Origin of the sequence: Acinetobacter gerneri DSM 14967 = CIP 107464 = MTCC 9824 (genome assembly GCF_000368565.1) — a bacterium.
In the GTDB taxonomy this organism is placed as follows: Bacteria; Pseudomonadota; Gammaproteobacteria; order Pseudomonadales; family Moraxellaceae; genus Acinetobacter; species Acinetobacter gerneri.
The window spans coordinates 117,794-175,464 of record NZ_KB849537.1 but is presented as its reverse complement, the minus strand read 5'-3'; the positions used below and the strand labels follow the sequence as shown (position 1 = coordinate 175,464).

The 57,671-nt window shown below is 37.9% G+C and carries 53 protein-coding genes, 1 tRNA gene and 1 pseudogene (1 of these 55 cut by a window edge); 21 read left to right on the top strand and 34 right to left on the bottom strand.

Going from position 1 to position 57,671, the window contains the following annotated elements:
* Positions 1–302: 302 nt before the first annotated feature.
* From oxyR to rubA, 4 genes are all read right to left on the bottom strand, one after another.
* Positions 303–1,208 carry a LysR family transcriptional regulator OxyR gene (gene oxyR / locus F960_RS02555; RefSeq protein ID WP_004857090.1) on the bottom strand — a complete coding sequence of 302 codons (906 nt, stop codon included), beginning with the start codon at positions 1,206–1,208 and terminating at the stop codon, positions 303–305.
* 12 nt (positions 1,209–1,220) lie between these two features.
* Positions 1,221–2,159, bottom strand: coding sequence for an alpha/beta fold hydrolase (locus tag F960_RS02550; RefSeq protein WP_004857089.1), 939 nt, complete (start codon positions 2,157–2,159; stop codon positions 1,221–1,223).
* 52 nt (positions 2,160–2,211) lie between these two features.
* Positions 2,212–3,408: an NAD(P)/FAD-dependent oxidoreductase gene (locus F960_RS02545; RefSeq protein ID WP_004857086.1), complete on the bottom strand. Its 1,197-nt coding sequence runs from the start codon at positions 3,406–3,408 to the stop codon at positions 2,212–2,214.
* A 64-nt stretch (positions 3,409–3,472) separates the two neighbouring features.
* On the bottom strand, positions 3,473–3,637 hold the full coding sequence (gene rubA, locus F960_RS02540; RefSeq protein ID WP_004857085.1) for a rubredoxin RubA: 165 nt from the start codon (positions 3,635–3,637) through the stop codon (positions 3,473–3,475).
* Positions 3,638–4,178: 541 nt separating this feature from the next.
* Between rubA and F960_RS02535 the strand changes: the two genes are divergently transcribed.
* Positions 4,179–4,721, top strand: a complete 543-nt coding sequence (locus tag F960_RS02535; RefSeq protein ID WP_004857082.1) for an adenine phosphoribosyltransferase — start codon at positions 4,179–4,181, stop codon at positions 4,719–4,721.
* A 67-nt stretch (positions 4,722–4,788) separates the two neighbouring features.
* On the opposite strand, the gene F960_RS02530 is transcribed toward F960_RS02535, so the two are convergent.
* Positions 4,789–5,304: a YqiA/YcfP family alpha/beta fold hydrolase gene (locus tag F960_RS02530; RefSeq protein ID WP_035374091.1), complete on the bottom strand. Its 516-nt coding sequence runs from the start codon at positions 5,302–5,304 to the stop codon at positions 4,789–4,791.
* Between the two features lie 140 nt (positions 5,305–5,444).
* A complete protein-coding gene (locus F960_RS02525) occupies positions 5,445–6,125 on the bottom strand; it encodes a hypothetical protein (RefSeq protein ID WP_154650717.1) in 681 nt (226 codons plus the stop codon).
* 128 nt (positions 6,126–6,253) lie between these two features.
* On the opposite strand from F960_RS02525, the gene lysS reads away from it, so the two are divergent.
* A complete protein-coding gene (lysS, locus tag F960_RS02520) occupies positions 6,254–7,783 on the top strand; it encodes a lysine--tRNA ligase (protein WP_004857075.1) in 1,530 nt (509 codons plus the stop codon).
* Positions 7,784–7,939: 156 nt separating this feature from the next.
* On the top strand, positions 7,940–9,424 hold the full coding sequence (locus tag F960_RS02515; RefSeq protein WP_004857073.1) for a capsule assembly Wzi family protein: 1,485 nt from the start codon (positions 7,940–7,942) through the stop codon (positions 9,422–9,424).
* A 61-nt stretch (positions 9,425–9,485) separates the two neighbouring features.
* Here F960_RS02515 and F960_RS02510 read toward each other — a convergent pair whose 3' ends face one another.
* Positions 9,486–10,370: a LysR family transcriptional regulator gene (locus tag F960_RS02510; protein WP_004857071.1), complete on the bottom strand. Its 885-nt coding sequence runs from the start codon at positions 10,368–10,370 to the stop codon at positions 9,486–9,488.
* A gap of 171 nt (positions 10,371–10,541) precedes the next feature.
* On the opposite strand from F960_RS02510, the gene F960_RS02505 reads away from it, so the two are divergent.
* Positions 10,542–11,447, top strand: a complete 906-nt coding sequence (locus tag F960_RS02505) for an AEC family transporter (protein ID WP_004857069.1) — start codon at positions 10,542–10,544, stop codon at positions 11,445–11,447.
* Positions 11,448–11,782: 335 nt separating this feature from the next.
* On the opposite strand, the gene F960_RS02500 is transcribed toward F960_RS02505, so the two are convergent.
* Together F960_RS02500 and F960_RS02495 are read right to left on the bottom strand one after the other, a co-directional pair.
* Complete coding sequence (locus tag F960_RS02500; RefSeq protein ID WP_004857066.1) at positions 11,783–13,102, bottom strand: MFS transporter; 1,320 nt, start codon at positions 13,100–13,102, stop codon at positions 11,783–11,785.
* A gap of 504 nt (positions 13,103–13,606) precedes the next feature.
* Positions 13,607–14,185, bottom strand: coding sequence for a DJ-1/PfpI family protein (locus F960_RS02495; protein WP_004857064.1), 579 nt, complete (start codon positions 14,183–14,185; stop codon positions 13,607–13,609).
* Positions 14,186–14,464: 279 nt separating this feature from the next.
* Here F960_RS02495 and sbmA point away from each other — a divergent pair, with 279 nt between their 5' ends.
* On the top strand, positions 14,465–15,661 hold the full coding sequence (sbmA, locus tag F960_RS02490; RefSeq protein ID WP_004857061.1) for a peptide antibiotic transporter SbmA: 1,197 nt from the start codon (positions 14,465–14,467) through the stop codon (positions 15,659–15,661).
* Positions 15,662–15,701: 40 nt separating this feature from the next.
* Here sbmA and F960_RS02485 read toward each other — a convergent pair whose 3' ends face one another.
* Complete coding sequence (locus tag F960_RS02485; RefSeq protein WP_004857058.1) at positions 15,702–16,223, bottom strand: chromate transporter; 522 nt, start codon at positions 16,221–16,223, stop codon at positions 15,702–15,704.
* Entirely contained in the window at positions 16,220–16,783 is a 564-nt protein-coding gene (locus F960_RS02480) for a chromate transporter (RefSeq protein ID WP_004857055.1), read from the bottom strand. Before F960_RS02480 ends, F960_RS02485 begins: the two co-directional genes overlap by 4 nt.
* Before the next feature lie 92 nt (positions 16,784–16,875).
* Between F960_RS02480 and F960_RS02475 the strand changes: the two genes are divergently transcribed.
* Together F960_RS02475 and F960_RS02470 are read left to right on the top strand one after the other, a co-directional pair.
* The gene (locus F960_RS02475) at positions 16,876–17,760 is read left to right on the top strand and encodes a LysR family transcriptional regulator (RefSeq protein WP_035374093.1); all 885 of its coding nucleotides are present in this window, start codon (positions 16,876–16,878) and stop codon (positions 17,758–17,760) included.
* A gap of 172 nt (positions 17,761–17,932) precedes the next feature.
* The gene (locus tag F960_RS02470; RefSeq protein WP_004857048.1) at positions 17,933–18,451 is read left to right on the top strand and encodes a hypothetical protein; all 519 of its coding nucleotides are present in this window, start codon (positions 17,933–17,935) and stop codon (positions 18,449–18,451) included.
* 330 nt (positions 18,452–18,781) lie between these two features.
* On the opposite strand, the gene F960_RS02465 is transcribed toward F960_RS02470, so the two are convergent.
* The 7 genes from F960_RS02465 to gatC all read right to left on the bottom strand — a co-directional run bounded on the left by F960_RS02465 (position 18,782) and on the right by gatC (position 24,649).
* The gene (locus F960_RS02465; RefSeq protein WP_004857045.1) at positions 18,782–19,096 is read right to left on the bottom strand and encodes a hypothetical protein; all 315 of its coding nucleotides are present in this window, start codon (positions 19,094–19,096) and stop codon (positions 18,782–18,784) included.
* 42 nt (positions 19,097–19,138) lie between these two features.
* The gene (locus F960_RS02460; RefSeq protein WP_004857042.1) at positions 19,139–19,447 is read right to left on the bottom strand and encodes a hypothetical protein; all 309 of its coding nucleotides are present in this window, start codon (positions 19,445–19,447) and stop codon (positions 19,139–19,141) included.
* On the bottom strand, positions 19,444–20,454 hold the full coding sequence (locus F960_RS02455; RefSeq protein ID WP_004857039.1) for an IS30 family transposase: 1,011 nt from the start codon (positions 20,452–20,454) through the stop codon (positions 19,444–19,446). Before F960_RS02455 ends, F960_RS02460 begins: the two co-directional genes overlap by 4 nt.
* Before the next feature lie 51 nt (positions 20,455–20,505).
* Positions 20,506–21,258: a hypothetical protein gene (locus F960_RS02450; protein ID WP_004857036.1), complete on the bottom strand. Its 753-nt coding sequence runs from the start codon at positions 21,256–21,258 to the stop codon at positions 20,506–20,508.
* A gap of 70 nt (positions 21,259–21,328) precedes the next feature.
* Positions 21,329–22,807, bottom strand: a complete 1,479-nt coding sequence (gene gatB, locus F960_RS02445; protein ID WP_004857033.1) for an Asp-tRNA(Asn)/Glu-tRNA(Gln) amidotransferase subunit GatB — start codon at positions 22,805–22,807, stop codon at positions 21,329–21,331.
* Positions 22,807–24,285, bottom strand: coding sequence for an Asp-tRNA(Asn)/Glu-tRNA(Gln) amidotransferase subunit GatA (gene gatA / locus F960_RS02440; RefSeq protein ID WP_004857029.1), 1,479 nt, complete (start codon positions 24,283–24,285; stop codon positions 22,807–22,809). The genes gatB and gatA overlap by 1 nt, the downstream gene beginning before the upstream one ends.
* 49 nt (positions 24,286–24,334) lie before the next feature.
* On the bottom strand, positions 24,335–24,649 hold the full coding sequence (gatC, locus tag F960_RS02435) for an Asp-tRNA(Asn)/Glu-tRNA(Gln) amidotransferase subunit GatC (protein WP_004857028.1): 315 nt from the start codon (positions 24,647–24,649) through the stop codon (positions 24,335–24,337).
* Between the two features lie 134 nt (positions 24,650–24,783).
* Here gatC and F960_RS02430 point away from each other — a divergent pair, with 134 nt between their 5' ends.
* The 6 genes from F960_RS02430 (at position 24,784) to F960_RS22575 (ending at position 29,541) form a co-directional block, all read left to right on the top strand.
* Positions 24,784–25,824, top strand: a complete 1,041-nt coding sequence (locus F960_RS02430; RefSeq protein ID WP_004857025.1) for a rod shape-determining protein — start codon at positions 24,784–24,786, stop codon at positions 25,822–25,824.
* A gap of 30 nt (positions 25,825–25,854) precedes the next feature.
* A complete protein-coding gene (mreC, locus tag F960_RS02425) occupies positions 25,855–26,712 on the top strand; it encodes a rod shape-determining protein MreC (protein WP_004857022.1) in 858 nt (285 codons plus the stop codon).
* Entirely contained in the window at positions 26,699–27,196 is a 498-nt protein-coding gene (gene mreD, locus F960_RS02420) for a rod shape-determining protein MreD (protein WP_004857017.1), read from the top strand. Before mreC ends, mreD begins: the two co-directional genes overlap by 14 nt.
* The gene (locus F960_RS02415; protein ID WP_004857014.1) at positions 27,184–27,750 is read left to right on the top strand and encodes a Maf family nucleotide pyrophosphatase; all 567 of its coding nucleotides are present in this window, start codon (positions 27,184–27,186) and stop codon (positions 27,748–27,750) included. Before mreD ends, F960_RS02415 begins: the two co-directional genes overlap by 13 nt.
* Before the next feature lie 39 nt (positions 27,751–27,789).
* Positions 27,790–29,244 (top strand): ribonuclease G, encoded by a 1,455-nt coding sequence (rng, locus tag F960_RS02410; RefSeq protein WP_004857010.1) that lies wholly within the window; start codon positions 27,790–27,792, stop codon positions 29,242–29,244.
* Between the two features lie 123 nt (positions 29,245–29,367).
* The gene (locus tag F960_RS22575; RefSeq protein WP_004857007.1) at positions 29,368–29,541 is read left to right on the top strand and encodes a PA1571 family protein; all 174 of its coding nucleotides are present in this window, start codon (positions 29,368–29,370) and stop codon (positions 29,539–29,541) included.
* Between the two features lie 46 nt (positions 29,542–29,587).
* On the opposite strand, the gene F960_RS02405 is transcribed toward F960_RS22575, so the two are convergent.
* Positions 29,588–31,003, bottom strand: coding sequence for a WS/DGAT/MGAT family O-acyltransferase (locus F960_RS02405; RefSeq protein WP_004857006.1), 1,416 nt, complete (start codon positions 31,001–31,003; stop codon positions 29,588–29,590).
* Between the two features lie 206 nt (positions 31,004–31,209).
* Complete coding sequence (locus F960_RS02400; protein WP_004857002.1) at positions 31,210–31,941, bottom strand: phosphoadenylyl-sulfate reductase; 732 nt, start codon at positions 31,939–31,941, stop codon at positions 31,210–31,212.
* A 287-nt stretch (positions 31,942–32,228) separates the two neighbouring features.
* On the opposite strand from F960_RS02400, the gene thrH reads away from it, so the two are divergent.
* On the top strand, positions 32,229–32,846 hold the full coding sequence (gene thrH / locus F960_RS02395) for a bifunctional phosphoserine phosphatase/homoserine phosphotransferase ThrH (protein WP_004856997.1): 618 nt from the start codon (positions 32,229–32,231) through the stop codon (positions 32,844–32,846).
* Between the two features lie 71 nt (positions 32,847–32,917).
* Here the strand turns inward: thrH and F960_RS02390 are convergent, their stop codons facing one another.
* The 4 genes from F960_RS02390 to F960_RS02375 form a co-directional block, all read right to left on the bottom strand.
* Positions 32,918–34,396 carry an outer membrane protein transport protein gene (locus F960_RS02390; protein ID WP_004856993.1) on the bottom strand — a complete coding sequence of 493 codons (1,479 nt, stop codon included), beginning with the start codon at positions 34,394–34,396 and terminating at the stop codon, positions 32,918–32,920.
* A 690-nt stretch (positions 34,397–35,086) separates the two neighbouring features.
* Positions 35,087–35,162 (bottom strand) — tRNA-Arg (locus F960_RS02385).
* 92 nt (positions 35,163–35,254) lie between these two features.
* Complete coding sequence (locus tag F960_RS02380; RefSeq protein ID WP_004856992.1) at positions 35,255–35,857, bottom strand: DedA family protein; 603 nt, start codon at positions 35,855–35,857, stop codon at positions 35,255–35,257.
* A gap of 188 nt (positions 35,858–36,045) precedes the next feature.
* Positions 36,046–37,404 (bottom strand): amino acid permease, encoded by a 1,359-nt coding sequence (locus tag F960_RS02375; RefSeq protein ID WP_004856989.1) that lies wholly within the window; start codon positions 37,402–37,404, stop codon positions 36,046–36,048.
* A 315-nt stretch (positions 37,405–37,719) separates the two neighbouring features.
* Between F960_RS02375 and prpF the strand changes: the two genes are divergently transcribed.
* From prpF to F960_RS02360, 3 genes are all read left to right on the top strand, one after another.
* On the top strand, positions 37,720–38,907 hold the full coding sequence (gene prpF, locus F960_RS02370; protein ID WP_004856987.1) for a 2-methylaconitate cis-trans isomerase PrpF: 1,188 nt from the start codon (positions 37,720–37,722) through the stop codon (positions 38,905–38,907).
* A gap of 184 nt (positions 38,908–39,091) precedes the next feature.
* Positions 39,092–40,051, top strand: coding sequence for a GGDEF domain-containing protein (locus F960_RS02365; RefSeq protein ID WP_004856984.1), 960 nt, complete (start codon positions 39,092–39,094; stop codon positions 40,049–40,051).
* A gap of 127 nt (positions 40,052–40,178) precedes the next feature.
* Positions 40,179–41,090: a polyprenyl synthetase family protein gene (locus F960_RS02360; protein WP_004856983.1), complete on the top strand. Its 912-nt coding sequence runs from the start codon at positions 40,179–40,181 to the stop codon at positions 41,088–41,090.
* A 112-nt stretch (positions 41,091–41,202) separates the two neighbouring features.
* Here the strand turns inward: F960_RS02360 and putP are convergent, their stop codons facing one another.
* The 5 genes from putP to F960_RS02335 form a co-directional block, all read right to left on the bottom strand.
* On the bottom strand, positions 41,203–42,693 hold the full coding sequence (gene putP, locus F960_RS02355; protein ID WP_004856980.1) for a sodium/proline symporter PutP: 1,491 nt from the start codon (positions 42,691–42,693) through the stop codon (positions 41,203–41,205).
* A gap of 197 nt (positions 42,694–42,890) precedes the next feature.
* Positions 42,891–43,748 (bottom strand): SPFH domain-containing protein, encoded by an 858-nt coding sequence (locus tag F960_RS02350; RefSeq protein ID WP_085945807.1) that lies wholly within the window; start codon positions 43,746–43,748, stop codon positions 42,891–42,893.
* Between the two features lie 15 nt (positions 43,749–43,763).
* On the bottom strand, positions 43,764–44,234 hold the full coding sequence (locus F960_RS02345) for an NfeD family protein (RefSeq protein ID WP_004856975.1): 471 nt from the start codon (positions 44,232–44,234) through the stop codon (positions 43,764–43,766).
* A 108-nt stretch (positions 44,235–44,342) separates the two neighbouring features.
* Positions 44,343–45,260 carry a patatin-like phospholipase family protein gene (locus F960_RS02340; protein ID WP_004856973.1) on the bottom strand — a complete coding sequence of 306 codons (918 nt, stop codon included), beginning with the start codon at positions 45,258–45,260 and terminating at the stop codon, positions 44,343–44,345.
* A 62-nt stretch (positions 45,261–45,322) separates the two neighbouring features.
* Positions 45,323–45,946 carry a 1-acyl-sn-glycerol-3-phosphate acyltransferase gene (locus F960_RS02335; RefSeq protein WP_004856969.1) on the bottom strand — a complete coding sequence of 208 codons (624 nt, stop codon included), beginning with the start codon at positions 45,944–45,946 and terminating at the stop codon, positions 45,323–45,325.
* A 100-nt stretch (positions 45,947–46,046) separates the two neighbouring features.
* On the opposite strand from F960_RS02335, the gene F960_RS02330 reads away from it, so the two are divergent.
* The 4 genes from F960_RS02330 to F960_RS02315 all read left to right on the top strand — a co-directional run bounded on the left by F960_RS02330 (position 46,047) and on the right by F960_RS02315 (position 51,284).
* Complete coding sequence (locus tag F960_RS02330; RefSeq protein ID WP_004856967.1) at positions 46,047–47,357, top strand: MFS transporter; 1,311 nt, start codon at positions 46,047–46,049, stop codon at positions 47,355–47,357.
* 239 nt (positions 47,358–47,596) lie between these two features.
* Positions 47,597–49,228, top strand: a complete 1,632-nt coding sequence (locus F960_RS02325; RefSeq protein WP_004856964.1) for a phosphoethanolamine transferase — start codon at positions 47,597–47,599, stop codon at positions 49,226–49,228.
* A 14-nt stretch (positions 49,229–49,242) separates the two neighbouring features.
* A complete protein-coding gene (locus F960_RS02320) occupies positions 49,243–49,932 on the top strand; it encodes a DNA-binding response regulator PmrA (RefSeq protein ID WP_004856963.1) in 690 nt (229 codons plus the stop codon).
* A gap of 14 nt (positions 49,933–49,946) precedes the next feature.
* Positions 49,947–51,284, top strand: coding sequence for an ATP-binding protein (locus tag F960_RS02315; RefSeq protein ID WP_004856961.1), 1,338 nt, complete (start codon positions 49,947–49,949; stop codon positions 51,282–51,284).
* 107 nt (positions 51,285–51,391) lie between these two features.
* Here F960_RS02315 and F960_RS02310 read toward each other — a convergent pair whose 3' ends face one another.
* From F960_RS02310 to F960_RS02290, 5 genes and pseudogenes are all read right to left on the bottom strand, one after another.
* A complete protein-coding gene (locus F960_RS02310; RefSeq protein WP_004856958.1) occupies positions 51,392–52,201 on the bottom strand; it encodes a hypothetical protein in 810 nt (269 codons plus the stop codon).
* A gap of 246 nt (positions 52,202–52,447) precedes the next feature.
* A complete protein-coding gene (locus tag F960_RS02305; RefSeq protein ID WP_004856957.1) occupies positions 52,448–53,995 on the bottom strand; it encodes a hypothetical protein in 1,548 nt (515 codons plus the stop codon).
* Positions 53,996–54,297: 302 nt separating this feature from the next.
* On the bottom strand, positions 54,298–55,311 hold the full coding sequence (locus tag F960_RS02300) for an SUMF1/EgtB/PvdO family nonheme iron enzyme (protein ID WP_004856955.1): 1,014 nt from the start codon (positions 55,309–55,311) through the stop codon (positions 54,298–54,300).
* Positions 55,308–56,998, bottom strand: a pseudogene (locus tag F960_RS02295) (arylsulfatase). Before F960_RS02295 ends, F960_RS02300 begins: the two are co-directional and overlap by 4 nt.
* Positions 56,999–57,151: 153 nt before the next feature.
* Positions 57,152–57,671, bottom strand: the 3' portion of a protein-coding gene (locus F960_RS02290; RefSeq protein ID WP_004856951.1) for a rhomboid family intramembrane serine protease. The gene runs 104 nt beyond the window's last position; only the last 520 of its 624 coding nucleotides appear in the window; its start codon lies off the right edge, out of view; the stop codon is at positions 57,152–57,154.

The following is a 57,671-nucleotide window of genomic DNA, read 5'->3' as shown; positions in this document are numbered from 1 at the left end:
GCTTTAAATTGCTGTAATTGGATTTATATTGGGAAATAATGATTAAAAAAGTTTAAAAATACTCAAGACTCGATATAAAGCAAAACATGCACCATTTTGGATTTTTTGCGCTTTAATGGGTCGAATACTAAAGTATAAATTGATGAGGAAAAGAATATTTAAATTGTTTAACTATTTGAAAATATTATTTTAATTTAAAAAATTAAGTTATAGGTGTAATAATATATTATAAAAATATAAAGTGTTTGTGGGCTAAATATATTTGTTAAAAAAAAGCCTTTCGTTGTGAAAGGCTTTTTAGATTAGTGTAATGTTTGCGTGATTTTTTGCATGATTTGCACCAGAACATCAAATTCACTATGTAATGGGGTACTTTTACGAGTCACCATCGCCAAGGTGCGAGATGGTGCATTTTCGATTTGTTTCACGACCAATTGATCATTGCTCTTAAGCATATTGGCATGGATCGCAATTTCAGGTAGTAGAGTAAAGCCTAAGTTTGAGCTGACCATTTCCACCAATGTTGGCAATGAGCTTGCTTTCAAACGGTGATCATTTTTACGCTCACCAATTGGGCAAGCACTCAAAGTATGATCTCGTAAACAATGACCTTCTTCTAAAAGCATCAAATGCGATAGATCGAGATCGTCGAGTGAGCGAGCATTTATAGCGCTACTGTCTAACTTATTGCAGACTAAAAATAGGCTTTCTTGAGCAATTTCCGCAACTTTCAAACCACGTGTATCGAAAGGTAAAGCCAAAACGATCATGTCCAAATTGCCATGTTCAAGCTTTTCAACGATTTTTTCGCTTTGTGCTTCATGTAAATGCAATTTGATTTTAGGTAATTGGCGATGTACTTCTTCTAAAAGCTCAGACAATATGAATGGCGCAATCGTTGGAATAATCCCGAGATGCAAATCACCAGTCAAAGGTTCACTCATTTCGCGGCTAAGACGCATCAAATCTTGTGCATCTGCAAGCAGAACTCGAGCGCGTGCCACAACTTGTTCACCTAAAGGTGTCAAACGTACGTTTTGACGATCGCGTTCAACAAGTACGCCACCAAGCAAACGTTCAAGTTCCATAATCCCGCCTGAAAGCGTAGATTGCGTTACGAACGAACGACGAGCAGCTTCAGTAAAGTGCAGCGTTTCTGACAGTGTAACTAGATATGACAGCTGTCTCAGGGATGGTAATGCAGCCATAGTGTCCTAATTTTAAGTTTTAAAGTGATTCGCAAATAAACGACTCAACTGAGGAATAAAATGCGGAGGTATATCATGCCCCATTCCTTCAATTAATTCAAATTTTGCATCTTTAATCGCTCTTGCAACCGCTTTCCCGTGACTAGGGGGAAGCAATCGATCACGTGAACCATGCACAACTAAAGTAGATTGCTGGATTGCTTTATCTATTTTTTGCAAGGAACCTGTACATAATATTGCTAAAAACTGTTGAAGTACACCCGCTGGGTAGTAACTACGTCGATAAAGTTTACGAGAAGTCTCAAGCGCTTCGATTTGATTGAGATAATCAGGCGAACCAATAATTTTAAACACTTTTAAACCATGATTGATAATGCCTTCTTCATCACGTGAATCTGGCTTGCCAATGAGGCTAAAAAGTTGCTTAGGATAGGGTGGTGGAAGTAAAGGTTGATTGTTACTGGTGAACATAAGTCCGAGTTTTTCGATTTTCTCAGGATATTTGGCAGCCAAGATTTGTGAAATCATGCCACCCATTGATGCACCAATGATATAGGTTTTTTCTAAGCCTAAACGCTCAATCAGTAGCGCAACATCATCTGCCATATCGTATAGGTTATAGGGTGCACCTTGATTATCTAAGCCAAGTGCAAAGCGTCCCATTAGTTTGTATGGATTGAGACGAGGACCTTTATTGCGTATTTTTGTTGAAAGTCCGATATCGCGGTTGTCAAAACGGATGACACGAAAGCCTTGATCTATCAAAGATTTGCAAAAAAAATCAGGCCAGAAGAGCATTTGTGCACCTAAGCCCATGACCAATAATATCGTCGGATGTTGTTCATTGCCGCCAATTTCTACATGCAGGTCTATACCATTGCCGAGGCTAACCTTGGTTTCACGCATAAAATGTGTATAAGGCGACATGTTAAATTGTAGAGCATTGTTCATTTTTATCATCCTGAGGATAAGGATACTGGTAATCAGTATCCTTTTTTTGTTTTTATTCTGCAGAGACAGGGATTAAGTCTGGCACGAGTTTGGTTAGTGTTAAACGTTGCTTACCCGCCGTAGGACCGAGCAGGACGAAGCCACGTAAAGTACCTTCTGCATCAGTCGCTTTGGCAAGCATACCATCTTCAAGTTCTTCGGTTTCCCAGTTTATATCGACGCCAATAGGTGCTGGTAGCACAGTCAGTGGAGCAGCTGGCGTTTTAACTGCAACAGGCATAGCAGGGTAATGTACCGAAGTTTGTTGACCTGCCAATGTTTTTGCGAGCGCACGTGCTTGTTGCATGATCGGCATGACATAAGGTAACAATGTGCCATTCACCTCAGCGCAGTCGCCAATTGCATAAATGTCTTGTTGGTTGGTTTCAAGTCGTGCATTGGTCAATACACCACGACTGGTATTGATCTCAGCAGATTTTGCAAGCGTAATGTTTGGTTGTAAACCAATTGCAGATAAAACGACATCTGCAAGCAAACTTTGACCATTTGCCAGTGTGATGACATAGCCTTTTTTCTCATGCTTGCCGACTTTCTCAACAGTTGTACCTAAAACAAACTGGATGCCGATTTCTTCTAAGCCATTTTTAAAAGCTGAAGCGACATGGCTTGGCAATAAACGACCTAAAGGTTGAGTCGCTAGATCAATAACAGTGACTTTGTGACCCGTATGTTTTAAATCATTGGCAAATTCACAACCAATCAAACCTGCACCTAAAATGACGACGTGCTTATCTTCACAATGCTCTGTACCACAGTTTGCCAAAGTGTCACGGAAAGCACGATAGTCAATCAATGAGTTCACGACATGAATGTCATCGCTACCATCACCAGCGATTGCTAAACGAATTGGATTTGCGCCCACAGCTAAAATGAGTTTTGAATAAGCTTGGGTCGTCTTGTGACCATCTTTTTCAATCACAAGTTCATGCGCCTCAGCATTAATTTCTTTCACCCATGTATGCGTTTCGATGCGCATATTGAGCTGCGTACGCATTTTTTCTGCATCACCTAAAGCGATTTGATCTGGTACTTTATTTCCTGCCAAAGCATTGGAAAGGGTAGGCTTTGCATAGTTTGCAGCATCGTCAGCACAAATCATCACCAGCTCTTGTTCTGGATTTAATTTGCGGAATTCACGTGCCAAAGTATATCCAGCCATCCCCGAACCAATAATCACGATAGGTTGCATATTTCACTCCAATTCTTTAGTTCTGAAAGAAAAAAAGACCATATTAAATGGTCTTTGATTTTTATTAGATTTCAACCATTTCAAAGTCTACTTTTGAAACGCCGCAATCAGGGCAAGTCCAATCATCAGGAATATCTTCCCATTTTGTGCCAGGTGCAATGCCATCCTGTGGCCAACCGTCCGCTTCATCATAAATCCAACCGCAAACGATGCACTGATATTTCTTCATCTGTTTCTCCAAATTTGACAGGCTACATTCTCACGCTATCAATTTCAAAATTCTTAAAATACTGCTTTGACCCAATGATATGCTTAAATGAATTGCACAACGCATATATGAACTAAATTTTTACGCAGTTCTATACCTAAAGTAAAGCCATTCAATGAGTTTACTGCACTAAATAAAAATCGAAATGGCAATCTAGGACATTTCATTGGTAAATTAGGCAAATATAAAACCATTTTTAATCGAAATATCAATTTCTTAAATGGTCTAAAAAGGTCAATTTTAGGCCATTAAAAAAAATTAAAATATAAATAATGCGTAAAAAACTGTATTACAAAGCATGTAAATCAAATTTTAAGGCTTATAAATCAAAATTATGGGAAATAGTGATAGGTATAAAATATACCCAATATTTATTTAAAAAATGCAATTAATGAAATCAATAACTTATAAAAATATTTAAATTTATCAAGATTTAAAGTCTTGTTCTACTTTAGTCTAATGCGTTAATATTCAACCACTCCCTTTTGAAAGCTCTCCTATCATGAACGTATCTAATGCTTTATGGTCACAAATTCGCTCGGTTCAAGATTTTCCAAAACCAGGTATTTGTTTTTACGATCTTACTCCATTATTCATGAGTGATATCGAATTGCTGACTGATGCATTAGTTGCAAGCTTACCTGCTGAAGCACTTGAAAATGTTGACAGTTTTGTCGCAGTAGAAGCACGTGGTTTTGTATTGGCAACTTTATTGTCACAACGTTTGGGCAAAGGTTTGCTTTTGGTTCGTAAAGCTGGAAAATTGCCACCACCAGTTATTGGTGTGGGTTATAGCTTGGAATATGGTCTTGACCGTCTAGAAATGTCTGCAGACATCAAACCGCAAAATGTCATCATTGTGGATGATGTATTGGCGACTGGCGGTACATTACGCGCTGTAAAACAGTTGATGGACAAATGCCAACACACTGTTGTCGGTGCAAGCATTTTGTTAGATCTTCCAGATTTGCACAAAGATTTGGGTATGAAAATTTGGTCAGTATTAGATGAAACTAGCCGACCAGTAGAAGCAGCAGTTGCCTAATACAACACTGTGAAAACAAAAAAGCCTTGTATGAACAAGGCTTTTTTTATGGCTTAGAGAAAGAGATTTAGATATGGTAACTCAAAATATTTTGTTCAATATGTTCAATGAGTTGATTTAAATTATTGGGTTCAGCCAAACGATGATGCCCACCTTCAACTGCTTCTACATGCATAAAGGGTTCAAGTGCTTTAGTCGTGGCATACATGTCTAGGATTTCATCTCCAAGTTCGATATAAGCCATTTGCATAATGTCATTTTCCAAGTCATGTTCATCAATCGCAGGATAATCACTACGAAAATCAGGTTCTAAGCTCGGATTGGCAATAACAGTTGGAAGTTTGTGTTTGAGAGACATTTTCAGTGCCCAATAACCACCTAAACTATGACCGACCAGTAGTGCAGGTTTTATTTTTTCAATAATTTCATCATAAAAGTTTTCAACAGTTTTAAAATTTAAGTTTCTATAGTCGACATTGATACAAAATTTCTGTGCAGCATTTATGGCGTGAAACTTTGTAGATTCACGTGAAGAGTCAAGCCCATGTAAAAAAAGTATTCGAGAAGCGCACTGATGTGTCATTTTCTTAATTCGCAATAATTGTGACAACAATGAATTCCATCATTGTTTATGATATTTGATCGTTACTTCTAAAATTTATTCTACTTGTAGATGAGAAAAGTGGCTCTAAGCATTTGGTCTAAGGAAAATAAATCAATGACTTAAGGATAAGGGTCGCAGGTAATTTTGAAAGCCTGCATTGCGGTATATTTGATGGGAATGGCATTTTTACTATAGGGATAAAAATCCATTGATTTAAAAGAATTTTCCACTAATTTATTAAATTTTTTATCTTCAGTTTGATTAAGAAACTCAACTTTGCTGATCATACCTTTGGTGTCTACTGATAGTTTTACCCAACCGCTAACAAAGTTTTTTTCTTGGCTAATCAGGCCTGAGCGAAAATTGCTTTGCGTTAAATAGCTTTTACACATGTTTCGAACGTACTGCGTGGCTTGTGTGAAATCGGGCTTGGTTTTGACCGCTACACCGTACACAAAGCGGATGCTCAATATGTATTGTTGGAAATATGCTGATTGAGAATCTATATGCTCTTTAGGGAGATCTTTTAGTTGGATTGTATGGGCGATATCGAGCGCACGTTGATTGAGTTGTGAAAAAATCGGTGATGGATTGATAAGTTTGATATCTAAAGTTTTATTTTCATTTTCTGGTGTGAGCAATATTTGCCAGACATAATCACTTGTATTGAAATTTGATGCTTCGATCACAGGGGGGAGCGTATAGGTTTTTGCGTATGTATGCATACAATTGACGGCACACAAGGTGGTCAAGATCAGGAAACCAAGTTTTACCAATTTGGTAATTAAAGTATTTTTCACACTTTTTTTTGTCATTTTCTTAAAATTGATCTGTTTCGACATTTATAAGCAGAGATAAGCATACGCATTATGTTGGAATTCTGCTATGCTATGCAACTTCCGTTTTTTATTACACATACGAGGCAGAGATGACGCAACATAACGATCAATCGACTTCTGAACAACATATTTCCGAAAACGATTTAATTGCACAGCGTCACGCCAAGTTAGAGCAGATTAAAGAGCATGCCAAGGAAACAGGTACAAGTCCTTGGCCGAATACATTTAAGCGCGAAGATTATGCGCAAGATTTACAAGATCAATTTGAAAATAAATCTAAAGAAGATATCGAAGCTGGCGAACAAGTTCATGTAAAAGTTGCTGGTCGTGTGATGTTGAACCGTGGTTCATTCATCGTGATTCAAGATATGACTGGTCGTATCCAACTTTATGTTCCGCGTAAAGAACTTGAAAAAGATGTACTTGAAACGATCAAAGGTTTGGACCTTGGCGATATTATCGCAGTTGAAGGTTATATCGGCCGTTCAGGTAAAGGCGACCTTTATGTACACATCGAACATTTTGAAATTTTAACAAAATCACTTCGTCCACTTCCAGACAAATTCCACGGTTTGACTGATACCGAAGTTAAATACCGTAAACGTTATCTTGATTTGATCGTAAATGAAGAAACACGTAAAACTTTTGAAATTCGTGCCAAAGTTATTTCTGGTATCCGTAATTATTTGAGCAATCAACGTTTTATGGAAGTTGAAACGCCAATGATGCACGTGATTCCTGGTGGTGCAACAGCTCGTCCATTTGAAACACATCACAATGCTTTGGATATGCCATTGTTCTTGCGTATTGCGCCTGAGCTTTATCTCAAACGTTTAGTGGTTGGTGGTTTTGAACGTGTATTTGAAATCAACCGTAACTTCCGTAATGAAGGGGTATCTACTCGTCATAACCCAGAATTTACGATGATTGAGTTCTACCAAGCTTATGCAGATTATAAAGATTTGATGGCATTGACTGAACAAATGCTTGAAAAATTGGCGATTGATATCTTGGGTTCAACTGATGTGCCTTATGCTGATGAAGTTTATAGCTTTAAAGGTCCATTCAAAAAAATCTCAATGTTTGATGCAATTTTGGAACACAATCCAGAATTTACCCCTGAAAATGTTGCTGATCGTGAATTTTTGGCAAATTTCGTTCGCGAAACTTTAAAAGAACAAGTTAAACCTGGTTTTGGTTTAGGTAAGCTTCAAACAATCGTATTTGAAGAAACAGTTGAAACAAAACTTCGTCAACCAACATTTATTACAGAGTATCCAGCAGAAACTTCACCACTTGCACGTCGTAATGATCATAATCCGCACATTACTGATCGCTTCGAGTTCTTTATTGGTGGTCGTGAACTTGCAAATGGTTTCTCAGAATTAAATGACCCAATCGACCAAGCAGAGCGTTTCCAAGCTCAAGTTGCTGAAAAAGATGCGGGTGATGATGAAGCAATGCATTATGATGCTGACTTTGTTGAAGCATTAGAATACGGCTTACCTCCTACAGCTGGTGAGGGTATTGGTATTGACCGTTTGGTAATGTTATTTGCAAATGCACCAAGTATTCGTGATGTGATTTTATTCCCACATATGCGCCGTAAAGATGCTTAAACCGCTAAAATAGTATTTTTAAAAAGCCACTTTTCATAAGTGGCTTTTTTTATGCAGCCTACGTTAAAAAATGTAATAAATGCGTTTCTATATTGAAAAAAAACTATAAAAAACTTAAGGTGTGGCAGAGAGATAATATTGAGAAATGAAAAGCACATGTTTTTAAAAAAAACACTAGCTGTTGCCGTACTTGCATCAGCATCATCGGCAATCTTTGCCCAAGGTTTGGTTTTAAATGATCAAAATTTGCGTACTGATTTAAACTGGTTGGTACAACAAGGTGTTATTCAAATCAGTACTTCAACATGGCCAATGAGTGGCGATGAAATTGAACGTGCTATTTCTCAAGCAAAAATCTCAAACCCAGCACAGCAAAAAGTCGTTGATTCTATTAAACATAGCTTGGAAGCAGACAATGAAATGCTTAAAGTGGGTTTATATGCAGCAACGGATAACAAAGAAATACCACAAGCTTTTGGTGATAAGAGCAAGGCTCAATATACTGGTTCCGTAGAGTTTAATGCTGGCGGTGAAAACTGGGATGCAAAAATTCGTGTAAATGGTGAAAGTGAACAACACATTCGTAATGATCACAAAGTGAATCTTGAGAACTCATATATTGCAGGAAAACTTTGGAATCAATGGCTTTCATTTGGTCAAATCCCGACATGGTGGGGGCCTGGGCATGATGGTAGCTTGATCCGTGGTGATGCTAGCCGTCCTGTTGTCGGTTTTACTATGCAACGTGCGGAACAGAAAGCTTTTGATACGAAATGGTTATCTTGGATTGGTCCTTGGCAATACCAAATTTTTGGTGGTCAATTACAAGATTATACCGCTGTTCCTCATGCGCAATTGATTGGTATGCGCTTCACTGCACAACCATTACCATATTGGGAATTGGGGCTTTCTCGTACTATTCAGATCGCGGGTAAAGGTCAGCCAGATAGTTTTAAAGCTTATTGGAATGCGATCATTGGTAATGATAATGACTGTCGAAATACTAATGGTACATGTGTAGGCGATAAAAATGCTGCGAACCAAATGGCTGGTTTCGATACGCGTTTAAATTTAAGCCCATTACTTAATGTTCCTATTTCGATTTATGGTCAGGCTATGGGCGAAGATGAGCGCCATAGCATGCCGCAAAAGTATTTTTACTTAGCCGGTATGGATTTCGCTTCAAGCTACAAAAACATGCCGTATTCACTTTATGTAGAATGGGCTGATACGCGTACTGATGGCAGTGCAAAAGGCATCACCTATAACCATCACCAATATAAAGATGGCTACTACCAACAAGGTTTTTCACTCGGTCATGCTATGGGTGGTGATGGTGAAATGATTTCAGTTGGTGGTGATATTCGCTTTGACCACATGAACCGATTAAGCGGTCGCGTGATCTATGCCAAAGTAAACGAATCAAATAATAAAGGTATGTATGTTGATTATCCTATCAATCAAGCATTCCCAGAAAATGATAAAATCAAGGCATTGGATTTAACTTGGACACATTATCTTAAACCAGATATTCCTTTAAAAATAAATGGTTGGGTAAGTGATGCGGATAAACGCGGCAATGATAGTGGAGCATCTATAGGAATAGAATTTCCACTCGATAAAAAGACTTTTGGTTTCTAATTTTTAGCCAAACTTTAAACCATTTTAAGCTTGGAAATGTTCAGTGCTTAAAATGGTTTTTTTATGCCTTGGATAAAACCGACTGAGCAACTTCTATAAATGCTTTGGCGGCAGGGCTGAGATGCTTTTTATTTTTAACTGCAAGCCCAATTTTTCGAGTGGTATTGGGTTCAAGTGGTCGCTTTACGACATGAGGATAGAGAGTCAGTAACTCATGATTGAGTGCCATATCCGCGACAATTGAAATCCCATTTTGCTTTTCAACCATACTGATGATCGTTAACATCTGTGAAAAGTGACATTTTATCGTAGGTTTTACACCAAAGCGGTTGAGCAGTTGTTTTACATATTTTTGGCTCCCCGCTGTGGTCATTAAAAATGGGTAATCTGCCAAATCTTGAATCGGAATCGATTTTTTTTCAGCGATAGGATAAGAGCTTGGGACTAAAGCGATAAAAATATCTTCAAGTAAAGGGAAAATATCAAAACGCTCATCAGGGGCAATAATAAATCCAACATCAATTTTACGTTCCAAAATCCATTGAGGGATTTCATTGTCATCGCCCTCATCAATATAAACATCGATTTTTGGATATTTTTTTTGGAATGCATCTAAAATCAACGGTAATAGCACGATCGAAGATGATGCCCCAAAAGAGCCGATGCGTAAGGTACCTTCATACAAGCCATGCACAGCAGATATTTCTTGCTGTAAAGTATTGGAAATGCTTAATAATTCTTTTACATGAACCAGTAATTTTTTCCCCGTTTCTGTCAATTCAATATCACCTTGAGAACGTGAGATCAGACTAACAGACCAATGTTTTTCTAAAGATTTTAAGGCATGAGATACTGCTGACTGAGAAATCCCTAAGCGATTGGCTGTGGTGGTGAAGCTTTTATATTCGGCAATCAGAGCGAAGATTTCAAGTTGAGTAAATGTCATTTGGACTAACTCTCATGAGTGATTACTCATTTTAGCATGAGTTGAAATTATCTATAGGATATGGCTAATACAAGCAGGGTTAAAATCTCTGCTAAATTGTCAAAAATATTTGAAAATGGAAGCAATCTTTTTTTCATATCTGACCTCAATATTTGATCGTGGACAAGTGCTATGCATGCAATCATCCTTTCTTTATTTCCGCTCATGGCATTGATTGTGCTGGGCTATATTTTTAAAAGAAGAAATACCTTTACTGCTGAGTTTTGGGTGGGTGCAGAAAAGCTGAATTATTATGTGCTTTTTCCTGCGATGCTCTTTGCAAATCTAGCAACAGCAAGCATTGAGATGCATATTGTAAAAACCATTGTTTTCGTTTCTGTTGTGGTACTGGGCTGTGCATGTATTGCCATGTTTAGTCTAAAGAAAATACTCGGTATCAAAGCTGCTCGCTTTGGGGTGTATGTGCAAAGTCTCGTTCGCTTTAATACTTATATGGGGTTGGCGATTATTGCTTCATTATTTCACCAACAAGGAATGCTCATTCTTGCAATTGCGCTCGCGATCAATATCCCCATGGTGAATGTGATTTCAGTTCTTGCATTGACTGATAAAGCTGATACCAATATTCAAAATATTATTTTATCTTTATTGAAAAATCCTTTGATTCTTTCGTGTGTTTTTGGTGCATTATTCAATTTTTCAGGTTTGCCACTTTGGGCAGGATTGGAGAGTTTTATCAAACAACTGGCAGTGTGTAGTCTGCCTTTAGGCTTACTTTGTGTCGGTGCTGCTTTACAGTTTTTTGAGCTAAAAAAAGATGTATTTACATTGGTATTAAATTCTTTAGCACGTTTGATTTTGATGCCAGTCTTGACTTATTTTGCTTGTAAATTACTTCACGTTTCAACTTTAGAAATGCAAGTATTGGTGATTTTTGCAGGGCTTCCTACAGCTTCTGCGTCTTATATTTTGACCAAAGTTTTTGGTGGGGATAGTCAGTTGATGGCAGGAGTGATTAGCTTGCAGACTTTGTGTTCAGCATTTACTTTACCCATAGTGATCTGGGCTGTGATGTAGGTGATATTTTCTCTGCGCATAGAGAGCATGCAATATTTAAAAAATGCTAAAGACTAGGTAGACAAGATTGATCGTGGAAAATATAGATGCGGAAAGAATACTCTCGTCCCGAAGGGTTGTGACTAAAATTATCTCAGGCTTCGTTACGAAATTTGAAAATGGTCTCGCCATTCTCTACATTTCGTGCCTTGCCTGCTCAATTTTAGCCAACAACGCAATTCAGTTGTGAAATGTCAACAGACCCTAATCTGTATTCGGTCAAATTGATCTAATATTTATCAAAGCTTATAAAATTTAAAAGCCAGTCGAAACTGGCTTTTAAATCAAATTTCAGTTCAGACACGATCTTTATCAAGTTCAGATGGGTTCTTCGCAAGAATATAAGTCAAAGCTGAAATACCAATCATGACACTGATATAAATATAAAAACCAGATTCAAAATTGTAGTTTTTAAACAGCAAACCGATGGCTTCTGTCGTTCCACCAAAAATCGAAGTTGCAAGGGCATAAGGTAAAGCAACGCCTAGAGAGCGGATATGTGCAGGGAACATTTCTGATTTTGCGATGACATTGATTGAGGTATAACCTGTCGTAATTAATAGGCCAGCTGCAATCAAGAAGAATGCGGTCATTGCACTGGTCGTACCTGACAGCATGGTAAATAGAGGATAAGTAAATAATACGCCGCCTATACCAAAGAACCAAATCATCACTTTTTTGCCAAAACGATCTGATAAATGCCCTGCAATCGGTTGTAATAGCATAAAAAATAAAACAGCACATGCATTGATTTCAGTAGCCGTTTCTTTTGAAAAGCCTGAGGTATTGACCAAGAATTTTTGTGTATAGGTGGTATATGCGTAAAATGATAAAGTACCACCAGCTGTTAATAAAAATACTTTGAGCGCTTCTAAAGGATATTCTTTAAATAAAGCAAAAGCGCTACTTTTCTTATTGGCACCACTTTTTTGAGAAGCAATAGATTGATCTGTTTCAATTAAATTACGGCGTAACCAAAGCACGGTGATCGCCAAGGCTGCCCCAATGAAAAATGGGATACGCCAACCCCATTGTTGTAATTCGTCATGACTAAGCGTTGCTTGTAAAACCAATAAAACAGCAAGAGCCAAAAGCTGACCTGAAATCAAAGTGATATATTGGAAACTCGCATAGAAGCCACGATTTTTAGGTGTAGCAAGTTCACTGAGATAAGTTGCACTCGCTCCATATTCCCCACCTAGGCTTAAACCTTGCAGCAAGCGTGCAACCAATAAAATAATAGGTGCAGCGATCCCAATACTGTTATAAGTTGGTAGGAGTGCGATCATCAAAGAGCCGACACTCATCATACCGACTGAAAGGGTAAGACCTGCTTTTCGCCCTTTGCGATCAGAGTAAACGCCCATAATCCAAGCGCCAAGAGGGCGCATAAAAAAACCTAAGGCGAAAATGACAGCCGCTTGTAGTAGTTGAATTGTTGAATTACTTTGTGGGAAGAAAATAGGCGCGAAATAAAGAGTAAAAGCAGAGTAAACATACCAATCATAATATTCGACTAAGTTACCTGCTGAGCCACCGACGATGGATTTTATTCGTTGACCAAAAGTTAAATGTGCATTTGGAATGCTTGAGGGAGATTGTTGTTGTGAGCCCATTTTCTATCCTTGAAAAAGAAAATTTAAAGTATGTTACGTATTGCATGTAACTTGTTTTAATCGAGGAAATTTACATGACTTGGAAGCAAATGAGAAGAAATGTTATTTAAAAAAAATATCAACTGTTTAAAAAATATTCAGCTAATTTTTTTATTATGAATTAAATCACATAAATAAAAACAAGCATGATTTAAAAATAGAGTTCAATTTACAGTATAAACTCTAAATATATAGAAAAGCGCTTTGAAGAATATTGAAAAGCGATTGTGGAATTACGAGAAATTTATCGTGAATGATGAACTGAAAAATAACTGAGTTAACAGACTCTCTTTAAATGCTCTGGATGATTTATATTTGACTAAGACAAATTATTTAAGTTACTCACGCTAAACATGAGTAACTTAAAGTAGAAAGAGAATTTTATGATCTGATTAAGAGCTGATTCATTTGAAATGTATTGATATTTTAGAAAAATATCAAAATTTCACTAGATACATCACGTTATTACAAAGTGATGGTTGCACCCAGTGCTTTTACAAATTGTGCAAGCCAAGCAGGGTGAGCAGGCCATGCTGGGGCAGTAACCAAATGCCCATCAGTGACCGCCTCGGTCACAGCAATATCTGCATATTGACCACCAGCCAACTTCACTTCTGCTGCACATGCTGGATATGCTGAACATAAACGACCCTTGAGCACATCGGCCGCAGCTAAAAGCTGTGCACCATGACACACTGAAGCAATAGGTTTTTGCGCTTGATCAAACTCTCGAACGATTTCTATGACACGATCATTCATACGTAAATATTCAGGAGCACGACCACCCGGAATAACCAAACCAACATAATTTTCAGTATTTACACTCGAAAAATCATAATTGATCGCGAAGTTATGCCCGCGTTTTTCACTATAAGTCTGATCGCCCTCAAAATCATGAACCGCTGTTGCGATACTATCGCCTTGTTTTTTGTCAGGGCACACAGCATGAACCACATAGCCTAGACCTGTTAAAAATTGAAAAGGAACCATTGTTTCATAATCTTCAGCATAGTCGCCGACGAGCATAAGTAACTGTTTTGACATTTTATTTCCCTCATTCTATGTATTTAATATGTAAGTAGATTGAAAATAACATAGTTCTATATAATTTAAGTTTCATATAATCATTTGGTTCGTGAACTTTAGTCTAAAGCAGATCCTAAAGGACAATAGTGCAATGAAAGTGAAAATATGTATCTTAAATAACTCTGTACGCCTGATTGATTCTACCTAAGCAATGAGATTCATCGTATTAAATTTATTTTAAGATTTAGCACTTAATATTTTTAAAAATTAAACAAAAATCTAGGAATTTTATCGTTTATGTTCAAGTCTTTTTTCCCTAAACCAAAATGGTTTTTTCTGTCATTAGTATTGTGGTTTTTTATCAATATTGCATTGTGGTTTTCGGGTGGTAAAGACTGGGGAACGATACTGGGTTTCTCATCTGGCTATGCTAATGCTGAATTACCCATAGGAGTAAGCCGTTTTTGGGCACCTTCATACCTATGGTTTTATCTTTGGTATTTCGTGGCGACAGTGATTTTCGGCATTTTTTGGAAATGGATCTCTTATAATAAATGGCAACTTTGGTCTGTCTGGGGATCAGCTTATATTTTATTTAATGTCTGGTTAATGGTCCAATTTAATGTGGCTATCAATGCTTGGTACGCACCTTTTTATGACTTGATTCAGAAAATGTTAGATAAAGGCGGTGATATACAAGCACTCTATATGGGGACATTAACATTCCTATTTATAGCATTGTTCTATGTTACTGTCGCTGTTATTAATTCTTTCTTTGTAAGCCACTATGTTTTTCGTTGGCGTACTGCAATGAATGATTATTATACATTGCATTGGGCTACGCTTAGACATGTAGAGGGTGCTTCACAACGAGTACAAGAAGATACCATGCGCTTTGCCCAAACAATGGAAGATTTGGGAGTAGGGTTTGTTAAAGCACTATTAACGTTAATGGCTTTTTTACCTATATTATTTCAACTGTCAAAGCATGTAGAAGTTTTACCTATCGTTGGTGCTATACCACATTCTTTAGTCTGGGCAGCAATCGTTTGGGCTATCTTTGGTACAGTACTTTTGGTTTTTGTGGGAATTAAGTTGCCTGGTCTACAATTTAATAATCAAAAGGTTGAAGCAGCTTTTCGTAAAGAATTAGTCTATGGCGAAGATCATGAAGATCGTGCAAAGCCAATAATAATTAAAGAGTTATTTTCCAAAGTTAGGTATAATTATTTCCGTCTATATTTCCATTATGCTTATTTTAACTTGGTGAGTATATGGTATATGCAACTCGATATTTTATATAGTTTAGTCGTATTATTCCCATCGATTGCTGCTGGTAAAATGACACTTGGTTTAGTCTCACAAATTGGTAATGTTTTTGATAAAGTTCGTGAGTCATTTCAATTTCTCATTACATCTTGGAAAACGATCATTGAACTGTTTTCGATTCATAAACGTTTAAAAGCCTTTGAATCTATTTTGGATGAAAAGTAAAAGATTTTGTCTAATTTTAACCCGCTTAAAGCGGGTTTTTTTATAGTAAAAATATACCTGAAATCGCCCCGAAAGCCATTACCCAAAGTGGGTGCAAGTTTTTGAAAAAACTTAGAGCAGCAGCGATCACGACTAGAGCAACCAACAATAGATTATATGCAGATACTTCGGCAATCATATAGGCACTTGCAAGGACTAAACCAACAGTGATCGGTTTAAGTGCTTTTTCGAAACGTGCACGATAGGGATGATCTTGGAAGCGTTGCCAAAATTTTAAGGCATAAATGGTCAAAATGGATGATGGCGCAAATTTGGCAATCGACGTTACGATGAGTCCCGCAGGACCTGCGACATGCCAACCGATCAATGAGACAATCATCATATTTGGACCGGGTGCTGCTTGAGCCATTGCAAAATAAGAGCTGAATTGTTCAGCGCTAAGCCAGTGATGAACTTCAACCACTTGATGTTGCATTTCAGGCAAAATGGCATTACCACCACCAAAGGCAAGCAAGGAAAGCTGAGTAAAGACCACCGCAAGGGCAACTAATACATAGATCATGATTTTTTAACTCCTAATATCAACATATTCATTGCCAGTAAAATCAGCAGAGTTAAAAGCAAAGGAATCTTAAAAATAATCATAAAAACAAAAGCCAGCACGATAGAGGTCATGGTCATATAGCTTTTTATAATGGGTTTCGCCATTTTTAAGCCTGTGGCAAACAGCAGACCAGCCGCAGCGGCAGCAAGCCCCTCGATCATATGTTTAACGCTTGGGATATTTTGGAATTGGGCATAAAGTTCATAGATCAAAACAACAATCGCAGTCGGTGCAAAAATCAATCCTAAAACTGAGCAAAACGCGCCTTTAAAGCCATGAAATTCATAGCCTATCGCGGCTGCAACATTGATGATATTTCCGCCAGGGAGAATTTGACAAATTCCCAATAAATTGGTGAATTGTTCTGTATTTAGCCATTTTTGATCTTCAACAATCATGCGATGTGCTAAAGGTAAAACGCCACCAAAACCCATTAAACCAAGCTTCATAAAGCCCATAAACAATGCTTTATTTGATGGAATATTTAAGTTTTCCAAAACCATTGCTTCGCTTTTCATGTGATACCTCATACTTGATAGAGCAATTATGATCTTGTTTAGCTATGATGAAAAATGCTATTTTTTACGCTATACATACTAAAAAAGTATAGATAATGGATATTCATAAATTAAAAGCATTTGTTGCAGTGGTTGAGGAAAGTAATATTTCAAAGGCAGCAGTGCGCTTAAATATGCAGCAACCCCCTTTAACACGCTTGATCAAAAGCTTGGAGGATGAGTTCAATACAGCACTATTTAAACGTTTACCACGCGGTGTGGAAGTTACTGAAGCAGGAAAAGCCCTATATTTTGAGGCGGTAGCGATCCTTGCTCATGTTGATGCGATTCCACAAAAAGTGAAAAATATCGCAGAAGGCTTGGAAGGTGAGATCAATATCGGTTTTACACATTCAGTGGGATTACATTCTTTTTTACCCAATTTATTACGCAAATTCCGTGAACAATTTCCAAATGTCTCGATTCATCTAGAGGAAGAAAGTAGCCATACTTTGATTGATAGCGTTAGAAATGGCACATTAGATTTGGTTTTTTTGCGAAAACCTGCTGAATCTGATTTGGGATTGAAAAATACTCATATTTTGAATGAACCTTTATTGGTTGCATTGCCTAGTAATCATCCTCTGGCGAGTCGGCAAGGTGATTTAGATTTTAAAGATTTGGCGACATATCCTTTTGTGCTTTATCGTCGATTAGCAGGACAGGACTTGTTTGATATTATTATGTCGAAATGCTATGAAGCAGGCTTTAGTCCGAAAATCGTGCAAGAAACGCCGAGGTTAACGACAACTTTAAATCTTATTTCAGCAGGCATCGGCTTATCTATAGTTCCAAAATCAATTCAAGATTTTTGGAATACTCAGGTCGTATATAAACCCTTAAAAAGTAGCCAAAAATATATCGCACCTATTTTTGCTGTATCTAAGCAAGGAGAGGAATATATACGTGCAAAACAAGTATTAAATTTATTGTTTTAAACATTTTAAGAATATACAGGATAATAAATTTATCTATAAGGATCAGATGATTGTATCATTTATACGTTCATTATAAATGCTATGACGATCTGTTGAGGATATGTAGTCATCGTGCTGATGAGTAGATATTTGTGATACAACTATGAAAATTTTTCAAATTGGAGTTTGTCTCATGATTGGACATACTTTTGCAGATGTTTATCAACGTTTTACAAAAACAACTAAATCGGTCTTTTTATCTGCAGCTTTACTGGGGACAACTCAAATTGCGATGGCTGGACCAACGGTTGATCAACTCAGTGATTGCTTGGTAAAGGCGACTACAGCGACGGATAAAACTACTGTGTTGCAGTGGACTTTTGTGGCCTTGTCTGCACACCCAGATTTGAAAAGTTTTTCCAATGTAACTGAAGATCAGCGTAATCAGCTCGATCAGAAATTTGCACAAGTTTTGCAACGTGTCATCGTTGAGCAGTGCGCAACTCAAACCAAAGCTGTGATTCAAGCTGAAGGTATACAAGCGGTAGGGGATAGTTTTCAGGAACTCGGCCGTGCAACGGGTGAAGATATTATTAAAAACCCTCAGGTCAAACAGCAGCTCAAAGGCGTGATCCGTTATGTTGACCTAAATAAATTAATTGCGACTTTTTTGACGCCTGATATTTTTTCTAAGCTTGGATTATCTAAGTAATTTTACTTTAGAACACTTTCAACGAGGATGATTGATTTAGTCGTTTATTTGATCTAATATTTACTTGAAGAGCTAAAGTAGCTCGAACTACTTTAGCCATTCACTTACTGGGCTGATCTATAGATCGCCAATAAGAGAATGATAACGATGAGTTTGAAAAGCGGTTTCATCGTCGACCTCCAAGGGTTTATGTAACATTGAACTGTTACGGTCATCACGGCATGAGTGCTGTGATGATGAAATTATATACATGTTGGTAATTTAAGTTTTTGAATTATCGAGAGAAAGCTCACAGTTTGTGGGCTTTTTTTATGGAGGTATATTATTTTATTAGTCGAAAATACGAAATAATACAGTGAAAAGTATTCTGATTAAATGAAAGATAAAACGTATAATTCCCCAAAAAATTAATTCAAAAATGCCCTCGACCACAACACGGTAGAGAAACTTCAAAATGGCTGTAATGCCTTTAATGACCAAGCGAAAAGGTAAGAGAAAATAATCAATCTGTTTTTGATATTTATGAGGCGGTTTTTTGATTTCATTTGGTGATACTGGTACTTCATCGCCCTGATAAAAAATAAGAGCATAAAGCCAGATAACAATCAAAATTCCTAAAATAATTAAAAGCGTCTTAGTCAGCATCAATTTTTCTTATCTTTGGTGGTTGTTGAGACTACATATTACTCAGTTTTCATATGCAAACTTAATTTGATCTAAATCAATTTTAATTTTTTTACACTCTTCTGGTATTTTATAATCAGGATTATAGGACAATGCATTGATATAAGCATTATTATTTGTATCTAGAACAATAAATAGTCCAGTATAGTTAGAGTTTAAATCGCATTGATTAATTTTATAGTTTTTGAGATCTGCACCTTTATGAACTAATTGAATAATTCTAATATTTTTATTTTCATCTAAATACGAGTCTTCAAAGCTTAACTTTATGTTTTGATACTGAATAAAGCTATCATGACCTGGTGGATTCAAACATGAGGTGCGACAGTTTTAAAACATTTGTGATAATCAGTTAGTCTCGAAAACTCCTCTAATGGCGTCAACCAGTTTAATGCTTTTCTTGGTCGTGTATTTAATGACATGGCAACTTGATTTAAATAATTTTGATCAGCTTGGTTTAAATCAATTCCTTTCGGTAAATACTGCCGTATAAGACCATTCATATTTTCAATTGTACCTTTTTGCCACGGTGAATGTGGATCACAAAAATATACATCTATATCCAACTCCTCCTCCAATTGCTTATGTTGAGCCATTTCTCGTCCTCGGTCATAAGTCAGGGTTTGTCTCAGCTCAGGTGGCAGGTAAGCCATTGCTTCGGTCAAGGCTGTACGTACAGATTCTGCCTTAGCATCAGGTAAAACTGCTAGTAAACAGAGTCGTGTATTACGTTCAATCAAAGTTGCTACTGCGCTTTTATTATCTTTTCCTTTGATCAAATCAGCTTCCCAATGACCTGGTATTTTTCTTTCCAAGACCTCTAATGGACGCTCATGAATTGTTTTTATATCCTGTAAAATACTATCTTTCTGTGGCAGGTTTTCAGTTTTTCTTTTCTTATTTTCCCGACGTAAACAAGATAATAACTCCTTTTTAAGTTCACCTTTGGGTAAAGCTCTGATTGTTGAATAGATTGTGGTATGGCTAATATTCATCTCTTTATCATCTGATTGTCGTTTGAGCCACTTAGAAATTTGTACAGGCGACCATAAACATTTTATGGCTTCTACAATAAATTTCCATAGTAAGGAATCCAAATAAATTTTTGTATGACCGCGCCTGCGTCGTTGCTGCGAAAATTCAATCGCTTGTTCAGCACTATATTGATGAACAGAACCGCAATTTTTATTTAATTCACGAGAAATTGTACTGTGATGTCGGTTAATTTGTTTAGCAAATTTTCGAGCAGAAAAATTGGGTTTGTTAAACTCTAGCATTAGTGCAGTTCGTTCAACTATTGTTAAATGTATGTATGACAATATGACACTCCTTTATACCTATATTAGGTTGGGGGTGTCGCACTTCAAGTTTTAGTCTGCCCCTATTTCAGGAGCAAGAGAGGCTTTAATATTCCACGAAGCATTATTGTCTTTTATAAGCTTACTTAAATTTTGATCTTGATGGCTATAATCTTTATAATTTATTTTCTCTAAAAAGGCCGAATTCTTATATTTGAAAATTTTCCCAGCAAGCTTAATATCATTGTCATCTACTGCAAAACAACTAGAAAGTTTATACTGATCATGTGTTAAATCAACATTTCCAAATATACTAGAAAACTGAATTACCAATCCATTTACATTGCATTTGAAACTATCAATTTTAATTATATTATCTTTATCAGTTTGAAAGTTTATTTTCGGATGATAAAAAATAACTTTATCTAATGATTTTTCATAAGATATTGTTTGAATTGGGGAGTTTTTCCAAATGATATATTGGTTTGAAAGATTTGGGTTTATCTCTAAACTGGTTACTTGATTAAATAAGTGGAAAAATCGAGGTGTTTTAGTTACTTTTGTTTCTTTAGGGATTTTTAGTCCCCAAATTTGGCTTTCTTGCGATAAAGTCGTTTCTTGATAGTCAATTGTAAAAAATCTTTGGTATCCATATATTTCAAAAGCTAAAAGTAAGATCGTTAAAAAGGGAAAATAATATAGTGCTTTAATTTTGTATCGATCACTATTTTTGCGATAATGATAAATTAGATAGATGAATATAATAATCGGTATCGTAAAATATAAAAAATAGCCTAGTACAGCCAGTATTAATAATTGCATCATTTTTATTTTCTCATTTTTATTAGATTAAGGAACCTATCCGAAAATAAGTTCCTTTTTTCTATTGATTAGATTATCCAATCAACTTTTTCATCAATTCATTGACTTGAGCAGGGTTGGCTTTACCACGAGAAGCTTTCATGACTTGACCGACAAGACCGTTAAAGGCTTTTTCTTTACCAGACTTGTATTCTTCAACCATTTTCTCGTTTGCAGCAAGAACTTCTTTGATGATTGCTTCAATCGCACCAGTATCAGTTTCTTGTTTCAAGCCTTTTTCAGCGATAATCGTATCGGCAGTTTGACCGTTTGATTCCCACATAAAGCCAAAGACTTGTTTTGCGATTTTACCGCTAATCGTATTATCGACGATACGTGCAATCATGCCACCAAGTTGTTCAGCTGAAACAGGAGAATCATGTAGCTCTAGGCTAGCTTTGTTCAAAGCAGCAGAGAACTCGCCCATCACCCAGTTTGCAGCCAATTTACCTTGAGCAGCACCACCAGCCGCAGTCACAACAGCTTCATAAAAGTCTGCCATTTCACGTGAAAGTGTGAGTACGTGAGCATCATATTCTGTCACAGCAAAGTCTGCGATAAAACGTGCACGACGTGCTTTTGGAAGCTCAGGAAGTGCTGCACGAGCCGCTTCAATTTGCGCATCAGGAATGATCACTGGAAGTAAATCTGGATCAGGGAAGTAGCGATAGTCATTCGCTTCTTCTTTAGAACGCATTGAGCGGGTTTCCATCTTCACGGTATCAAACAAACGCGTTTCTTGGTCGATCTTACCGCCATCTTCCAAGATTTCCATTTGACGTTCGATCTCGACATTGATCGCTTGTTCGATGAAACGGAATGAGTTGATGTTTTTCAATTCACAACGTGTACCAAACTCATCACCCGGGCGACGTAGCGACACGTTACAGTCACAGCGGAATGAACCTTCTGCCATGTTACCGTCAGAAATACCTAACCAACGCACCAAAGTATGAATCGCTTTGATATAAGCTAAAGCTTCTTCTACAGAGCGCATATCAGGTTCAGATACGATTTCAAGCAAAGGTGTGCCCGCACGGTTTAAGTCGATGCCAGACATGCCTTCAAATTGATCGTGGATCGATTTACCTGCATCTTCTTCCAAATGTGCACGTGTTACGCCTATGCGCTTGACTGTGCCATCTTCAAGCTGAATGTCGATATGACCTAAGCCAACGATCGGATTGTCCATCTGGCTGATTTGGTAGCCTTTTGGAGAATCTGGGTAAAAATAGTTTTTACGTGCAAACACTGAAGCTTGATCGATATAAGCATCGATACCCAAACCAAAACGAATAGCAAGGTCAACCACTTCTTTGTTCAAAACTGGCAATACACCCGGCATCGCCAAATCAACAAGGCTTGCTTGAGTATTTGGATCTTGACCAAATAAAGTTGAAGATGCTGAGAAAATTTTAGAATTGGTCATCAGCTGAGTATGAATCTCAATGCCGATAACAACTTCCCAACCATCAATCAGGTTTGATTTTGCTGATTTTTGAGCTTGTGCCATTATGCATTCTCCTCAGCAATTGCTGCACGTTGACTATGCCAATCTGTATGTTGTTGATATTGATGTACAATCGACAAAAGCTGTGATTCTGACCAATAGTTACCAATCAATTGCATACCAACAGGCAGATGATTTTCATCAAAACCAACTGGAGCATTGATCGCTGGTAAACCAGCCAAGTTCACTGCGATGGTATAAATATCACCTAAATACATTTCAACTGGATCAAGTTTTGCACCAATTTTATATGCTGTCGTTGGTGCAGACGGTGCTGCAATCACATCAACATTTTCAAATGCTTTTAAGAAATCTTGTTGGATCAGACGACGCACTTTCTGAGCTTTTACATAATAAGCATCGTAATAACCCGCAGAAAGGGCATAGGTTCCGATCAAGATACGACGTTGAACTTCGGCACCAAAACCTTCTGAACGTGAACGCTTGTAAAGATCGAGCAAATCCGCAGGATTTTCACAGCGATAGCCATAACGTACGCCATCGTAACGTGAAAGATTAGATGAAGCTTCAGCAGGAGCAATCAAATAATAAGTTGGAACATAAGCTTCAGTCATGTTGAGATCAATCTCAACCAAGATAGCGCCCATTTCTTCAAGCTTTTTCAATGATTCTTCAACACGTGCTTTGACGTCAGCAGCCAAACCAGCAACATTGAAGTACTGTTTTGGAATACCAATACGTAAGCCTTTGACAGAGGTTGCATTTAAGTTTGCAACATAGTCATCAACTTCTTTATTGATTGATGTTGAATCTTTGGCATCATGTCCAGCGATCACATTCATGAGATAAGCACAGTCTTCAGCAGAACGTGCAACAGGACCACCTTGGTCTAGTGATGATGCATAAGCGATCATACCAAAGCGAGAAACACGACCATAAGTCGGTTTTAAGCCTGTTAAACCACAGAATGATGCAGGTTGACGAATCGAACCCCCTGTATCGGTCCCAGTTGCAATCGGCGCTAAGTCAGCAGCAACAGCGGCAGCTGAACCACCAGATGAACCACCAGGAACATGATCAAGTGCCCATGGGTTGCTTGTAGCGCCAATGTATGAATTTTCAGAGGTTGAACCCATTGCGAATTCATCCATATTCACTTTACCCAAAGTGACTAAGCCCGCTTCTTTAGCTTTCGCTACGACCGTTGCGTCGTAAGGAGAGATAAAGTTATCGAGCATTTTTGAGCCAGCAGTGGTTTTGATGCCGTGAGTACAGAAAATATCTTTATGAGCCAATGGAATACCAGTAACCAAACCAGCCATTCCAGATTTGATCAAAGCATCAGCTGCTTCTGCTTCTTTTAAAGCTTGTTCTGCAGTCACAGTGACATAACTTTTGACGCGCGGATCAATTTTAGCGATACGATCTAAATAGTGTTGTGTTAATTCGCGAGATGAGAACTGAGCGTTTTTTAAACCTTCAGACATTTCGCGAATAGATAAGCGATGTAAATCAGTCATGAGTACAATTCTTTATAAAAAATGAAAATTTGGTTCAACTGATCAAAAATTATTCAATCACACGTGGAACGAGATATAAGCCTTCCTGAACAGCAGGTGCAATGGCTTGATATTCTTCTCGATGGTTACTTTCTGTAACAACATCGTCACGAAGTGGCTGAGCATTATCAAATGGGCTTTTTAAAGGCTCGATACCGTCGGTATTTATGCCTTTTAGGGTTTCCATCATTCCCAAGATTTTATTTAAACTTTCAGCATATTCAGCAGATTGCGTATCATCTAAGGACAATCTAGCGAGATTGGCAATTTGTGATACGGTTTGTGCATTTAAGTTTGCAGAATGCGATGCATCCGATGTTGACATAACATCTCACCTAATCAGTTTTAAAAAAAATTCAAAATATCGTGCGTTATGATAAGCGATTGACTTGTTCAAATCATCACATTTAGTTAAAGTTGCCATCTTGCGTCCACATAAAGTTTAACTGAGAACGACCCGTGATTCTAAAACGACTAATTGGCTTGTTTTCGCCAGATCTTGCCATTGATTTAGGTACTGCTAATACACTTATATATGCACCAGGACGGGGCATTATTTTAAATGAACCGACAGTTGTGGCAATCCGTCATAGCGGTTCACAGAAAATTGTTGCTGCTGTAGGTTTAGATGCTAAGCAAATGCTTGGCCGTACACCAGCAAATATTTCTGCAATCCGTCCAATGAAAGACGGTGTGATTGCGGATTTTGAAGTCACTGAAACCATGTTAAATCAATTTATCGGTAAAGTGCACGAAAAACGTTTATTTCCACCTGCGCCACGTGTAGTTGTTTGTGTACCGTGCAAATCGACTTTGGTTGAGCGCCGTGCGATTCGTGAGGCTGTATTTAATGCAGGCGCACGTGATGTACGCTTGATTGAAGAACCGATGGCTGCTGCGATTGGGGCGGGCATGCCAGTAGAACAAGCATGCGGTTCTATGGTAGTTGATGTTGGTGGCGGAACAACTGAAATTGCCATCATTTCATTACAGGGCTGTGTTTATGCTGATTCATTACGAATCGGTGGTGACGTATTTGATGAACAAATCATTAACTATGTTCGTAAAGCACATGGCTGCGTGATTGGTGAAACGACTGCTGAAACGATTAAAAAAGAAGTAGGCATGGCACTTGCTGACGGCACGACTTTGGAAATCGAAGTTCGCGGTCGTAACTTGGCTGAAGGTGTGCCTCGTGCAATTACTGTTACTTCAGACGAAATCACTCAAGCGATCTCTGATCCATTGCAAAGTATTGTTTCTGCAGTAAAATCTGCACTTGAACAAACTCCACCAGAATTATCATCTGATATTGCAGAGCGCGGTATCGTGTTGACTGGCGGTGGTGCACTATTGCGTAATCTTGATCAACTTTTAGCTCAAGAAACAGGCTTACCTGTGGTTGTTGCTGAAGATCCTTTAACTTGTGTCACTCGTGGTGGCGGTAAAGTTCTAGAATTCTTCGACAATCCAAACCACGATATGCTTTTTGTAGGCTAAGTTTTTTTAGATTAAGTTAAGGACGAGGCGGTGCAACCGAATCTCTTTTCAAGACAACCGCCATCCTTTCGTGCATTTCTGATTGCAGTCTTTGCTTGTTTGGTGACGCTATTTGTAGATTGGCGTTTTCCAAATGTAGTGAAGCCTGCAAGAGATGTCTTGTATGCTGCATATAATCCGATTTATGCATTGGCAAGTTATCCAGTTTTATCGAAAGAATGGTTAAATCAACAGACTAAATCTGAGGCTCAGTTGCGCCGTGAAAATACGGCTATGCAAGCTGAATTGCTTCAGGCTCAGGTTCGTTTACAAAAACTATCCGAGCTTTCTGCTGAAAATACACGACTCCGTGGGCTACTTGATACACCATTAATTATTGATGGTCGTATGGAAATCGCTGAGGTGATTGGGACTGATCCAGACCCACTTCGTCACATCATCGTGATCAACCGTGGCGCAACCAGTCATTTAAAAGTCGGTCAAACGGTTTTAGATGACAAAGGAATCATGGGGCAAATCATCAATGTTTACCCGCATAGTAGTCGTGTATTGCTTTTATCAGACAAAGAGCATTCTATTTCAGTCCGTTTAGAATATTCTGGTATGCGAGCAATCGTATCTGGAACAGGCGACTATGGACGCTTGAAAATGGAATATGTACCAACAAGCTCAAATATCAAGGTCGGGGAAAAAGTGTTTAGTTCTGGTTTAGGGCAACATTTCCCAGCAGGGTATTTGGTGGGTACAGTTTCAAAAGTTTTAAGGCACAATACTGGAGAATTTGCTTCAATCGAAGTGACGCCAACTGCTCAATTGGCAGGTGGACATCATGTTGTGGTTTTATTTTCAGATTCCTTAGCGGGGGAGCAGCCTTATGTTGATCGCTAAGAAATTGCCTTCTGAACAACAACGCAAAGATCCTTTATTTGTTATTATCGTTTCAGTGATCATTGCCTCAATTTTGATGGTCTATCCACTGTCTTATAATATTTCAGGTTGGCGACCATTGTTTATGGTCATGGTCCTGATTTTTTGGGTACTGTGTCAGCCAACGTGGTGTGGTGTTTGGTTCGCCTTTACTGTGGGTTTATTGACCGATTTATTGTTTGATTTACCTTTAGGGATGAATGCCTTAAGTTATGTGATCATTACTTTCGTCGCCCGTTATTTTACGCGTGAACGACGATTATTGACCTTCAGTAATTTGTGGATCATTGCATCATTTGCGATCTTGGCGCATATTCTCTTTACATTTTTGGTGCAAATCATGTCAGGAATTCATTTTTCCTTGACTCGGCATTGGCAACCTTTACTGACCAGTATTTTATTTTGGCCAGTTTTATATTATATGTTGAAAAGATGGCGAATTTAGTTCTAGCTTCTAGTTCGCCGAGGCGTCGTGAATTGTTAAGTCAACTGAGCTTAACTTTTGACATTTTCAGCCCAGAAATAGATGAATCTATTTTGCAAAATGAAACAGCTTTTGATTATGTAAAACGACTTTCATTACATAAAGCAAAAGCTGTTTTATTGCATCAGCAGGATGCAATCGTCATTGCCGCTGATACAACTGTGGCAATAGATGGTAAAATTATCGGGAAACCTGAATCAAAACAACATGCATTTGCAATCTGGAGTGCACTTTCAGGGCGAGAACACGACGTTTTAACGGGTGTATGTGTCGCTGATCGAACACAATATTTTCAAGATGTCGTTTGCACAAAAGTGCAATTTCAGACATTAAGCCTAGATGATATGGAGCGTTATTGGGCAACGGGTGAACCATTAGGCAAAGCTGGCGCGTACGCCATACAAGGCATTGCCGCACAATATATTCCAAAGATTTCTGGAAGTTATAGCAATGTGGTGGGCTTACCTTTATATGAAACAGTACAGTTATTAAAAGCGGTTAAGGCACTAAATTGACCACTTTAAAAGAATTTTTATAATGATTTGAGTTTTAGTATGTCTGATGAGTTACTGATTAATGTAACACCCATGGAGTGTCGGGTCGCATTAATTGAAAATGGTACAGTCAATGAACTATTTGTTGAGCGTACTGTAAAACGTGGTTTGGTCGGCAATATTTATAAAGGCAAAGTAGTGCGTGTTCTTCCGGGGATGCAGGCTGCATTTGTCGATATTGGTCTATCACGTACTGCATTTTTACATATCAACGATATGGTTTGGCCTCGTAACCAGCCTATTCCCAATGTTTTTGAACTTCTGCAACCCGGTCAGATTCTGACAGTCCAAGTCATGAAAGATATGCTTGGCACCAAAGGGGCACGTTTAAGTACTGATTTGTCTATTCCTTCACGTTATCTTGTGATGATGCCATTTGGCAATCATATCGGTGTTTCTCAGCGTATCGAAGCTGAAGAAGAACGTGATCGTTTACGCAATATCATTGAACGCATTCAGGAAGAGCATAAGCTCCCAGGTTCTGTGATTGTACGTACTGCTGCAGAAGGCATCGATGAAGCTTCTATCGCGCAAGATATGGCGTATTTGGCGAAGCTTTGGGAATATATTCAACGCAAACAAAAGAACATCGCAGTACCATCATTAATTTTTGAAGAATTGCCTTTACCACAACGTGTAATTCGTGATTTGGCAAATGAAAATACTTCAAAAATCTTTGTAGATTCACGTGAAATACATGGAAAGTTATGTGAATTTATCGATGAATTTGTACCGAGTATGCAAAATCGCTTGATTCATTATCCGGGTGAAAGACCACTATTTGATTTATACAATGTTGAAGAAGATATTCAAAAAGCATTGCAAACACGAGTAGCACTGAAGTCTGGTGGCTATTTGATGATTGATCAAACTGAAGCGATGACCACAATTGATGTCAATACTGGCTCTTATGTAGGTGGTCGAAGTCTAGAAGACACTGTATTTAAAACAAATATGGAAGCAACTCAGGTGATCGCTCGCCAATTGCGATTACGCAATCTAGGTGGAATTATCATCATTGACTTTATCGACATGCAAGAAGAAATACATCGCGATGAAGTGATGAGTCAATTTGAGAAGATGTTAGAACGTGATCATGCTAAAACTAAAATTACCCAAGTTTCTGAACTTGGTTTAGTTGAAATGACACGTAAAAGAACACGTGAATCATTAGAGCATTTATTATGTGAATCATGCCCGACGTGTCAGGGGCGTGGTTATGTGAAAACTGCAGAAACAGTGTGTTACGAAATCTTCCGTGAGATTTTACGTTATGCGCGCGCTTATGAGTCACAAACAGGCTTCACAGTCGTTGCACATCCATCAGTTATTGATCGTCTGTTGACTGCGGAAGCACCAGCTGTAGCGGATTTGGAGCACTTCATTACGCGAGTGATCAAGTTCCAAGTTGAAAATCTTTATACCCAAGAACAGTACGATATTATCCTGAGCTAAATTGTAACAGGATTTCGCTTAATCCTTGTTACAACTGAAATTTTACTTTGAGTTTCGATTTTACAATACTAATAACTAGCCATAGCACCATTGAAATTTTGGTCTTAGCAAGTGAGGTGAAAAATGAAAATCAGAGAACAAATTTTGAGTCGTGGATTGAAGCATGTATTGGATGGTCAAAAAAGCAATACTTGTTATATGTTGGATGAGCACGGAAGAGAAATTCCGATTACTAAAGCGATGGTTGTAACGGTTTGTCAGCAACTTTTACAACAATGTCGAAATATCAAAAATTAAAGGGCTTATTGAAGCCCTTTAATTTTCTTTGTTTATTCAATATTGCTTAAGCTTGTTTGAGTTTAACGTCAGGTTGTGCTTCCGCTTCAACATGCATTACAGGTTTTTTATGCGTCTGTATGATCTTTTCAAAACGTTGAATTTCATCTTCTAAATGTGTCAGCAGGTTTTGCATTTTTGGCAATGCCTGACGACATGCAATCAAACCAACTTCTAACTTATCTAGATAACTCGTCATCGTGATGTTCAAAGCCTGTCCATCCAAAACGATAGATGCAGGGTAGAGTGCATCAAGTTTTGCACCATTCCAATACAAAGGCTCACGAGGACCGGGAACATTTGAGATCACCAAGTTAAATGCTTGACGCTTTGGCATCATTCCAGTCAGCATATTTAAACCAGCAGGACCATAGACAAAGGCGCTGTAGTTTAAAATCTGATTTGCATTCATGCGCTTAAAACGCTGTTTCGCATTTTGCATACTCCGTTGAATGATGCTCAAACGCTCAAGTGGATCATCTTTATGCGTACCTAAATTTGCCAATATCATGGTAATGCGGTTGCTGACATCAGATTCATCATCACGAATAGATGCAGGCACCATTGCGATGAGTGGCTTCTTCGGTAAACTCTCCTGAGAAATGAGATATTCACGCAGTGCACCAGAACATACAGCAAGCACCACGTCATTGATCGTTACACCCAACGCTTTGGAAATGTTACGTAGGCGAACAAGGTCATAAGATTGAGCTGCAAAACGACGTGACGAACTTACACGTTGGTTTAAAATAGTATGTGGCGCTTGAAAACTCGATACATAATCAGGATTGCGTCCCATATCTTGAAAGATGGTTTTGGTCAGCTCTTGAGTAACGACAGGAACAGCTTCAAGTTGCCCTTTCAGTGTACCTAAAACTTTTCTAATTTTGTTCAGTTTAGGCTCTTTCAAACGTTTTGAGCGTTTACTCTCAATACACCAAGGTGGAACGATAGACTTGGCTTCAGGGTCTTTGGAAAAAGATTTTTCCAATAAACGCATGCCAGCAATGCCATCCACCATAGCATGATGTATTTTAAAATACATGGCAAAACGATTACCTTCGATCCCTTCAATCAAATTGCAGGTCCAAAGTGGTTTTGCTCGATCGATTAAAGTACTGTGTTCCTGTGAAATATATACCAATAATTCACGGATCCGTCCCGGCTTTGGAAGGGCGATATGCCTAAAATGATGGTCAATATCAAATTCCTCATCCTCATCCCAGAACATACCATGCAGATAGTTATTGAATGGTGGAATTGGCAGACGTTTTGACTCTCGAATATCCCGCACTAAATCTTGAATAAAAGTAGCTGGCGCATGATCTGGAATTTCAAATAGAAATAGACCTCCGACATGCATCGGCTGTTGACGTTTTTCTAATGAAAGAAAAATAAAATCAATTGGGTGTAAAGGGCGCATTTATATTTGCCTCATTGCAAAGTCCAACAACTCCTTTGAGTGTTGTTTTTAGAATTATTCATCTGGAGTCTTTAGTATGTTCTAATTTCATTTGAAAATCTAAATTTTTTTTATGAATAGTGAGTTAAAAAAAGCCACTAAAAATAGTAGCTTTTTTATGAAATATATTATTTAAATAATATTGTAATAAGTAGATTATCAATTACTTATTTTAAATTGCCTGCATGCAAGCCACATTCTTTATGAGTTGCTTCTTCCCACCACCAGCGGCCCTCACGTTCATGCTGATTTGGCAGAACAGGGCGGGTACAAGGTTCGCACCCAATCGAAATAAAACCTTTCTCATGCAGTGGGTTATAAGGCACTTCCATCATGCGGATATAACTCCAGACTTCTGCGCTCGACCAATTTGCTAGGGGATTATATTTGATCAGTTGTTTGCCAACACCTGAAAATCCTTCATCAGACTGAATCACGGGGATCGTATTTCGTGTGCCCGGACTTTGATCTTTACGCTGACCTGTAATCCAACCATCTAAAGTCGCCAATTTTTTACGTAAAGGAGCGACTTTACGTACACCACAACATTCTTGATGACCATCTTTGAAAAAGCTAAATAAACCTTTTTCTTGCACAAAGTTTTGAACTGCATCAGATTCAGGGAAACAAATTTCAATATCAATTTTATAATGATTACGCACAGTTTCGATAAATTGATAGGTTTCTGGATGCAAACGTCCAGTATCTAAACTAAATACACGAAATGGTTTACCTAGATTGGCAGCCATATCGATCAGTACCACATCTTCAGCACCAGAAAATGAGATCGCAATTTCACCAGACTGATTTAGAGCAAGTGCTAAAATTTCAGATGGAGATTTGTCGGCATATTCTGATGCCAGTGCATCGACGAGATCAATAGTAGGGATTACGGTCATTTTGATTCCTGGCAACTCGCTTGGAAGCTCTGCTTTTCTTCATTCATTTAATTGTAAAGTAAATAAAATAAGATGCTTAGCAGATTTAATTCAATAGATATACACAAAATTGATTTAAATTTGATTGATCTTAAATGAGTAAATTAAAGCATATTCTTGGAATCATTTGGGGAAAATGATAATCCTTATATCGCTTAAAGGCTGGTTTGATCTGTCAACAAAGTCTAGCAATTACATTGATTAATGATATGATAATGCAAATTTTTTAATGACATTTGGGAGCGCCCATGGAAATCGTATGTCTTGATCTTGAAGGTGTGTTAGTTCCAGAAATTTGGATTAACTTTGCAAAAAAAACTGGAATCAAGGAACTTGAAGCAACTACACGTGACATTCCTGACTACGATGTATTGATGACTCAACGTTTGAATATCCTTAAACAACATGGTTTAGGTTTAAATGATATTCAGGCTGTGATTGCAGACATGGGACCATTACCCGGTGCGAAAGAATTTGTTGAGTGGGTGCGTACGCATTTTCAACTGATCATTCTTTCAGATACATTCTATGAATTTGCTCATCCTTTGATGCAACAATTGGGTTGGCCAACGATTTTCTGTCATAAATTAGAAACTGACGAAAATGGCATGATCACAGCGTATAAACTTCGCCAACCTGATCAAAAACGTCAAGCAGTGAAAGCTTTGCATACTTTAAATTATCGTATTATCGCGGCTGGTGATTCATATAACGATACGACTATGCTTGGTGAGGCTGATCACGGTTTCTTGTTTGATGCGCCAGACAACGTGATTGCTGAGTTCCCTCAATTCCCAGCGATTCATGGCTATGACGCTTTGAAAGAAGCGATTCGCAAAGTATCTCCACGTGATATTCCTGCTTAATTTTTTAGAAAGTTAAAGCTTTAAGCAAAATAAAAGGGCGCATGATGCGCCCTTTTATTTATACGTAAAAATTAGAATTTATAACCAATTTTCATACCATAAGCGATTGCATTGTTGTCTTGGAAATCAGCAACATAACCACTTGTTCCAGCTTGTGCACCAGTTTGAGCTTTGGCATCACCCAACCAGAAGTATTTCACACCACCAGCGATGAAGTAGTTTGGAGCAGGGCTGTATTGAAGACCTAAACCAACATTCCAATAACCTTCAGTTGGACCAAGTGTTGAAACAGGGTTACCTGCACCAGAGTCCCAACCTACAGAGACATTACCAGCCCATTTTTCAGTGAGTTTTCTACCAACACCTGCTGTTACAGACCATTGGTCATCTGAATATTCAACCAGATTAAAGCCATTTGGTTTCTGAACAATAGATCCAATTGCATCAGATACTAGACCAAATTTTAATGGACGAATCGAAAAATCTTTCCAATTCACCCATCGTACATTTGCAAATGCGACCGTATCAGCCATGATTCCAGATTGAAAATCTAAGTTTACTGATTGTGGCGTTGTAATTGTTGTATCGCCATTTGCTTTAGAAATTGATTGAACAGCAGAAGCACCACCAGGTAACAAGCCTAGAGCAGGTAGAGTAGGAAGGCTCTCACGAATATTAACATCATGATCAATTTCAGAACGATAAGTTAATGAAGCTTTTAATGCTATTTCTGGAATTTGATAAGCAACACCGACTAACCAACCCCAACCACCTGTTTCTTTGATATTTGCATCATAGCCGTTGTACAAGCTATAAGCTTGACCGCGAAGCTGAACACTTCCCTTGATCGTTTGGTAAACACCACCTGCATAGACATTCCAGTTCTTAGTTGGCTGATAACCAAAGACCGCTGCAATATTTTGTGTATCGACCTTAACCTTAGTTCCACCTTTTCCAAGAAGGTTCTTTGTTGCATCAACTTGTTGAGTAATTCCTTGCTTAACACCAGTATCAATCTGTTGCTTAACAGCATCGACATTATTATAAGCCGTTAGAGTTTGGGCAAACTTGGCTTTACCCTCAGCAGTACTAAGATCAACACCTTGAGCTGTTAGAGCTGCACCAACTCTTTCTTCAGCAGTCATATTGTTGAAAGTAGAGTCTATTAGCCCATTAAGAGTGTTTTGAGGTAGTAATGTGTTAGTTGAATCTGATACAAAAATATTATTTCCTGTGTATTCTGCTTTTGCACCAAACGGTTGATCGTATAAAAGACCAAAAGAGAAGTTTTCATTCGCTTGGATTTTTAATGCAGCAGATGGAAAGTAATAATCATCAGCCATATCTGATACATGACGACGAGTTTCAGAAGTTCCAGCCTCTTTTCCAGAGACATCCGGATCTAAAATAGAAAGCCCTGCTTCAAAATAATTACCAGGCTGTAAAAATGCTGACATGGATTGTCCAGATCGATCCATCGCCGCTGCAAATGCCCCAGTGACTGGTAGTGAAGTCAGTAAAATTGCTGAGCTGAGAGTTTTTAATTTCATTCTTATCGATCCTTGAAATAGACAAGATTATTGATGATGGTTGCGCTGTTTTTTTTGACTCATGAAGTTATTGGTTTACATGTTGAAACTAAAATTAACTTCATTTCACAAAAATAACATATAGAAAAAAAGAGTAAATGCTCTAAAAGTAGAATTTATTAAAAATTTATTTTTTCGAATACGCTGTTTTAACTTAATTTATAGCTAAATTGGCAAATAGTGAGAATTTGCACTTGGAAAAATGCGATTAGATAGATATTTCTCTATTGTATTTAAATCAGAGAATTTTGTAACTTTTAAGTCATTTTTAAAATTTGATTTTCACAGAATGATGTATAGATATTGCACAACTTATATGGTTTAGATTTATTTTTTAATTAATCAAGCGATTAAAAACTTTTTATGCATATTCTTATTTGTTTTAGGAAAAGTGCCATTAAAGATTCGTAAAATATAAATAAAATATTCGTTGATTGAAAAGAATAAAGACTATTTTTTTTATATATTGGTTTTGTTGACAACTTAAAGTTGATAAAAGTAGTCAGCAGATGGTTTTGTGCGATATGCCAAACTCATTTTGACTCCACCTCCTTGTTATCCTTGGGATACCAAGTTTTGCTCCCCTTTGATGAGTTTTGACTTCTGGATGTCATAGGGGAGTTTTTTTTATGGCTAAAATAAAGTAAAAAATGGTGCGCCCTGCGGGACTCGAACCCACGTCGGTCGCTTAGGAGGCAACTGCTCTATCCAGTTAAGCTAAGGGCGCGATTTTGTTAAAAAACTTCAGTAATTTAGCCTAAAAGTCATCATCAATAAAGTGATATTGGAATAAAACATTATAAATCATCATGATATTATTTAATCCAATGGTGTATCCGAGTGATTATTTTTAATTCTTTTTCTACGACGTAGCACAACAATCAGATGAATGATTAAACTCAACGCAAGTGTTGCAACCACAGCGATAGTAATGGTTTTTGCGTGAACGTGCATGTGGTGTAAAAGTACATGAAGGTAATGGCTGATCTTGACACCCAAAGCCACGATGGTAAAAGACCATAGAAAAGATGCGATAACATTGGCAACGATGTAAACAGGTAAATTAAAACGCTTGATCCCAAAACTTGCAGGTAAAATCGTTCTAAATCCCCATAAAAATCTCATTAATAAGATCGTAATAATGGGATATTTTTCGATAAAACGGCTACCACGATGAAATTTTTCTTCAAGCTTTGGTCGCTTCTTTAAAATTTTATAGCCCTGATGATAGCCAACATAGTAATAAAACATATCACCAATAAAGCTGCCGCAAGCACCGATCAGAATCAGTGTCCAAAAATCTAAAATTTTGTGATGCACAGCATAAGAGCCAAGAAGCAAAATCGTTTCACCCTCAAAGAAAGTGCCGATTGCAACTGCTAAATAACCGTAATGCTCTAAAAGTTGTGCCCAATCAATCATTGTGTTCTCTAATTTTGGTTCTATTTTAAATCAAAGCACAAAAAGCTTAGAAATCATTTAAGTTTGAAAGAAATATAAAAAAATTTAACATCAGAAATGATCTCCCCTTAACATTGCTCAAAGACTAAAATTGAAATATCAAAAATTATAAAAGAAGTGCTAAATTGGCTTTAGCACTTCTGATAAATTTAGACAGTTTTGTCTTTAGTCAATACTTTGTAAAGAACAAACATAAGGACAATCCAAACTGGAATCATGATAACAGACTCTTTAAAGCCTTGAGTCCACATGATATACAACACCACAGCAATAAATGCTAAAACAAGATAGTTGCTAAATGGTGACCAAAGTGCAGCGAATTTGGTTTGGATATTTTCTTTTTTAGTATGTTGCTTAAATTTCAAATGCGTCAAACTGATCATTGCCCAGTTTAATACCAGCGCACCAACGACGACATACATCAAATGGCCAAGTGCATCTTCTGGTACAAAATAGTTCAACAACACGCAACCAAAAATCAATAAAGCAGAGAAGAGTACAGCGGGAATAGGTACACCTTGTTTATTCACTTTGGTGAGAATTTTAGGTGCATTGCCTTGCTGAGCTAAACCATAAAGCATACGGCTATTTGCATACATACCACTGTTATATACAGAAAGTGCTGCTGTTAAAATAATGAAATTTAACAGATTTGCAGCCCAGCCAATACCAAGCTGGCTAAAGATCATCACAAATGGGCTTTTGTCTAAGCCACCCAATTGCAATTCGTCCCAAGGCACAAGTGAAAGTAAGATGGTTAATGAACCGACATAGAAAATCAAAATACGGAAAACCACTTGGTTAATCGCTTTTGGAATCGTCTTCACAGGATCTTTTGCTTCAGCCGCTGCCATACCGATCAATTCGATCCCACCAAAGGCGAACATCAAAAAGGCCAGCATATAAAACAAACCACTAAACCCATGTGGGAAGAAACCACCATGTGTCCAAAGATTGCTAAAGTTTGCTGTAGAACCCGGACCTGCTGTGATCAGTAGATACAAACCAAAGATAATCATTGAAACGACAGCAGTGACTTTGATAATGGCTAACCAAAACTCAGATTCACCATAAAATTTGACATTACCCAAATTGATTATAGTAATGACAATAAAGAAAAACAGTACAGAAGCCCAAGCAGGAATATGAGGCCACCAGTAATTGATATACTTGGCGACAGCAGTCAACTCTGTCATCGCGACAAGAACATACAAGATCCAGTAATTCCAACCAGCTAAAAAGCCGGGAAATTTACCCCAATATTTATTGGCAAAATGGCTAAAAGAGCCTGCAACAGGTTCTTCTACGATCATTTCCCCTAAATGGCGCATGATTAAAAATGCGATAAATCCACCAATGGCATAACCAAGAATGATTGATGGACCTGCAGATTGAATGACCTGTGCCGAACCTAAAAATAGACCCGTACCAATTGCACCGCCCATAGCGATGAGTTGGATATGGCGATTTTTGAGTCCGCGTTGTAAATTAGTTGACTCGTTACTCAAAGTATTCTGCTCAAAAAAGAATAATTTGCATTGTAATTGATTGGTTACATTTAGCCTAGTATGCAGAGATTGTGAATAAATTTGCAAGCTTTGTATTTTTTATGTTTTAAATCTAAAATGATTTAAAATCAAATAAATATACAAATGCATTTTTTTTCAAAAAATTGATGAAATAGACAAAAGTTATATCGTTTACGGGTGTTTTTTATACTTAAGTCATGTAGTCAATGGCAAAATGCTTACAGATGATATGATAGACCGTAGGGCTAATCCAAAGATTAGTAACAATAAGCAAAAGGAAGGAATAGATCAAAGATGAGCTTCGCACCCCAAATTAAAATAGCCGCAACTTATATGCGTGGTGGAACAAGCAAGGGCGTATTTTTCAAATTAGACGATCTGCCTGAACGTGCTCAAAGCGCAGGTGAAGCTCGCGACAAAATGTTGCTACGCGTGATTGGTAGCCCAGATCCATATGGAAAACAGATTGATGGTATGGGTGGGGCAAGTTCGAGTACCAGTAAAACTGTAATTTTGGCGAAAAGCGATAAAGCTGATCATGATGTGGATTATCTGTTTGGGCAAGTTTCGATTGACAAAGCATTTGTAGACTGGAGCGGTAACTGTGGCAATCTCACAGCTGCTGTAGGCTCATTTGCCATTTCAAATGGTTTGGTTGATGCTTCTCGCATTCCTGAAAATGGGATTTGTACAGTCCGCATTTGGCAAAAAAATATTTCAAAAACAATCATTGCCCATGTACCAATCACCAATGGTCAGGTACAAGAAACAGGTGATTTTGAGCTAGATGGGGTAACTTTCCCAGCAGCAGAAGTACAAATTGAATTTTTAGATCCAGCAGATGATGGTGAAGATGGCGGCGCAATGTTCCCTACGGGCAATCTAGTTGATACATTTGATGTGCCTGAAATTGGAACATTCCAAGCCACATTTATCAATGCAGGGATTCCAACGATCTTTTTAAATGCAGAAGATATTGGCTATCAAGGCACCGAACTTCAAGATGATATCAATGCTGATAATGCAGCATTGGCTCGTTTTGAAACGATTCGTGCATATGGCGCTGTTAAAATGGGCTTGATTAAAGACATTTCAGAAGCAGCAAACCGTCAACATACGCCTAAAATTGCTTTTGTATCGAAACCTAAATCTTATACATCTTCAAGTGGCAAAGCTGTAAATGACAGTGATGTTGACCTTTTGGTACGCGCCTTATCTATGGGTAAATTGCACCATGCAATGATGGGGACAGCAGCAGTAGCCATTGGTACGGCTGCAGCAATTCCGGGTACATTGGTCAATCTTGCTGCAGGCGGCGGAGAGAAAAATGCCGTACGTTTCGGTCATCCATCGGGTACGTTACGTGTTGGTGCTGAAGCGACTCAAGAAAATGGTCAATGGGTAGTGAAAAAAGCCATCATGAGTCGTAGTGCACGTGTCCTCATGGAAGGTTGGGTACGCGTGCCTGCAGATAGCTTCTAAGCTATTGCACTCAACGATTTTTATCTAAATGAGAACCTCTGATCATCAGGGGTTTTTTTATTGAGAGTTGATATGAAAAATAAATAATATAAGCTAAAATAATCTGAATAAAATCGTACTTATCAAATAAAATATATAACAATTATTTTGATGGTTGATACAGACTAAATTAAGGTAAATCAAGATGTTTGAACAAGAAGAACACGACATTGATGCATTAATAGATGAAAATCAATTGCTCAATTTTGTCAAAAATACTGAAAAATTAACCTTAATTAATCTATTGTCTGAACTCCCTATTCCTACCGCGATATTGGATCTTGAAGGGCGTTTTATTTCATCAAATCAGTTATTTTCAGATATTTATCAAAGTGATGCTTTGTATTTGATAGGTAAGCTTTTATACAACTTTGCACCTGAAATGACGGATTTTTTTAAATCGGCACTCAGTGCTTTTCATCAAGGTGAAACACGTTTAGAACATGAAATTTATTTCAAAGGTCATTTTCTCAATGCATATTTCAAACCTTTAAAAAATGAAAATCAAAATATCGAAGCTATCGTCATTGTTTATGTCGATGTGACTCATTTAAAACGTCGTGAACGTATTTTAGAGTTGAGCAATAAACGCCTACAAGAAAATCTTTATCTTGATCCGATTACGGGGTTACGTAACAAGTTGTCTTTTAGTGAGTTTTTTGAAAATTTACTTATTTCGCAAAAAACAGGGCAACTCAGCGTTTTAAAAATAGACTTAGATGATTTTAAAAAATTTAACCAACTTTATAGCTATACCGAAGGGGATATTGTCCTCGCTGAAGTTGCGCATTTGTTAAAAGATGATTTGATCGATGATCAAATTCATTTATTTAGGGTGGGTTCTGCAAGTTTTATGATCATGACGGAAAATCAGTCTGAATGGCAGGTTTTAACGCTTGCGGAGCGTTTAAAGCAGATCGTATTTGAACAGCAATTATTATTTGAATATTCAGATATGGGACGTATCACTGTTTCTATAGGAATATTGCAAACTTCACTTGAACAGTTAACGGATGAAGGTGCTCTATTGCAGCATCTTGATCTTGCAGTACGCCAAGCTAAAACCAGTGGGAAAAACCAAATCAGTTTACTAAAAATCTCATAGAACAGCACAATTGCTGATGTTATCAGTAAATTTCGCCCGTAGTAGATGAGAGAAGTTCAGATTCAATGTAGAATAAGTCGAATTAGCAAAGCTATGACTCTGAAATAGATAACAGATTAGAGGCAAAATGACATCTCTTCCACAAATGAATGCAGACGTGCTGCAAAAAGCTCAAACACTTATTCAGCAGGATTTACAAACTGCGCTTGATGCATTTTCTTTACCTGAGCCTTTAAAAGGGGCGGTGGTGCATGCGGTCATGCTAGGTGGAAAGCGTGTTCGTCCTGCGCTTTGCTATGCCACTGCAGATCTGCAAAGTGACCGTACAAATTTTGCGGCTGTACGCCGTGCTGCGGTTGCGATTGAGCTGATTCATTGCTATTCATTGGCGCATGATGATTTGCCGTGTATGGACAATGATTTACTGCGCCGTGGACAACCAACGTGTCATGCCGCTTTCGGTGAACACACTGCGTTGTTGGCAGGGGATATTTTGCAATCTATGGCATTTGAAGTTTTGGGCAGCCGCTTATTTGATACTGGTGTTGCTGTAGAAAGTCAGATTGTACTGAAACAAATGCAGATCCTAGCAACAGCTTCCTCGAAAATGGTATGTGGTCAAGTTTTGGATTTGCAGGCAGAAGGGAAGCATGTTGATCAAGAACAACTTGAAAATATTCATCGCAATAAAACAGGTGCGCTGATTCAAGCTGCGATTATGATGGCTGCGGTAACGATCTTTAAGGGAACAGATGAAGCAATTCCAAAATTGCGCCAATATGGTCAAGCGATAGGTTTGGCTTTTCAAGTTCAAGACGATATTTTGGATGTCACTGCCAGCACTGAAACTTTGGGTAAAACTGCAGGAAAAGATGAGCAAGTGGATAAATCTACTTATCCTCAGCTGATGGGCTTAGAAAATGCAAAAGCCTATGCCAAAACTTTGCATGATCAGGCTTTTGAGGCATTGGCATATTTTGGGGAAAATGCTGATTCATTAAATAATATTTCACAGTTTTTATTGTCTAGAAAAAATTGATTAAAAACTGAATGTGATGATCAGTGCTAGTTGATTTTGTCGATGAATAAAATCGAATATCAAATAAAAGGGAGCAATTTAAATGCTCCCTTTTTGTATCGGATGATTTAGATCAATGCGAATCTTTATAGATACGATCTGCTTGATCAAAACGATCGACAATATCTTGGCTTGGCGCTTTGCCAAGTAAACTCACGATGATAATCACGATAAATGAACAGATAAATCCAGGAATAATTTCATACAAACCTGTATCTGCAAAATTGTTTTTCCAAAGGATAACCACTAAAGCACCTGTGATCATACCTGCGATTGCACCTGACAAAGTCATACGTTTCCAAAACAACGAAAGGATGATCAAAGGACCAAATGCAGCACCAAAACCAGCCCAAGCATAGGATACGAGTCCCAAAACTTTAGCATCAGGATTACTTGCCAACACGATGGCTAAAACTGAAATGAGCAACACCATCAAACGGCCGACCCAAACCAATTCTTTTTGTGATGCGCCTTTACGAATAAATGCTTTATAAAAATCTTCAGTCAAGGTACTTGAACAGACCAATAACTGGCAACTTAAAGTACTCATGACAGCAGCCAAAATCCCCGCCAAGACGATACCAGCAATCCACGGATTGAAGAGAATCTTGGTCAATTCCATAAATACCGTTTCAGGGTTTTTACTCACTGTTCCTGCAAGTTCTGGATGTTCTTGGAAAAATGCAATACCAAAGAAGCCTGCCGCTACCGCACCACCTAGACACAAAATCATCCAAGTCATACCGATACGACGAGCTTTAGGAATCGATTTAACCGAATCGGCAGCCATAAAACGCACTAAAATATGCGGTTGACCAAAATAGCCTAGGCCCCAAGCGAGCAGTGAAATGATGCCAATAAAGCTGAGATTTTCAAATAAGCTTGTTGCATGTGGACGAGCCATTTCAAGTGAATGAGCAATTTGTGCAGTATCACCCAAACTTAAAATCGTCACAATTGGCGTCAATAACAAAGCAAAAATCATTAGTGTGGCTTGAATGGTATCTGTCCAACTTACAGCAAGGAAGCCACCGATAAACACATAACTGATGGTTGCAATAGCACTGATCCAAAGCGCTGTTCCATAAGACATATCAAACATGCTTTCAAATAAACGCGCACCAGCCACCATGCCTGAAGCACAGTAGATTGCAAAGAAGATTAAAATCACAAATGCTGAAACGACACGCAAGATTTTTTTATGGTCATTGAAACGATTTGAGAAATAATCAGGCAGGGTGAGTGCATTGTTTTGAATTTCTGTATGGACACGTAAACGTCCAGCCACAAGAAACCAGTTGATCCAAGCCCCTAAAATCAAACCAATCGCGATCCACATTTCTGATAAGCCAGAAAGATAAATCGCACCGGGCAATCCCATGAGTAACCAGCCACTCATATCTGAAGCACCAGCAGAAAGGGCTGTGACAAAACTACCTAAACTTCGACCACCTAAAATATAGTCCGAAAAATTATTTGTAGCTCGGTATGCCATAAGACCAATCACGATCATGGCGACAATATATAAAAGAAATGTTATTAGCGTCGGGTTTAGGGAGGTCATACATGATCCATTATTTGGGTAGGACAGCGTTTGAAATAAATTTATTTCAAAATAAAACGAAATTTAACCATAAAAAAACATATTTTGCAGTGGATTTTATGCTTATAAAAAATAAATAGGCAGTATACTTTCTGCCTATTTATTTGAAATTTATTTGTTTTTATCAGTTTTAGCGATGATAAATAACTGTTTAAAATTTAATTTGGATTGCGACCCATGACACCACGGATTGTATTCAATACATCAGCAGGTAAGACCACAGTTTTGGCATTGTTGGATTTTGCCATATCTTGCATTGCTTTTACGTATTGTTCACCGAGTAGATAGGCAACAGGAATTTCTTTGTCACCCACCGCAGAGGTCACCATCGTAATGGCTTTTTGTGATGCTTCAGCAAGGACAACTTGAGCTTCTGCATCACGACGCGATGCTTCAAGACGACCATCTGCCTCTAAAATAGCGGCTTGTTTTTCACCATCAGCTTTAGTTACCGTAGCACGACGTTGACGTTCTGCTGCCGCTTGAGCTTCCATGGCAGATTGCATGGTATTTGATGGTTGAATATCTTGGATTTCTACAGTTTTAAGGGTAATTCCCCAATCCGAAATATCATCAGAAATCGCAGCTTTCAGTTTAGCTTTAATATGATCACGTGAAGAAAGTGCATCATCGAGATCCATTTCACCCACGATAGAACGCAATGAGGTTTGCACAAGGTTTTGGATTGCCCAAGTGTAGTTTTCAATGCCATACACGGCTTTTTCTGGCGTAGTCAAATTGATATAGGCAACTGCATTCATCAATAACACAGCATTATCACGGGTAATCACTTCTTGGGATGGAATATCGAGCACGATATCTTTGGTTGTCACTTTATATGCAACTTCATCCACATAAGGAATAACAAAGTTCAGCCCTGGGCTAAGTGTATTGTGATATTTTCCTAGACGTTGCACGATCCATTTATAACCTTGTGGAACGATACGCACACCTTTGAAAATGGTCACGACAATAAAGATTAAAAAAACTAAAGCAATAATAGTTCCAGCATTCAGCATTGTTATTTCCTCTTATGATATTTCTGTAGAATTATGCAGTTTGACAACTAAATCATTGCCTAGAATGTCGGTTACACGAACACGATCACCGACTTGGACAGGCTCTAAACTACGGCAGTTCCATTCATCAGAACCGAGTACTGGCATAGGGAAACGAACTTTAACTTGCTCATGAGCCATGCCAATTTGAATAACCATTCCCACTTGACCGATCGTAGCTTCACGAGGAAGTCCCGCTTTGGTGCGATCAATAGATAAGGGTTTAATCATTTTGAACCAAAGGACGGTACAAAGAATGGAAAAGACGATCCATACCACGATCTGTGTAGTAAGGCTCATCCATGGGAATAGCCAATATAAAATACCGACCATTAACGCGGCGATACCAAACCAGATTGCAGCAAATGCAGGTAAGATCAGTTCAGATAAAATGAGCAAAATGCCCAAAACAAACCAATGCCATGGTTCAATAATAAATTCCATACGTCTACTCTTCTTTGGTTGGGACGTTACGTTCCAACCAATTTAACAGAAGACTAAGGCTATGCCTATAAAAACGTGATTATTATCATAAATTTTAAATTTCAGATTTTAAAATTTTGCACGTGGAGGTGGGGCTAAAGCAGCAGGGGATTTTTTGAAATTGGTGATGGCTGTTTCAATCGCTTTGATTTTGAGTTGAGCCGCTTTTTCACCTTCCAAGATCGCCTCATTGCTCGAAGATAAATCTAAAGTTCCAAGATGCCCAACTTTCGGCTGAATCACAACCGTTGCGGCACTTAATTCTTTATTGATGCTCTGTTGACCCATGATATTGATGGTTTGATCGAGCAGACCCCACATACTGGTTGGTTTATTTCCAGCAGGACGTGCAGAAATATCCACTGCAATCACGATATCAGCGCCCATATCCTTTGCTGTTTCCACAGGAATTGGACTCACTAAACCACCGTCAACATATTTCACACCACCGATGGTGGCAGGAACAAAGACATTGGGAATACTGCAAGATGCTCGTACAGCTTGTCCTGCATTACCTTTGATGAAATCAGTACGCTTACCATTGTCTAAACGCGTTGCAACTGCAGCAAAACGAATCGGGAATTTTTCGATCGGTTTGTTGGCAACATTTTGATTAATATAGTTTTGTAATTTTTGCCCAACCACAAAACCTTGGCTACTCAAAGTCAGATCACGTAGATCTGATTCTTTGAGCGTAAGTGCCAGTTGTTGCATTTGATAAGGGGTTTTACCACTGGCATAAATACTACCGACAAAACTTCCAGCACTGGTCCCTGTGACGATTTTAGGTTTAATCCCATGAGATTCTAAAACTTTGAGTACCCCGATATGCGCAAAACCTTTGGCACCGCCACCACCAAGGGCAATAGCAATCACAGGCTCACGTGGTTTTACGGTTTGGGTTGGTGTTTTTTTTGTGCCAAAAGTATCGCAACCAGCAAGGCTAAAGCCAATTAGACCGATTAGGCCATATTGTAATAATCGCATTTGGGTAGACTATCAATCAAAAAATAAATGCTATATGACCAAAAAATAGCAGATTTTGCTAGCTATTTTTTCTGCAAATTTTGTAATGGAGTCGATAACCAATTTGGGTTTTTGGGTGAAAAATTACCTTGATAATACGATAAGATTTTTTCAAGATCTTCTTCATAATCACCCGTAGGGTAGATGACGTCCAAGCAGTGAATCGTTTTACGATCATAATCAAAAGAAAATAAAACAATAGGAATATTGGCACCATAAGCAATCCGATAAAAACCACTTTTAAAATTGGCTGCTTGTTTACGTGTGCCTTCGGGGGCGATAGCGACCCAGATTTGCTCTTGTTGGTTGATAATATCAATGATTTGTTGCGTCAAACCATGAGGAGAATTACGATCCACTGGAATCACGCCAAACCATTTAAATAAATGCTTCATTGGCGATTTAAACAAACTATCTTTGCCAAAAATAGTCAATTTAATTCCCAGACCAAGCATAGCCATAAAGCCATACCAAGCATCATAATTTGAGGTATGCGGTGTAACGATTGCAACAGCTTTAGGGAGGTTTGGAAATTCGCCCTCAAATCCCCAACCATGCATTTTATACAATGATTTAAAAAAACTGCGACTATTTTTAGTGCCTCTTTGAGGAACGAGATCTGGTAAAGTAGGTATAGGTTGTGTCATTTTATTATTAAAAAAATTACTAAGATGAGAATATTAAAGCATACCGAATTTTGTTACATTGGCAAAATATCAATGAAAATAATCAGTCCATTCTTTTTAAATGATCTCTAAACAAGCCAACTCAGCAAAAATATATCTATTGCTCTTCTCATTATATTGGGCACAGGGTTTACCTGTGGGCTTTATGACGCATGCATTACCTGTCATTTTACGGACTCAGGGTGTATCACTGGCGCATATTGGTGGTTTTGGATTGTTACTTGCACCTTGGGCTATAAAAATACTTTGGGCACCTTATGTTGATCGCATGGGTCGAAAATCAATGGGACATTATCGAAGTTGGATTTTACCGACCCAATGTATGACCGTGGTTTTACTGATTATTTTATCCTTCCTGCCGATTGAAACGCTCAATCAACCGATATACCTCATGGTGTTTTTTATACTGATGTTAAGTATCAATAGCTTGGGTGCAACTCAAGATATTGCAACAGATGCTTTGGCTGTCAATATTTTAAAAGGTGAACAACAACATATCGGCAATATGTTTCAAGTTGTAGGTTCGAGACTTGGTTTTATCGTTGGTGGTGGGGCGATACTGTGGGTGCTGGACTGGCTAAATTGGCAAATCACATTTTTAAGTCTAGCCTTAATCGTTTTACTCAATACTATCCCAATTTGGTTTTATCGAGAGCCAGAACATACTAAACATCTATCTTTAAAACAAAAACAATTGGAAAAGGATCATGAGAATAGGACTGAAAATAAACAGAGTATTGCCCAATTAACACAAAATTATCTGAGATATTTCACGAAAACTCGCAACTTATTTTTGTGGTTAATTGTGTTGCTGACTATCAAAGTTGCTGATGGTTTATCAGGTCCATTATTGAAGCCTTTAATGGTGGATATGGGTTTAAGTCTGACTCAGATCGGTCTTTATGTGACGATGCTAGGTGCTATTGCAGCTTTGGTTGGAGCAGGGCTGGCAAGTTGGAGTCTAAATTATTTAGGCCGTAGTCAGGCTTTGGTTCTTTTTTCGATTTTCAAACTCATGAGTCTTGCGGCTTATGTCTATCTTGCACATCAATATCAGCAGCAGGCCGCTGTATCTCCTTGGGTGATTTACTTGATCCATGCCAGTGAAGATCTGTTTAGTGCCATGCTCTTAGTGGTGATTTTGACTTTGGTCATGCAGTACAGCAGAAAAGATTTTGCTGGAACAGATTTCACTTTTCAAGTGTCTATCATGGCCTTGGTGAGTGGAGCCTTATATACCATCAGTGGGATTTTAGGTGATGTTTTAGGCTATGAAACATATTTGAAAATGATACTTGTCTTAGGGATTTTATTGTTATGGCCAATTTTCAAATGGAAAAAATCAATATGTGAGGATGAGGTGAAAATGTAGAGGCATGACTAGTCGAAAAATAGGATAAGTATCCATGTGTAAAACTCAAAATATATTTGATTTAAAGCAGAATAATTCAAATTAAATCAAAAAAAATTATGCTAAGCTTCTGAACTTAATATAAAAACATATGAAAATCACATTTTTTTGTTTAAGACTGTTTTAAGTTTAAATGCGTAAATTTTAAAAATGTGAAATTTATAAGATTTCAAAATTGCACTATTGAGTGAATCCATCAGATGATTAATCGTTTCAGAGAAATATCTTTAACTTTATTTAATTTCATTCTCGCGCTTTGGTTGGGATTGTGTTTAAACTTTGCATTTTTAAATAAAATTCAAAAACTCACACCATATCAAGGTTTTAAATCGGTTCTTTTTATATTGGCAACTACACTTGTGGTTGTGGCAATGTATAATGTGATCTTGCAAATTTTAAACTGGAAGTGGACGACTAAAGTCATTAGCATCATTTTGGTGATTGTCGGTGGTTTTAGTTCATATTTTGTCAATTCTTTGGGGGTGATTATTTCACCAGACCAAATCCAAAATATGATGCAGACAGATACTTCAGAAGTTTCTGATTTACTTTCTCTAAGATTTATACTCTGGACGATTGGTTTTGTTATTTTACCTGTTGTTTTAATCCTATGGGTGAAAATAAAACCTCAAACCATCATCAAAACGTTAGTGGCAAAATTGCTTAGTTTAGTGGTTGCGATCGTGGTTTTAGGTGGATCTTTATTTATTTATTATGGTGATTACGCACCGATTTTCCGTGAAAACCGAAATATTAAAGGCATGATTTCACCATTCAATTCACTGTCTGCATTAAGTTCTTATTACCGTAAAAAAGCGCCGAAGAAAAACTTACCTTTGGTACATTATGGTGAAGACGCTAAGTTGGAACAAAAGCAAGGTCAATTGCCAAAATTGATGGTGCTCGTGGTCGGTGAAACGGCACGTGCAGAAAGTTTTTCTCTAAATGGTTATGCGAAAAATACCAATCCACTGTTGGCTAAACAAGCAGGATTGATCAATTTTACTCAAGCATCTTCATGTGGTACTGCAACTGCTGTATCTGTGCCTTGTATGTTTTCGGGTATGCCACGTGAAGATTATGATGAAGATTTGGCAAGTCATCGTGAAGGTTTGCTCGATATCGCGCAGCGTGCGGGCTATAAAGTAACGTGGATTGACAACAATTCGGGTTGTAAAGGTGCGTGTAACCGTGTTGAAACCTATAAAATTCCTAAACCTATTCAACAGAAATGGTGTAAAGATGGTGAATGTTTAGATGGTGTTTTAGTGGATAGTTTACAAGATTATTTAGCTAAAATTCCTGCTGACGATAAGACACCAAGACTGGTGGTGTTGCACCAAATGGGCAGTCATGGTCCTGCATACTATAAGCGTACTACGCCTGAGTTTGCACCATTTAAACCGACTTGTGATACCAATGCGATTCAGGGATGTTCACGTGATGCATTGATCAATAGTTATGACAATACCATTGTTTATACGGATCATATTTTGAATCAAGTGATTGAGTTATTGAAAACGCAAAAGCAACATCAAACGGGTTTTTGGTATATGTCTGATCATGGTGAATCTACGGGTGAACATGGTATGTATTTACATGGTGCTCCATATTCGATCGCACCGTCTGAACAGACTCATATCCCGATGGTAATGTGGTTCTCTGATGAATGGAAAAAATTTGCTCCAGCACAAGTATCATGTTTGGCAAGCCAAAATAAATCTGAAGTAAGTCAGGACAATTTATTCCCAAGCTTATTAAGTATGTTGGATGTTAGCTCCAAAACAATTGATGCAAAAATTGACCTTGTACAAAAATGTAAAGCTCAGTAATAGAGGTAGTAAAAATGGCTAAGATCTTGATGATTGAAGATGACTTTATGATTGCTGAGTCGACTCTGACCTTGCTTCGTTATCATCAATTCGAAGTTGAGTGGGTAAACAATGGAATCGAAGGTTTAAAACTTCTCACCAATCAAAATTTTGATTTGGTCTTACTTGATCTTGGCTTGCCAATGATGGACGGTATGCAAGTACTGAAACAAATTCGCATGCGTGCCAAAGTGCCTGTACTGATTATTTCTGCACGTGATCAATTGCAAAACCGTGTAGAAGGTTTAAATCAGGGTGCGGATGATTATCTGATCAAACCTTATGAGTTTGATGAGTTGTTAGCACGTATCCATGCTTTGCTACGCCGTGTTGGTACTGAGGCTCAGGCGGCTGCATCAGCAGATCAGATTTTGAAAAGTGGTGATTTAACATTAAACATCGAACAACATACTGCGGTCTTAGATGGTAAAGAGATTGAACTGTCCAATCGTGAATGGGCGATTTTAATTCCGCTTATGACACATCCAAACAAAATATTTTCTAAAGCAAATTTAGAAGATAAGTTGTATGATTTTGATAGCGAAGTGACCAGTAATACCATCGAGGTATATGTACATCACTTACGCTCAAAATTGGGCAAAAACTTTATCCGAACGATTCGTGGTTTAGGTTATCGTTTGGGGCAGACGACGAAAGAGCAGTGACTTAAAGAGTAATAATGAAGAATAAACATTATTCATTAAAAAAGCGTTTAATCGGATATACCTCAATATTTAGTATTATATTGGGGTGTATTTTTGTATTTACTGCTTATAAAATTTCGTTGGGTGAAATCAATGAAATTTTAGATTCGCAAATGGAATATCTTGCGGAACGTATTACTCATCACGATCTTCATCCTATTCAAAGTAAATTTGATAAAGCACGGCATTATCATGAAGAAGATATGTTTGTCGATGTGTGGGCCTATGAAGATAAAAACTATCTTTATCACGAAAATCATTTATTGGTACCGCCAGTAAGCAAAGCTGGTTTTTATCGACAAAAAACCACGCATGGTGTTTGGTATGCTTATGTGATGCCTGTTGGAAATTATCAGATTCAAGTCAGCCAGCAAGAAAAAGTTCGCCAAGTTTTGGCACTTGAGCTTGCGGGTAGTATGTTTATTCCTTATTTGCTTATTATGCCTTTTGCTATTTTTGGCTTAATTTTGATCATCGGGCGAACATTACGACCACTTGAAGACCTTAAAAATGAGTTGACTCAACGTGACTCAAATTCATTAACACCGTTGGATAATCAACAATATCCAGTTGAATTGCGTGCAACAACAACTGAGATTAATCACTTGTTTGAACGAATTTCTGATTCACAACAAGAACAAAAACAGTTTATTGCAGATGCTGCACACGAGCTGCGTACGCCGATTACCGCACTGAATTTGCAAACCAAGATTTTGCTAAGTCAATTTCCTGAAGAGGAAAACCTACAAAACCTGAGCAAAGGTTTGGCGCGGATGCAGCATTTGGTTTCACAGTTACTTTCACTAGCCAAGCAAGATGCTTCACTCAATCAAATTGATTCGATTAGTAAATTTAAATTGAACAATGTGGCATTAAATTGTGTAGAGCAACTGATGAACTTGGCGATGCAAAAAGACATCGATCTCGGTTTCGTCCGCAATGAAGAGATTGAGATGCAAAGCATTGAAGCGACAGTTCATTCAATTGTATTTAATATTATTGATAATGCGATTAAATACACGCCGTGTTCAGGCATGATTAATATCTCTGTTTATGACGATGATAATTTTGGTTATGTTTTGATTGAGGATAGTGGTCCAGGTTTAGAACCAGAAGAATATGACAAAGTTTTAAAACGTTTTTATCGAGTCCATCATCATCTGGAAGTGGGCAGCGGCTTGGGATTATCCATTGTGCAAAAAGCCATTCAACATTTAAATGGTGAATTGGTTTTATCTAAGAGTGCAGAACTTGGTGGCTTAAGTGCTTTAGTTAAATTGCCAAAAATATTATTAATCAAAACTTTGGACTAAAGCTAAGTTGTATTTGCTTGGTGTCAAAGAACCCTAAATATTTCCTCATCAAAAAGCTAAATCGGGTCTTTGATGAGGAAATATTATTTTGAACAGAATGCAATGATTTAAATCATTGGTAGCGGTTCTTGATCTTCGAGGTAGTGAAAAAATAACAAACATTTTTGGATACGTTTGCCATCACTTCCTAGCTTTTCAAATCTAAATTTTTTTGCCCAACGTAGTTTCCACCCAATACTTTTCACCCCTTTAAAGATTTTTCTATAGGGGAATACGACATTGATAAAAATCTGACAAGCCCGCTTGAGTTCTTCTTCAGTAAAGCGGTAAGCGGTTGAAAATATAAAACATAGCCAGTCTCGAATTTGACAAGTCTCCACATCCAAAACATGTCCAGGATCTGTTTCAAAATCAATAAAAGTAAACTCTTTGTTTTTATTGACTAAGATATTTCGAGCAAAGGCTTCACTCAGATAACTTTTTTTAAGATGAATATCTTGAATAGCCAGTACGGCTTCCTCAAAAAACTCTAATTTACGTTCGCTATCATCTTTTAGCATCGCAAGGGCATGGTCAAGTTGCATGACATGTGCGCCCACTTGACCGGCATCTTCAAGTAGTAAGCCCTGATTGTTTACTGCTAAAATATTGGCGGTAGGGATGCCAAGATCTTGTAGATCTTGAATACGCTTTACTTCACATTGGATCGCTGCTGCACCACCATGATTTGGAATAGGTGTAAGTGCTTTAATCTGTAAGATTTTCGCCGTCCATTTGAGGGGTAAATAAATCCAAATAGAGTGGCGTTCAGTTGCTTTTTTTAGCCAAACTTTGGCATGACCATCGCACTGATAAGCTTTGATGCTTTCATCTTGAGATTTAAGAGAATTTTTTAAAAATTTAGAAAATTTATTCATGTCACCATAGATAAAGTTGCTAAAAAGTCATTGTAGTAAAAGTTAATTATTTTGTAAATTTAAGGAATTTTTAATTATGATTTAATTTTAATTTAATTATTTGTTTTTTAACTATATATTTAAATAATATAAAAATATACGTTATTGTTGCAGAAACATTGACTTACAAAACAGATATTTTAACGTCAACAGCCTCAAAGGCTTCAAAGGAGATATTTTGAAGCCTTTAAGATTAAAACAGCTCAATTAGCCATTTTTTCTAAACATTTTATCTATTGGCAACTTATCTGAGGCGAAACCATAAATTGCTGCAAATGGCAGAGCAGTACGTGCCAAATATGCAACTCGCCATAAACCACCGTGGTTTGCACCAGACATCATCAACTCAAGCGGATGATCTAACTGAGTTTCGGGATGTGCGACAGATTTTGGATTTTGTAGATCATGAATCCAAAGCGCTGCCATGATGGCATTGGTTGTTTCTGGTTTAAAAGCTTCAACATCAAAGAGACTTGCACCATTAAATGCAGCTTTGAGTAGTGGATTTTTAGTCACAGAATGCGTCGTTGTGGATGGAGCAATATTGATACTCACCGTTTGCCCTTGATGACGAGCAAGTGTAGCGCGCCATTGTTGGATGCGTTTCGCCAATGCATAGTTTGGACCTTGTTCGACTACGAGACAGTCTGCGATCCCATAAGATTGTCCATTTTCAGAGGAAATCAGGTGTTGGCTATTGTGTTTAAAGAATTTCTGCAAAGTCAGTGCCGAGATTCCTTTGGCAATGTTTTTATGTAAAGCATTGCGTGATCTAAATTTTTCTGTAGAAGCTTGGATCACTTCCTCTGGTACGGCATAAACATCCGTAGGCGTACACATATACATCAAACTGGTATCGGGTTTTTGCTCACTGACAAATTGCATGATGCTATCCATTGCCATAGAAACGCGGACATGCTTTTCACCATCCAAATAGGCGATCGCAGCTAAATCTAATTTATGTGGATTATTTGCAAGCCAATGTGCTATTTCGGGTGTTTGGGTGAGTAAGTTTGCACCAAGTTTATCTTTGAGTTGCTCGATGGACGCATTTTCAGCAATTGCTTCAGTACAGGGCGCATATAAAGTCGCATTACCATTTTTAACTGTCGTTAAGATTTTTTCCCAAACTTTCGGGTTGGGTAAGTCAACAGCGACAATATTGGCTTTCCATTTTGAAAGCCATGTCAGAGGTCCAGCTTCTGATGCAGCACCAAACAATACCATTGTTCGATTTGACAAATCAAACCACTCAGGATGAGCATTTACAGCACGTAAAGCTTCGGCATGACTTGGCTCGATGATGCCTTTTTTTAGCCAGAGATCGATTTGATCGAGTAGAGATTGACCTTGAAGTTTTTGACCATGATAGGGAATATACCATTCTGGTTCAGCTTGGCTTTCACCTTGAAACGCATAGGTATTTAGCTTTTCAATGGCTGGAATTTGCATCAGGTCTTTGAGTAAATATCGTTGTCCATCACGATAAAATTCGAAACTATGTTGGGCTTTATGCAAGCCTTGTTTTGCGATGGTAATCGGCGAATTATTGTCACGAATACCTTGAGCAACAAGCGCTTTAAAATATCGAGGATATTGTTTACGCCAATTTTTTTCGTTTAAAGTTTGCTGTGAAATCTGATGATCTACGATAGACAAAGCTTCTGCAATAATTGCCTTGCCCGTTTCTGATGTGCTGATTTTTTGAGTATCACCATGGAGCGGAAATTGAATCCCATCATTTGAACTAGACATGCAAAATATCCCGTAACTTATTTAGATTAATATACAGATGTATACATTATCCATGCAGAGTTGCGGGATGGGGTGGCATTTCTTACCAAAATTTAAAATAAATAGTCGTAAAAATTATGTGAAATGAATATGTATTTATAAGAACTGTTTTGGCTGATTACACAGTGATAGTTCAATACGAATGATTTGATCAATATAGCGTCGTCACAGCAAGATGATTGAAATACTAAATTGCTTTGAGTAAAGAATTTGATATTTTCAAACAAAAATCTAAATGTATAACTTTAGATATCTTAGATTTTCTATTCAGCTAAAATCGTTCTAAAACCGACATGTGTAATTGCAAGATCGGTTTCTTGAGGATAGCGTGCGCTATTTCTAAACCGAGCACAATATTCATTGGCACATAAAAATGATCCACCTTTGATGACAAACTCGCGGGCTTTGATTTCATTCTGTCTCAGTTTGGAAGGGTCACCTAAATGTAGATCATGCGCGCCTTGATAGGGTGTGTTTGTCCATTCCCAGACATTGCCAATCATGTCATGTAGTCCAAAGGCATTTGCAGGAAAGCATCCGACGGGTGCAACATTTTCAAAGCCATCTTCTTGGGTGTTTTTGAGTGGAAAGGTACCTTGCCAATAATTTGCAGTTGGATGATGTTGCTGATCTCGAGGTTCATGGTGCATATGAACATCTTCACTTTGTCCTGCTTTAGCTGCATATTCCCATTCAATTTCATTTGGAATCGTTCGACCTAGCCAAACTGCATAATGTTCAGCATCATTGAGTGTGACATAACGTACAGGCTCATTTGGTTTGGCTTTTGCTCCAGATTTACCATTTGGCATGTGCCAGTTATAACCGGATTTAAGTTGCCACCATGACTTTGCATTGGTTGAACTTGGGCTAAATACCGCAGCAACATTTTGCTTTTCTGCATCGGTAATGTACTGGGTTGCATCTACAAAACTTTGAAATTGAGCGACGGTCACTTCAGTTTGATCAATCCAAAAGCCTTTGACCTGTCGTTGTTTTTGTCCAAAATTTTGCTCATCTTGATAGGCGAGTTCTGAACCCAACTGCACAGTTCCATCTGCGATTTTAACCATACCTGAGTGTGGGTCTTTCAGCCAATTTGCAGGCAAGCCTTGATATTGATTACACCTTTCTAAGTTGCCAAGTTGTGCCAGTACGGGCATCGTTTTTTGTGAAATGTTGTCTAAATTTTTATGATGGTTTTCATGTGAATTGGAGTTGTTGCATCCTGTGATTAGGATGCAACTTAGACTTAAAGTAATGAAATGGGCTTTCATCGTTGTGGATATTCCAAAACACCATTGGCTTGGGCATATTTTTGATAAAGTGTTGCAAGAGCCTGCACTTTTTCAGGATATAAGGTGGCTAAATTTGTTGTTTCTCCACGATCATTCTTGAGGTTATACAGTTCCCATTGTTCGGTTCCATTTGCAAATTACTTTTACCTTGATGGGCAATTTTCCATTCTCCAGATTTTACATATTTGCTGGCATGTAGTTCGTCAGCAAAGATAAAATCTTCTGCACGGATGCTACTGTTTTTATTTTCAAGTAAATTTTTCCATGAAACACCTGATGGCGTATTAATTTCACGACCATTATATTGTTTTTCAGGAACAGTAATGCCTGCAAATTGAAGCACTGTTGGGAAAACATCAAGTACCGAAGCAAAACCACGATATGTTGGAGCAGATTGACTTTGATTTGGTAGTTTCACGATAGCAGGTACGGATGTTGCGCCTTCACCAGCAGTATCTTTCCAAAGATGGAATGGAGTTTCACTGACTTCTGCCCAACGTGGACCAATAAATTGATATGAGCTTGATGTTCCGATATTTTTCAATGAATTATCAAAACCTTGTGAAGCCCCATATTGCCCACGGATAAAGCCTTCAGCACCATTATCAGAAACGAAGAAAATTAAAGTATTGTCATAAAGTTTGTTGGCTTTTAGATAGCTAATGATCCGTCCGATATTGGCATCGAGATTTTCAACCATGCCTGCATAGACTTCCATTTTTCGAGCTTCAATCGCTTTTTGATCTGCTGTAAGTTCATTCCAATGTCCGTATTGTTGCGGAGCACTCGCCGTTGTAACAGGATTGGCAGCTTTAAAATCGGCGGGAATGATTCCGAGTTGTTTTTGTCGTTCAAGACGGGCATTACGAATGACATCATAGCCAGCATCATATTTGCCCTTATAACGATCACTATATTCGGCAGGAGCTTGTAACGGCCAATGTGGCGCAGTAAATGCAGCATAGGCAAAAAATGGTTTTCCATCATTGCGATTGGAATCGATATAGTGAATGATTTTATCGGCATAATAATTACTAGAATAAAAATCATCGGGCAAATCTGAGATCGGAATGACTTTGCCATCTTCGGTATAAGTGGCTTGTGCAGCACGATTATATTGACTTGGATTTTGTTTAAAATGTAAATCTAAACCTTGTAAGAGGGTAAATGATCTTTCAAAGCCTCTCGCTGCGGCGTTGGTTTCTGCGGTCAGACCTAAGTGCCATTTTCCAGCCATATACGTGTGATAACCATTGTCTTTTAAAACTTCAGCAATCGAGAGTGAGCGATTATTTAAATAGCCCTCATAACCCAGCTGACCTTTGAAATTATCAGGTGTGAGTTCTGCCATCGCCCCAATGCCTGCCAAATGGTGATCTGTCCCAGAGATCAGCTGTGAACGAGTAGGCGAACACGTTGGGGCAGTGTGATAATCAGTAAATATACGTCCTTGTGTCGCTAAAGCATCGAGATTGGGTGTATGGATTTCTCCGCCAAAAGCACCCAAATCAGAATAGCCTAAGTCATCTGCCATGATGAACAAAACATTGGGTGCTTTTGTGATTTCGGCAGCATTTGTTTGCTGATCTTTACTATCATTACATGCGACAAGTTGAGTGCTGATCAAGGTCGCAAAAAGAAATTTGAAATGTTGTTTAGTCTTCATCTGTTTTATTCAAAATTTTAACTTGAGATGAAGACTAAATAATGCTTTAAATTTTAAGAACTAAGAATAACTGTTAAGAAACTGAAAAAAAATGCTGAGAATATTTTGCGATAAACATATCTCAAAATGCAAAAAGCCCAAGAGGGCTATGCATTAGTTTAGAAAATAAGGGTGCGTTAGGTTGTAAATAAAAGCAGGTAACGCATTGCTATCCATGAAAATAGTGACAATCACCCCATAAGCAGCACCCCATAGATGTGCACTGTGATTGATATTGTCATTCATGCGTTTGCCTGACCAAATCGAATAAGCAACATACAACACAGCGAATACGATCGCAGGTACAGGGATGAAAAAGACAAAGATCAATTTCCATGGTTGAAATAAAATATAGGCAAAAAGCACAGCAGAAACTGCACCTGAAGCACCGAGACTTGCCCAGTTTGGATTATCTTTGTTTTTTAGATAGCTCGGTAAAATCGCAACGATCAATGCGCCTAGATAAAACAGTACAAAACCAAGATCATAGAAAAAGTGACGATAAAATTTTTCAATCACGCTACCAAAGAAAAATAAGGTAAACATATTAAAAAACAAATGTGTACCATCGGCATGCACAAAACCATGAGTAATAAAACGATCATATTGACCATTTTTCATCGCAGGCGGCCAA

What these genes read in the sequence shown, in the direction of transcription:
- oxyR (WP_004857090.1), bottom strand. Translation starts at nt 1,208, where the DNA reads ATGGCTGCATTACCATCCCTGAGACAGCTGTCATATCTAGTTACACTG.
- F960_RS02550 (WP_004857089.1), bottom strand. Translation starts at nt 2,159, where the DNA reads ATGAACAATGCTCTACAATTTAACATGTCGCCTTATACACATTTTATG.
- F960_RS02545 (WP_004857086.1), bottom strand. Translation starts at nt 3,408, where the DNA reads ATGCAACCTATCGTGATTATTGGTTCGGGGATGGCTGGATATACTTTG.
- rubA (WP_004857085.1), bottom strand. Translation starts at nt 3,637, where the DNA reads ATGAAGAAATATCAGTGCATCGTTTGCGGTTGGATTTATGATGAAGCG.
- F960_RS02535 (WP_004857082.1), top strand. Translation starts at nt 4,179, where the DNA reads ATGAACGTATCTAATGCTTTATGGTCACAAATTCGCTCGGTTCAAGAT.
- F960_RS02530 (WP_035374091.1), bottom strand. Translation starts at nt 5,304, where the DNA reads ATGACACATCAGTGCGCTTCTCGAATACTTTTTTTACATGGGCTTGAC.
- lysS (WP_004857075.1), top strand. Translation starts at nt 6,254, where the DNA reads ATGACGCAACATAACGATCAATCGACTTCTGAACAACATATTTCCGAA.
- F960_RS02515 (WP_004857073.1), top strand. Translation starts at nt 7,940, where the DNA reads ATGTTTTTAAAAAAAACACTAGCTGTTGCCGTACTTGCATCAGCATCA.
- F960_RS02510 (WP_004857071.1), bottom strand. Translation starts at nt 10,370, where the DNA reads ATGACATTTACTCAACTTGAAATCTTCGCTCTGATTGCCGAATATAAA.
- F960_RS02505 (WP_004857069.1), top strand. Translation starts at nt 10,542, where the DNA reads ATGCATGCAATCATCCTTTCTTTATTTCCGCTCATGGCATTGATTGTG.
- F960_RS02500 (WP_004857066.1), bottom strand. Translation starts at nt 13,102, where the DNA reads ATGGGCTCACAACAACAATCTCCCTCAAGCATTCCAAATGCACATTTA.
- F960_RS02495 (WP_004857064.1), bottom strand. Translation starts at nt 14,185, where the DNA reads ATGTCAAAACAGTTACTTATGCTCGTCGGCGACTATGCTGAAGATTAT.
- sbmA (WP_004857061.1), top strand. Translation starts at nt 14,465, where the DNA reads ATGTTCAAGTCTTTTTTCCCTAAACCAAAATGGTTTTTTCTGTCATTA.
- F960_RS02485 (WP_004857058.1), bottom strand. Translation starts at nt 16,223, where the DNA reads ATGATCTATGTATTAGTTGCCCTTGCGGTGGTCTTTACTCAGCTTTCC.
- F960_RS02480 (WP_004857055.1), bottom strand. Translation starts at nt 16,783, where the DNA reads ATGAAAAGCGAAGCAATGGTTTTGGAAAACTTAAATATTCCATCAAAT.
- F960_RS02470 (WP_004857048.1), top strand. Translation starts at nt 17,933, where the DNA reads ATGATTGGACATACTTTTGCAGATGTTTATCAACGTTTTACAAAAACA.
- F960_RS02465 (WP_004857045.1), bottom strand. Translation starts at nt 19,096, where the DNA reads ATGCTGACTAAGACGCTTTTAATTATTTTAGGAATTTTGATTGTTATC.
- F960_RS02450 (WP_004857036.1), bottom strand. Translation starts at nt 21,258, where the DNA reads ATGATGCAATTATTAATACTGGCTGTACTAGGCTATTTTTTATATTTT.
- gatB (WP_004857033.1), bottom strand. Translation starts at nt 22,807, where the DNA reads ATGGCACAAGCTCAAAAATCAGCAAAATCAAACCTGATTGATGGTTGG.
- gatA (WP_004857029.1), bottom strand. Translation starts at nt 24,285, where the DNA reads ATGACTGATTTACATCGCTTATCTATTCGCGAAATGTCTGAAGGTTTA.
- gatC (WP_004857028.1), bottom strand. Translation starts at nt 24,649, where the DNA reads ATGTCAACATCGGATGCATCGCATTCTGCAAACTTAAATGCACAAACC.
- mreD (WP_004857017.1), top strand. Translation starts at nt 26,699, where the DNA reads ATGTTGATCGCTAAGAAATTGCCTTCTGAACAACAACGCAAAGATCCT.
- F960_RS02415 (WP_004857014.1), top strand. Translation starts at nt 27,184, where the DNA reads ATGGCGAATTTAGTTCTAGCTTCTAGTTCGCCGAGGCGTCGTGAATTG.
- rng (WP_004857010.1), top strand. Translation starts at nt 27,790, where the DNA reads ATGTCTGATGAGTTACTGATTAATGTAACACCCATGGAGTGTCGGGTC.
- F960_RS22575 (WP_004857007.1), top strand. Translation starts at nt 29,368, where the DNA reads ATGAAAATCAGAGAACAAATTTTGAGTCGTGGATTGAAGCATGTATTG.
- F960_RS02405 (WP_004857006.1), bottom strand. Translation starts at nt 31,003, where the DNA reads ATGCGCCCTTTACACCCAATTGATTTTATTTTTCTTTCATTAGAAAAA.
- F960_RS02400 (WP_004857002.1), bottom strand. Translation starts at nt 31,941, where the DNA reads ATGACCGTAATCCCTACTATTGATCTCGTCGATGCACTGGCATCAGAA.
- thrH (WP_004856997.1), top strand. Translation starts at nt 32,229, where the DNA reads ATGGAAATCGTATGTCTTGATCTTGAAGGTGTGTTAGTTCCAGAAATT.
- F960_RS02390 (WP_004856993.1), bottom strand. Translation starts at nt 34,396, where the DNA reads ATGAAATTAAAAACTCTCAGCTCAGCAATTTTACTGACTTCACTACCA.
- F960_RS02380 (WP_004856992.1), bottom strand. Translation starts at nt 35,857, where the DNA reads ATGATTGATTGGGCACAACTTTTAGAGCATTACGGTTATTTAGCAGTT.
- prpF (WP_004856987.1), top strand. Translation starts at nt 37,720, where the DNA reads ATGAGCTTCGCACCCCAAATTAAAATAGCCGCAACTTATATGCGTGGT.
- F960_RS02365 (WP_004856984.1), top strand. Translation starts at nt 39,092, where the DNA reads ATGTTTGAACAAGAAGAACACGACATTGATGCATTAATAGATGAAAAT.
- F960_RS02360 (WP_004856983.1), top strand. Translation starts at nt 40,179, where the DNA reads ATGACATCTCTTCCACAAATGAATGCAGACGTGCTGCAAAAAGCTCAA.
- putP (WP_004856980.1), bottom strand. Translation starts at nt 42,693, where the DNA reads ATGACCTCCCTAAACCCGACGCTAATAACATTTCTTTTATATATTGTC.
- F960_RS02345 (WP_004856975.1), bottom strand. Translation starts at nt 44,234, where the DNA reads ATGGAATTTATTATTGAACCATGGCATTGGTTTGTTTTGGGCATTTTG.
- F960_RS02340 (WP_004856973.1), bottom strand. Translation starts at nt 45,260, where the DNA reads ATGCGATTATTACAATATGGCCTAATCGGTCTAATTGGCTTTAGCCTT.
- F960_RS02335 (WP_004856969.1), bottom strand. Translation starts at nt 45,946, where the DNA reads ATGACACAACCTATACCTACTTTACCAGATCTCGTTCCTCAAAGAGGC.
- F960_RS02330 (WP_004856967.1), top strand. Translation starts at nt 46,047, where the DNA reads ATGATCTCTAAACAAGCCAACTCAGCAAAAATATATCTATTGCTCTTC.
- F960_RS02325 (WP_004856964.1), top strand. Translation starts at nt 47,597, where the DNA reads ATGATTAATCGTTTCAGAGAAATATCTTTAACTTTATTTAATTTCATT.
- F960_RS02320 (WP_004856963.1), top strand. Translation starts at nt 49,243, where the DNA reads ATGGCTAAGATCTTGATGATTGAAGATGACTTTATGATTGCTGAGTCG.
- F960_RS02315 (WP_004856961.1), top strand. Translation starts at nt 49,947, where the DNA reads ATGAAGAATAAACATTATTCATTAAAAAAGCGTTTAATCGGATATACC.
- F960_RS02310 (WP_004856958.1), bottom strand. Translation starts at nt 52,201, where the DNA reads ATGAATAAATTTTCTAAATTTTTAAAAAATTCTCTTAAATCTCAAGAT.
- F960_RS02305 (WP_004856957.1), bottom strand. Translation starts at nt 53,995, where the DNA reads ATGTCTAGTTCAAATGATGGGATTCAATTTCCGCTCCATGGTGATACT.
- F960_RS02300 (WP_004856955.1), bottom strand. Translation starts at nt 55,311, where the DNA reads ATGAAAGCCCATTTCATTACTTTAAGTCTAAGTTGCATCCTAATCACA.